This window comes from Nitrospinota bacterium (assembly GCA_029881495.1).
Taxonomy (GTDB): domain Bacteria; phylum Nitrospinota_A; class UBA7883; order JACRGQ01; family JACRGQ01; genus JAOUMJ01.
Genome location: JAOUMJ010000013.1, coordinates 1 through 57,671, shown reverse-complemented (window position 1 = coordinate 57,671; position 57,671 = coordinate 1). Strand labels below are relative to the sequence as shown.

The 57,671-nt window shown below is 43.3% G+C and carries 53 protein-coding genes and 1 tRNA gene; 10 read left to right on the top strand and 44 right to left on the bottom strand.

The window, feature by feature from the left end:
- The first annotated feature begins 83 nt into the window (after positions 1 to 83).
- Positions 84 to 1,481, top strand: coding sequence for a Na+/H+ antiporter NhaA (gene nhaA, locus OEY64_07410; protein MDH5542776.1), 1,398 nt, complete (start codon positions 84 to 86; stop codon positions 1,479 to 1,481).
- A 17-nt stretch (positions 1,482 to 1,498) separates the two neighbouring features.
- Positions 1,499 to 1,813: a late competence development ComFB family protein gene (locus OEY64_07405; protein MDH5542775.1), complete on the top strand. Its 315-nt coding sequence runs from the start codon at positions 1,499 to 1,501 to the stop codon at positions 1,811 to 1,813.
- A 22-nt stretch (positions 1,814 to 1,835) separates the two neighbouring features.
- On the opposite strand, the gene OEY64_07400 is transcribed toward OEY64_07405, so the two are convergent.
- From OEY64_07400 to OEY64_07380, 5 genes are all read right to left on the bottom strand, one after another.
- Positions 1,836 to 2,546: a pirin family protein gene (locus tag OEY64_07400; GenBank protein MDH5542774.1), complete on the bottom strand. Its 711-nt coding sequence runs from the start codon at positions 2,544 to 2,546 to the stop codon at positions 1,836 to 1,838.
- Between the two features lie 93 nt (positions 2,547 to 2,639).
- Positions 2,640 to 3,977, bottom strand: a complete 1,338-nt coding sequence (locus OEY64_07395; protein ID MDH5542773.1) for an SH3 domain-containing protein — start codon at positions 3,975 to 3,977, stop codon at positions 2,640 to 2,642.
- A gap of 9 nt (positions 3,978 to 3,986) precedes the next feature.
- Positions 3,987 to 4,559, bottom strand: a complete 573-nt coding sequence (locus tag OEY64_07390; protein MDH5542772.1) for a chloride channel protein — start codon at positions 4,557 to 4,559, stop codon at positions 3,987 to 3,989.
- 200 nt (positions 4,560 to 4,759) lie between these two features.
- Positions 4,760 to 7,198, bottom strand: a complete 2,439-nt coding sequence (locus OEY64_07385; GenBank protein MDH5542771.1) for an O-antigen ligase family protein — start codon at positions 7,196 to 7,198, stop codon at positions 4,760 to 4,762.
- A gap of 328 nt (positions 7,199 to 7,526) precedes the next feature.
- Entirely contained in the window at positions 7,527 to 7,850 is a 324-nt protein-coding gene (locus OEY64_07380; GenBank protein MDH5542770.1) for an RNA-binding protein, read from the bottom strand.
- Positions 7,851 to 8,164: 314 nt separating this feature from the next.
- On the opposite strand from OEY64_07380, the gene OEY64_07375 reads away from it, so the two are divergent.
- The 4 genes from OEY64_07375 (at position 8,165) to rsmA (ending at position 13,934) form a co-directional block, all read left to right on the top strand.
- Positions 8,165 to 9,310 (top strand): radical SAM protein, encoded by a 1,146-nt coding sequence (locus tag OEY64_07375; protein MDH5542769.1) that lies wholly within the window; start codon positions 8,165 to 8,167, stop codon positions 9,308 to 9,310.
- Between the two features lie 164 nt (positions 9,311 to 9,474).
- A complete protein-coding gene (locus OEY64_07370) occupies positions 9,475 to 10,659 on the top strand; it encodes an O-antigen ligase family protein (protein MDH5542768.1) in 1,185 nt (394 codons plus the stop codon).
- Positions 10,660 to 10,723: 64 nt separating this feature from the next.
- The gene (locus tag OEY64_07365; GenBank protein ID MDH5542767.1) at positions 10,724 to 13,087 is read left to right on the top strand and encodes a beta-propeller domain-containing protein; all 2,364 of its coding nucleotides are present in this window, start codon (positions 10,724 to 10,726) and stop codon (positions 13,085 to 13,087) included.
- A 58-nt stretch (positions 13,088 to 13,145) separates the two neighbouring features.
- Entirely contained in the window at positions 13,146 to 13,934 is a 789-nt protein-coding gene (gene rsmA / locus OEY64_07360; protein ID MDH5542766.1) for a 16S rRNA (adenine(1518)-N(6)/adenine(1519)-N(6))-dimethyltransferase RsmA, read from the top strand.
- A 19-nt stretch (positions 13,935 to 13,953) separates the two neighbouring features.
- Here rsmA and lepB read toward each other — a convergent pair whose 3' ends face one another.
- Together lepB and lepA are read right to left on the bottom strand one after the other, a co-directional pair.
- A complete protein-coding gene (gene lepB / locus OEY64_07355) occupies positions 13,954 to 14,544 on the bottom strand; it encodes a signal peptidase I (protein ID MDH5542765.1) in 591 nt (196 codons plus the stop codon).
- Positions 14,545 to 14,548: 4 nt separating this feature from the next.
- Entirely contained in the window at positions 14,549 to 16,330 is a 1,782-nt protein-coding gene (gene lepA, locus OEY64_07350; protein MDH5542764.1) for a translation elongation factor 4, read from the bottom strand.
- A gap of 110 nt (positions 16,331 to 16,440) precedes the next feature.
- Here lepA and OEY64_07345 point away from each other — a divergent pair, with 110 nt between their 5' ends.
- Complete coding sequence (locus tag OEY64_07345) at positions 16,441 to 16,644, top strand: hypothetical protein (protein ID MDH5542763.1); 204 nt, start codon at positions 16,441 to 16,443, stop codon at positions 16,642 to 16,644.
- Positions 16,645 to 16,701: 57 nt separating this feature from the next.
- Here the strand turns inward: OEY64_07345 and OEY64_07340 are convergent, their stop codons facing one another.
- The 4 genes from OEY64_07340 to OEY64_07325 all read right to left on the bottom strand — a co-directional run bounded on the left by OEY64_07340 (position 16,702) and on the right by OEY64_07325 (position 22,622).
- Positions 16,702 to 17,532, bottom strand: a complete 831-nt coding sequence (locus OEY64_07340; GenBank protein ID MDH5542762.1) for an SPOR domain-containing protein — start codon at positions 17,530 to 17,532, stop codon at positions 16,702 to 16,704.
- A gap of 104 nt (positions 17,533 to 17,636) precedes the next feature.
- Complete coding sequence (locus OEY64_07335) at positions 17,637 to 21,203, bottom strand: AsmA-like C-terminal region-containing protein (protein ID MDH5542761.1); 3,567 nt, start codon at positions 21,201 to 21,203, stop codon at positions 17,637 to 17,639.
- Between the two features lie 123 nt (positions 21,204 to 21,326).
- Positions 21,327 to 21,722: a flagellar protein FlaG gene (locus OEY64_07330; protein ID MDH5542760.1), complete on the bottom strand. Its 396-nt coding sequence runs from the start codon at positions 21,720 to 21,722 to the stop codon at positions 21,327 to 21,329.
- Between the two features lie 45 nt (positions 21,723 to 21,767).
- Positions 21,768 to 22,622 (bottom strand): flagellin, encoded by an 855-nt coding sequence (locus tag OEY64_07325; GenBank protein MDH5542759.1) that lies wholly within the window; start codon positions 22,620 to 22,622, stop codon positions 21,768 to 21,770.
- A gap of 213 nt (positions 22,623 to 22,835) precedes the next feature.
- Here OEY64_07325 and OEY64_07320 point away from each other — a divergent pair, with 213 nt between their 5' ends.
- Positions 22,836 to 23,543 carry a flagellar hook-basal body complex protein gene (locus OEY64_07320; protein ID MDH5542758.1) on the top strand — a complete coding sequence of 236 codons (708 nt, stop codon included), beginning with the start codon at positions 22,836 to 22,838 and terminating at the stop codon, positions 23,541 to 23,543.
- Positions 23,544 to 23,593: 50 nt separating this feature from the next.
- Here the strand turns inward: OEY64_07320 and trxA are convergent, their stop codons facing one another.
- The 3 genes from trxA to tatA all read right to left on the bottom strand — a co-directional run bounded on the left by trxA (position 23,594) and on the right by tatA (position 24,564).
- Positions 23,594 to 23,920, bottom strand: coding sequence for a thioredoxin (gene trxA / locus OEY64_07315; protein MDH5542757.1), 327 nt, complete (start codon positions 23,918 to 23,920; stop codon positions 23,594 to 23,596).
- Positions 23,921 to 24,025: 105 nt separating this feature from the next.
- The gene (gene tatB, locus OEY64_07310; protein ID MDH5542756.1) at positions 24,026 to 24,280 is read right to left on the bottom strand and encodes a Sec-independent protein translocase protein TatB; all 255 of its coding nucleotides are present in this window, start codon (positions 24,278 to 24,280) and stop codon (positions 24,026 to 24,028) included.
- Positions 24,281 to 24,360: 80 nt separating this feature from the next.
- A complete protein-coding gene (gene tatA / locus OEY64_07305) occupies positions 24,361 to 24,564 on the bottom strand; it encodes a twin-arginine translocase TatA/TatE family subunit (GenBank protein MDH5542755.1) in 204 nt (67 codons plus the stop codon).
- Between the two features lie 128 nt (positions 24,565 to 24,692).
- Between tatA and OEY64_07300 the strand changes: the two genes are divergently transcribed.
- Entirely contained in the window at positions 24,693 to 26,231 is a 1,539-nt protein-coding gene (locus OEY64_07300; GenBank protein MDH5542754.1) for an Rne/Rng family ribonuclease, read from the top strand.
- Between the two features lie 40 nt (positions 26,232 to 26,271).
- Here the strand turns inward: OEY64_07300 and OEY64_07295 are convergent, their stop codons facing one another.
- Genes OEY64_07295 through OEY64_07280 form a run of 4 tightly spaced genes read right to left on the bottom strand, consistent with a single transcriptional unit; the run spans position 26,272 to position 28,951 of the window.
- Positions 26,272 to 26,859 (bottom strand): HAD family hydrolase, encoded by a 588-nt coding sequence (locus OEY64_07295; protein ID MDH5542753.1) that lies wholly within the window; start codon positions 26,857 to 26,859, stop codon positions 26,272 to 26,274.
- A gap of 27 nt (positions 26,860 to 26,886) precedes the next feature.
- Positions 26,887 to 27,669 carry an MBL fold metallo-hydrolase gene (locus OEY64_07290; GenBank protein ID MDH5542752.1) on the bottom strand — a complete coding sequence of 261 codons (783 nt, stop codon included), beginning with the start codon at positions 27,667 to 27,669 and terminating at the stop codon, positions 26,887 to 26,889.
- Between the two features lie 11 nt (positions 27,670 to 27,680).
- Entirely contained in the window at positions 27,681 to 28,262 is a 582-nt protein-coding gene (locus OEY64_07285; protein ID MDH5542751.1) for a UbiX family flavin prenyltransferase, read from the bottom strand.
- Positions 28,263 to 28,270: 8 nt separating this feature from the next.
- Positions 28,271 to 28,951 carry a hypothetical protein gene (locus tag OEY64_07280; protein MDH5542750.1) on the bottom strand — a complete coding sequence of 227 codons (681 nt, stop codon included), beginning with the start codon at positions 28,949 to 28,951 and terminating at the stop codon, positions 28,271 to 28,273.
- A gap of 180 nt (positions 28,952 to 29,131) precedes the next feature.
- Here OEY64_07280 and OEY64_07275 point away from each other — a divergent pair.
- Positions 29,132 to 29,208, top strand: a tRNA-Met gene (locus OEY64_07275).
- A 48-nt stretch (positions 29,209 to 29,256) separates the two neighbouring features.
- Here the strand turns inward: OEY64_07275 and OEY64_07270 are convergent.
- From OEY64_07270 to OEY64_07145, 26 genes are all read right to left on the bottom strand, one after another.
- A complete protein-coding gene (locus OEY64_07270; protein MDH5542749.1) occupies positions 29,257 to 29,847 on the bottom strand; it encodes an HAD family hydrolase in 591 nt (196 codons plus the stop codon).
- Positions 29,848 to 29,902: 55 nt separating this feature from the next.
- Complete coding sequence (locus OEY64_07265) at positions 29,903 to 30,898, bottom strand: alpha-ketoacid dehydrogenase subunit beta (GenBank protein ID MDH5542748.1); 996 nt, start codon at positions 30,896 to 30,898, stop codon at positions 29,903 to 29,905.
- Positions 30,885 to 31,967 carry a thiamine pyrophosphate-dependent dehydrogenase E1 component subunit alpha gene (locus OEY64_07260; protein ID MDH5542747.1) on the bottom strand — a complete coding sequence of 361 codons (1,083 nt, stop codon included), beginning with the start codon at positions 31,965 to 31,967 and terminating at the stop codon, positions 30,885 to 30,887. Before OEY64_07260 ends, OEY64_07265 begins: the two co-directional genes overlap by 14 nt.
- A 155-nt stretch (positions 31,968 to 32,122) precedes the next feature.
- Positions 32,123 to 33,067, bottom strand: a complete 945-nt coding sequence (locus OEY64_07255; protein MDH5542746.1) for an aldo/keto reductase — start codon at positions 33,065 to 33,067, stop codon at positions 32,123 to 32,125.
- A 4-nt stretch (positions 33,068 to 33,071) separates the two neighbouring features.
- Positions 33,072 to 33,674, bottom strand: a complete 603-nt coding sequence (locus OEY64_07250; protein ID MDH5542745.1) for a sugar transferase — start codon at positions 33,672 to 33,674, stop codon at positions 33,072 to 33,074.
- Positions 33,675 to 33,708: 34 nt separating this feature from the next.
- Positions 33,709 to 34,902, bottom strand: coding sequence for a glycosyltransferase family 4 protein (locus tag OEY64_07245; GenBank protein ID MDH5542744.1), 1,194 nt, complete (start codon positions 34,900 to 34,902; stop codon positions 33,709 to 33,711).
- Between the two features lie 61 nt (positions 34,903 to 34,963).
- On the bottom strand, positions 34,964 to 36,331 hold the full coding sequence (locus OEY64_07240) for a hypothetical protein (GenBank protein MDH5542743.1): 1,368 nt from the start codon (positions 36,329 to 36,331) through the stop codon (positions 34,964 to 34,966).
- Positions 36,324 to 37,787, bottom strand: a complete 1,464-nt coding sequence (locus tag OEY64_07235; GenBank protein ID MDH5542742.1) for a DUF362 domain-containing protein — start codon at positions 37,785 to 37,787, stop codon at positions 36,324 to 36,326. Before OEY64_07235 ends, OEY64_07240 begins: the two co-directional genes overlap by 8 nt.
- A gap of 42 nt (positions 37,788 to 37,829) precedes the next feature.
- Positions 37,830 to 38,906, bottom strand: coding sequence for a hypothetical protein (locus tag OEY64_07230; GenBank protein MDH5542741.1), 1,077 nt, complete (start codon positions 38,904 to 38,906; stop codon positions 37,830 to 37,832).
- A 203-nt stretch (positions 38,907 to 39,109) separates the two neighbouring features.
- The gene (locus OEY64_07225; GenBank protein MDH5542740.1) at positions 39,110 to 39,775 is read right to left on the bottom strand and encodes a class I SAM-dependent methyltransferase; all 666 of its coding nucleotides are present in this window, start codon (positions 39,773 to 39,775) and stop codon (positions 39,110 to 39,112) included.
- Positions 39,776 to 39,914: 139 nt separating this feature from the next.
- On the bottom strand, positions 39,915 to 40,946 hold the full coding sequence (locus OEY64_07220) for an SGNH/GDSL hydrolase family protein (GenBank protein MDH5542739.1): 1,032 nt from the start codon (positions 40,944 to 40,946) through the stop codon (positions 39,915 to 39,917).
- Between the two features lie 48 nt (positions 40,947 to 40,994).
- Positions 40,995 to 42,188, bottom strand: coding sequence for a glycosyltransferase (locus OEY64_07215; protein MDH5542738.1), 1,194 nt, complete (start codon positions 42,186 to 42,188; stop codon positions 40,995 to 40,997).
- 110 nt (positions 42,189 to 42,298) lie between these two features.
- The gene (locus tag OEY64_07210; protein ID MDH5542737.1) at positions 42,299 to 43,258 is read right to left on the bottom strand and encodes a class I SAM-dependent methyltransferase; all 960 of its coding nucleotides are present in this window, start codon (positions 43,256 to 43,258) and stop codon (positions 42,299 to 42,301) included.
- Between the two features lie 145 nt (positions 43,259 to 43,403).
- Positions 43,404 to 44,327 carry a glycosyltransferase gene (locus OEY64_07205; GenBank protein MDH5542736.1) on the bottom strand — a complete coding sequence of 308 codons (924 nt, stop codon included), beginning with the start codon at positions 44,325 to 44,327 and terminating at the stop codon, positions 43,404 to 43,406.
- Positions 44,328 to 44,335: 8 nt separating this feature from the next.
- Positions 44,336 to 45,697 carry an MBOAT family protein gene (locus tag OEY64_07200; GenBank protein MDH5542735.1) on the bottom strand — a complete coding sequence of 454 codons (1,362 nt, stop codon included), beginning with the start codon at positions 45,695 to 45,697 and terminating at the stop codon, positions 44,336 to 44,338.
- 124 nt (positions 45,698 to 45,821) lie between these two features.
- Positions 45,822 to 47,027: a hypothetical protein gene (locus tag OEY64_07195; GenBank protein MDH5542734.1), complete on the bottom strand. Its 1,206-nt coding sequence runs from the start codon at positions 47,025 to 47,027 to the stop codon at positions 45,822 to 45,824.
- Positions 47,028 to 47,171: 144 nt separating this feature from the next.
- Positions 47,172 to 48,605 carry a hypothetical protein gene (locus OEY64_07190; GenBank protein ID MDH5542733.1) on the bottom strand — a complete coding sequence of 478 codons (1,434 nt, stop codon included), beginning with the start codon at positions 48,603 to 48,605 and terminating at the stop codon, positions 47,172 to 47,174.
- A 224-nt stretch (positions 48,606 to 48,829) separates the two neighbouring features.
- Positions 48,830 to 49,279 (bottom strand): dTDP-4-dehydrorhamnose 3,5-epimerase family protein, encoded by a 450-nt coding sequence (locus OEY64_07185; GenBank protein ID MDH5542732.1) that lies wholly within the window; start codon positions 49,277 to 49,279, stop codon positions 48,830 to 48,832.
- Between the two features lie 5 nt (positions 49,280 to 49,284).
- Entirely contained in the window at positions 49,285 to 50,373 is a 1,089-nt protein-coding gene (gene rfbG, locus OEY64_07180) for a CDP-glucose 4,6-dehydratase (GenBank protein MDH5542731.1), read from the bottom strand.
- Positions 50,374 to 50,384: 11 nt separating this feature from the next.
- Positions 50,385 to 51,152 (bottom strand): glucose-1-phosphate cytidylyltransferase, encoded by a 768-nt coding sequence (rfbF, locus tag OEY64_07175; protein ID MDH5542730.1) that lies wholly within the window; start codon positions 51,150 to 51,152, stop codon positions 50,385 to 50,387.
- Positions 51,153 to 51,171: 19 nt separating this feature from the next.
- On the bottom strand, positions 51,172 to 52,287 hold the full coding sequence (locus OEY64_07170) for a DegT/DnrJ/EryC1/StrS family aminotransferase (GenBank protein MDH5542729.1): 1,116 nt from the start codon (positions 52,285 to 52,287) through the stop codon (positions 51,172 to 51,174).
- A gap of 19 nt (positions 52,288 to 52,306) precedes the next feature.
- A complete protein-coding gene (locus OEY64_07165; GenBank protein ID MDH5542728.1) occupies positions 52,307 to 53,068 on the bottom strand; it encodes a methyltransferase domain-containing protein in 762 nt (253 codons plus the stop codon).
- Positions 53,061 to 53,810: a hypothetical protein gene (locus OEY64_07160; protein MDH5542727.1), complete on the bottom strand. Its 750-nt coding sequence runs from the start codon at positions 53,808 to 53,810 to the stop codon at positions 53,061 to 53,063. The genes OEY64_07165 and OEY64_07160 overlap by 8 nt, the downstream gene beginning before the upstream one ends.
- Entirely contained in the window at positions 53,810 to 54,841 is a 1,032-nt protein-coding gene (locus OEY64_07155) for a class I SAM-dependent methyltransferase (protein MDH5542726.1), read from the bottom strand. Before OEY64_07155 ends, OEY64_07160 begins: the two co-directional genes overlap by 1 nt.
- A gap of 155 nt (positions 54,842 to 54,996) precedes the next feature.
- Positions 54,997 to 56,499: a lipopolysaccharide biosynthesis protein gene (locus tag OEY64_07150; protein ID MDH5542725.1), complete on the bottom strand. Its 1,503-nt coding sequence runs from the start codon at positions 56,497 to 56,499 to the stop codon at positions 54,997 to 54,999.
- 113 nt (positions 56,500 to 56,612) lie between these two features.
- A partial coding sequence (locus OEY64_07145; GenBank protein ID MDH5542724.1) for an LIC12162 family protein occupies positions 56,613 to 57,671 on the bottom strand: 1,059 nt, incomplete at its 5' end.

The window sequence follows — 57,671 nt, the reverse complement described above, 5'->3', positions numbered from 1 at the left end:
CCCGTAGAAACATCAAGGTTCTGCGGCAAATCAAGATTATCGATCCTCGTAAACAAGGGCTTTACCGGAAGGCGGATGATACCATGACGGTTACATCCTCGGTTCCCGGCAGGGAGAGAAGGTTCAACGCTCCTTTTGAACGGGCGTTCTATAATATCCGTACGCCTGTTGAAGCGTTCATTCACCAAAAGAAAGCAAGCGGCATAGTCCTTTTCATATTCACAACCATTGCGATAATCGCCGTGAATTCTCCGCTATCGGAGCTGTATCTTCAAGTCGTTAATGTGGACATACATTACCAGGTCGGCACTTGGGAAATGAAAGAGACGTTGCAACTCTGGGTTTCCGACGGTCTGATGGGGATATTTTTCCTCATGGTCGGTCTTGAAATAAAACGCGAGATCCTTTTCGGAGAACTTTCATCCCCCCGCAAAGCGGCACTCCCCGTTTTTGCCGCGCTTGGCGGAATCGCCTTTCCGGCAATTATTTTTTCAACACTCAATTCGGACGCTCCCGCCAACAGGGGCTGGGCAATTCCCGTAGCAACCGATATCGCATTTGTTATCGGTGTGCTCGCTCTCCTAGGGGAGAGGATCCCGAAGTCTTTTTACATTTTCCTGATTACTCTCGCTGTGGTTGACGACCTGGGGGCGATCATGATAATCGCCATCTTTTACGCAAAGGAGATTTCATTTGCCTACCTCGCAAAAGGTGCGGTCATACTAGTCCTCCTGATAGCCTTCAATCTTATCGGCATAAGGAATTATCTCCCATACCTAGCATTCGGCGCCTTCCTCTGGTTCGCAATGCTCAAGTCCGGCATACATGCAACAATGGCTGGCGTTATTATTGCTTTTACCATACCGTCGAAGCCCAAGAGCAACCCGTTTTATTTCCTTCAGTACATCGGCGAACTTTCAAACCGGATAATGGAAATCAAGGATGACATAGATAAACTGCCTGTCCCGCCAACCGGGGAGGAACAGGCTATCAAAAGGCACTCGTTCCTTCAGATGCTTAAAAACCACGCGTATCTGATGGAGTCTCCGTTGCATCGGCTCCACTACGATTTGACTTTTCCTGTGGCGTTTGTAGTGATGCCGATCTTCGCATTCACGAATGCCGGAATTATTATCGATCCGGAATCGATCGGTAACGGATTTTCCAGCGGCATTACGCTTGGGGTATTCTTCGGTCTGATAGTTGGAAAATTTTTCGGCGTTCTTCTTTCTATACTTATTTCGGTAAAGCTCGGCATCGCCAAACTCCCTTCAAAAATGACGATGCGCCATGCCCTCGGAGGCGCATTCCTTGCCGGAATGGGTTTTACCATGTCGATGTTCATAGCTGGTCTCGCTTACAGAGGAATGCCGGAATACCTTGCATATGCAAAACTGGGAATCCTTTTCGGTTCGCTGATTTCCGGTACGCTTGGGTATACCTTTCTCAGGTTCACAAACAATTTTAAAGTGGCGAAGTAGCAAAACAGGAGGTAGTTATGAGCAAGGGTGAAGAGATAATTCGACATCATGAATTCCGCGAAAGGAGCATCAATGAAAATGAAAACAGAGTAATTGCAAAAATTAGGGAACTTTGGAAGACATTGCCCGGTCTCTGCATTTGCGGACAGTGTCTGGATAACATATTCTGCCTTGCTCTAAACTATCTTCCGCCACGGTACGAAAATGCGGTAATCCATCATATAGGCAAGCCGACATCACTTTCAGACGAGGAAATCGATTCGTCGGTACGGATGGCAATGGAGAAGGTTCACCGCCATCCGAAAGTGGCTGCACATAAGGTTGTGAACTGACTTTGACCTCGTACCAGGAACGTCACTTCATCGGAACTTCTATGAAAAGGAACTCGGAATCTTCCTTTGCCGTGATACGGATTGTTTCAGTTTCCAGAATCCCTATTGCGTCTCTCGGGCCGACCCTTTCACCGTCGATTTCGGACTCCCCTGAGATCACGAATGCAAAAACACCATTCCCGGGGCGCATCATCTTGTATTCCAGCGGCATCCCGGCGTCCAGATTGGCAAGAGAAAGAAATGAATTCTGGTTCATCCAAATCGACCCTTCCCTTTCATCCGGCGAGGCGACAATCTGCAAGCGGTTGGCCTTTTCAGATTCTTCAAAGGACTTTTGCCCGTAAAACGGTTCTATATTCATATCTTTGGCCAAAATCCATATTTGCAAAAAGTTTGCCGGCTCCGTTTCAGAATTATTGTATTCAGAATGCATGACGCCAGAACCGGCGGACATCTTCTGAATTTCATTTTTCTTGATTACATATCTGTTGCCCATGCTGTCTTCGTGCCTAAGTTCACCGCTGATAGGGACCGAAACAATTTCCATGTTCCTGTGGGAGTGCATTCCAAAACCTTGTGCCGGTTCGATCACATCATCGTTGAATACTCTGAGGAGGCCAAATCCCATCCTCTCGGGGTTATGGTAATCGGCAAAGCTGAAAGTGTGATAACTCCTTAGCCATCCATGATCCGCGTAGCCTCTTGTGTGAGACCGGTAAAGTATCTTTTGCATGGTAAAATACCTTGTTTCAGCTAAACGTTATACTCACTTAAAGAATACCTCATCGAGGCAGAATTGCGAAAACGATGCTGTACAGGAACAGCGTTATACAGAAAGTTTGAACGTACCCCTTTTGTCGGAGATGACCCCAGCTTTTACCTGTTTGAAAACAGTTTCCGCACGATGTGTCGGATGTGTCATGCTCGTCTTGGTGCGGAGTTCCAGGTATTTTTCTATCAACATTCTCTCATCATCGTCTTTCCATTTTTGCGGATTTTTTATATCAAGTTTGCCGGACAACTCATTTACCGCGTCACCCAAAATGCGAGGGACATGTCCCGGCCTGTTTACATGCTGGTCTAGCAACAAGGCAACGCCGTATTCTGAAGTTATGTAATCGCATACATGGAATTCCCCGATTTTCTTTTTATCCTGCTTGTAAAACAGATCAATTCTGCTGGCGGCATGGAGTGTCTGTATCTCACGCATATCGTCGTCATGCCCCGCCAGCCAAAAACGGTATGCCCACGGAAGCGAACGCAAGGTATTTTTCTGTGTTGAATCTCCAAGTAGCACCCCGCCAATTTTGAAATATCCTACTGGTGTGGCCCCTTCCCTGTACCGCACCCCTTCCGGAACAAGCCCGTACCTGCCAAAATATTTTTCATATGAGTCGGGAAACCTTTCTTTGAGTTTTTCAAGTACGGCTGCAAGCTCACCAGCTTCACTTCCTGGCCCGGTGGTCCACTGGAAAACGCCGGCGGAAAGAAAACAGTTGTCCCATGTATTAATCGACTCGAATTTCCCCTCATTTTCGGAAACCGCTTTCATGACGTTCAGTAGAGATTGTGAGATATTTTTGAACCTCGACTTGTTTTTCTGGATAAATTCCGCAATTGAGGTGGAACCGGCATTATATATACCAAGCTTGTATTTCTTGCCGAATTTGGTGCCATCCGGAGCGTAAGCCCTTTCGTCCTCGTATTTGAAACCGGCTACATCCTCCTTCTTCTGTGGCGGAGGGAGTGTGGTAAGTTTTTCAAGAGTAATATATTCCTCTGTAACGTAACCGGTGAGTCCATTCGCCTGCACCTTCAGCCAGCTCCCCTCATCCTCAAGGATGTTTACAGTGGTATTTCTCGGAAGCCTTGAGATTATCTCCCCGCCCGGACTCATCCTCATATTCAGGAGATCTATATTTACGTTTCCAGAACGTTTAACAACCTCAACATGGGTGTCAGGCTGTTTATTCTCCTGCCGCTTTACATTGATATACTTCGAACCGACAAAGCCTGTGAGCCCGCTTGCCCGAACGTAAAACCATGAACCCTCCCGCGCCAGTATTTCCAGCTCCGTACCAAGCGGGAGGAGTTTGATAACCGGCCCTCCCGGAGAAAACCTCATATTCAGGCTGGAAACGCTTACGCTTCCTTCGGCTATCATTGGGCGTGTCTAGCCTTTTGACTGCATCATAGAGTTTTTATCCGATGAACCTTTCGAGCTTCCAAAGAAATATGATAGCACCTGCGTGAAGCCGGATATTAGCGCGCCTATAATAATCATTAATATGGGATTGTTGTTCAGCTTCTCCATAACCCCCTTGTCAATCGATGGATCACTGCTAATAAAGATGACTTTGTAAAAAAGATACCCAGCTATGCCAAAAAAACTTCCAAGGACAATATATGCCATCACATAAAGATGATTGTTCCCCTTGCCGGTCGCTTTTGCGAGAGCGACTTCACGTGAACGCGCCGAATCCATATCCGCTAAAAATGCCTTCGTCTCCTCAAGCTGAAGTTCCTGCAGTTTCTGTTTGTGCGTCATTTCAAATTCTCGCAGTTTTGTGATTGCTTCGGGATCAGATTGTATCGCGTTCAACAGTTCCTCGGGATTGCTCGGGTTTGAATCGAAAATGCCCGCGACCATCTTTCCTGCGACAGCGCCGGCAGGCCCTCCAAGTATGCCTCCTAGCAACGGAACACCCTGCGAAACAAGCGATTTACCGATTTCCTTCCAGTCCATAGATACCTCCCCAGATATTTCAATAACCTCGACGTTGCCCGGCTTTTTGCAATGCAGGCGCAAACAATATTTAGGTAAATATCGTATGCATCCCGCTTTATTTACGACGTGGTGATGCTACCACAAGGTAATCATATTTTCAAGTGATAATTCTGACAACTGGTGAATAAATACAAGGCAACCGTATTTCCTGACAAGCATTAAGGTGATGTGTACCCAACCACTGGGTAGAAACTGCTCCCCATATGAACATGCGCAACAAGTTCCAGCACAAAACTGTTAATAAATTTAACTTTGGCCTTGTAGATAGGCCAATCAGTTCTTTCTGAAAGATATTTTTCGTACGATTCCAGATCATCCGCAAACTGGATATTTACCTTTCTTATATCCTGTCTGTATTTCTCACGGATAAATGCTTCATCGTCGTCTTTGCCATTGCTCATGCTATTTTCAAAAGCCATCTCAAGATATTTCAGCTTTTGTTCGCGCGCGCGATTTTTTTCAAAATACCTTTCTTCAACCTCCCTGATAACTGCAAGTTCTTTTTCACCAGCAGTCTCCTTAACAGCCAGCTTGAAATATTCATTGTCGGAAATCGATGTCCATAACTCAACAAAAGTCTCTTCCTTTTCCAGGGAGGCATCTATTTTTTCAAGCCAGTTCCTTCTTGCCTTCTGAAATAATCTTTCCACAAAAGCCTTGTCCCATATAACTATCATCTCGTCACTGCTTTGTTCAAACACAACCCTGCTTGCATAACCTCCCTCCGAAGTTTTGAAAAGTATCGGGCTACGCGGAGCTAACAATCTGTTTTTCAGCAAATGCTTCCTTACAAGGGTATTCATCTCTCTATAAAACAGGTCGGCATCACCTGTATCAACCGCCAGATGAAATAGCAAATCCATGCTTGGATCGAAGAAATTGTCTTTTTCCTGAAATTCCAGCGCAAGACGTTTGGATTTCTCAAGATCCCCTTCAATAAAAGCAAGGGAGGCCTTGATAAATCCCAAGTTCCTCATGCCTGGAACTCTCTGGTCTATGATCGCCACTGTCTTTTCCAGCTTCTCCACATCCCTGGTTACTACAAGAAGTTTCGCAAGCATGTTCAGTGAATTTATATCCGGTTTTATGGCAACCGAATTACTCAATTCCTCGATTTGAGATGAGATCGACCTCATTTCTATTGCTGCCTGATAACGATATTGCGTAACAACCCAGGGGAAAAAAGTGAAACAGGCAACCGTTACCATAACAATTGAAGTCAGGGCAACCGCACTTTTGCCAGTTTGAACAGCTGTTTTTTGCCTTGAGACGTCGTTAACTGACAGCCTCTTTAGAGTAAAGACGATGCTGATCATCATGAACAGCGGTAGTTTTACTACCATCATCCGCGGCACGAGAGAGGCAAGGCTTTGTATGTGATAGCCGAGGAATCCTCCAGATATCCCGATCGCCAATATTCGCACCCCGGCGTTATGCTTTGATGACCGTAATACCTTTACAAGCTTTGCGATTATATAACCCCATACGAAAAGATAGGTCACCAAGCCAAAAAATCCCGCTTCCTGCATATATTCCAATATTTCGGAATGGACATGGCCGTATGCCACGGAGGATACATATATCCTTACGGATGGATCAACAAACTCCTGGTAAAGCTGATGAGAACTACCAAGCCCGTACCCGAATAAAGGTGAGGCAGATATGGAATCGACTGCCGCCTTCCACGGAATCAAACGAGGCGTCCATGTTTCAATATTTAGCAATTTAGCGAACCGGTTATGTTCTATATTTATATTTGCTATAAGCGAGAAGATGATTGCCGTTAAAACCAACACTATCAAAGCAACCGATGTGATTTTAAATACCGATCTACGCTCCCGCTTTGCCAGAACATAGAGTGAATAAAGAAACCCTGAGAACATGATCCCGATGAAACAACCAGCGATAGCGGCTCTGGTGCCTGTAAGGGAAAGTCCCATCAACCCAAAAAAGAGCACAGCCAGCCAGAAGCCGTTATTTCTATCAAACTTGAGTTTGATATGCACGTTATTCGTTTTTGCCAATGACAACGATCCCAGAAAAAGGGCAAAGAAAATGGGCAAGAGCAGATTCAGGAAACCGGCAAAATAATTTGGATTCCCGAATGTTGATTGAACTCTATTCTGAAAAAATATTCTGGCGAAGCCGTTTGAGACAAGAATATTCTCAATTAACCCCCAAAGGCTCACATAGATAACAGTTATCCCTATCAAGAAAATAAGGGGTGAGATATCATTCATTTCTTTTATATTTCTATAGATATATCCGGCATAGACGATTACAGCCAAGGTTATGGAAAACTCCATGAACAGAAAGTAGTTGTAGTGACCTGCCTGGACAAAGTATCCCGGGATGGTCGCCAAAGGGAGGAGCGATAGAATAAGCCACATTTCCCACGGCTCTTCACCCGAATCTTTTTCTCTATGAATGATATCGTACCAGACTACCAGAAAAGCAGCGCCTGCAAGGGCTAGAAGAGTTTTATAGTCTGATACTTCATAGAAGATATGTGAGGTAGTAAGGTTTATTGCGAGGAAGATAAGACCAACCGCAAAAAGAGGCGAATTCAAAAGCTCCTTTTGCGACGGAACTTTCATTTATCCCCCCTCTCCACAAAAACAGGCCCGGAAACCAGAACCGTTATTAAAACGGTTTGGCTTCCGGGCAACTGTTAATAAGGCAGATTTTCGGACGAAACAGCTAGTCCCGAAACAATAACAACGGTTTTACCCACTTCTTTTATTGAAATAGCTAAAGACAACATTTGATATATTTTGGGGATATGTAATTTATATATTCTGAAAGTTCTCAAAAATCGCACGCAAGGCGCATTTCTGAAACATGGAAGAATAGAATTTCATATTAGCAGTTTCATAATCTGGAAAACGGCATCCCAAAGGACAAGACCGTTTAATCTCTACTTTATTAGTAGCGGTTTCTCCCACCGCCACCGCCGCCGCCGCCGAAGCCGCCTCTACCGCCGCCGCGACCTTCGCGTGGAGCCTGAGGTCTTGCCTCTGCAACCGTGATATCACGTCCGGCCAGGTTTGAGCCGTTCAGCTTCTCGATACAGCTAGCCGCATCTTCGTCGCTTCCCATTTCAACAAACCCGAAGCCTTTGCTTCTGCCTGTATCGCGGTCTGTTATGACCTTGGCGGATTCAACAGCACCGACTTCGGCAAAAGCCGCTTCCAGAGCTGAATCACTCACCGTGAAAGGAAGATTACCTACATACAATTTTTTACCCATGTTACCTCCTATTAGGCTAGGGTTCGGCCATAGAGGACATGAGCACCATGCTCTGAAACTCCGGCGCGTTAATATTACAGTGCGAATTTTAGCATAAAAAGATTCCTTGATGTACATAATTTTCTCGCCTCAGAGCCGGATACCCTGCCAAAGACCGGCTTCTCGCCCCCCAGGCGCCATCCTCTCGTTTTTCAGGGATACTTCTTGTTGCCATTCTCCTCATGCCGATTACATATTACCCCTTTGCCAATGAATTCTCATTTTCAGGAAAGTCGTGTTTACCAGAAGAGAAGAACAGATTACTATAAGTCTATATGGGACCTGGAAATATCTATTACAAATTAAGGAAGAAAAAGGTCACCCCCTCGAAAATAATCAGCTGGTGTCTTAGATGGGCCAATTCCAGGTATATTACCAACGGCGCCAGCCTCCCCCCCCTCCGGCTCTTTATCAATGTAAACAGCCGGTGTAACGCAAGGTGCAGCCAGTGTGACGTAGGGATCCAGGCCACCGACAGCATGTTCTACCAGACCATGATAGGGGACGGGAACCACGAGCTTTCTTTATCAAAGGTAAAGGAGCTGATGGAGGAGCTTGCCGTAGAAAAGCCGCTTATCGCCTTTAACGGCGTCGAACCGACACTCTGGAAACCACTGCCGGAAGCGATCATGGCGGCAACATCCCTCGGGATGGAGACGCAGATCACCACAAACGGGCTACTCCTCCCAAAGCTGGCAGACGATCTGTTTAAGGCCGGTATAGGATCGGTTTGGGTATCTCTTGATGGACCGGGAGATATCCATGACTCTATTCGAGGGATACCGGGATGCTTCGAAAAAGCGGTCGCCGGGCTAAGGAGACTTCATGAATTGAAGATCCAGAACGGCTCTTCCAGGCCTTCGTTAAATGTGGTTGGCACCATCTTCCACTCCAACCAGGGGTCGATTTTGGACTTGCTACGATTTCTTGCCGACTCAGGGATAGCAATCGATGAAGTTATGCTCCACCACCTGCAGTTCATCACGGAGAAACAGGCTGAGGAACATAACCGAAAATATGGCATGTACCCAGTAACTGCGATCTCGTCGGGATTATCCGATCCCGGCAAGGTAGATATAAAAAAACTCGCCGAAGAGATAGAACGGGTGGAAAACGCCGGCATCGACCTGAATATCCGCTGGAAACCTTACCTGAGGAGCTCAGAAGAGCTTGGCGAATGGTATCGACATCCTGAAAAATTCATCGGGAACGACAGGTGCCGGGTATTCTGGACCGAAATACAGCTTCTGGCAAACGGCGAACTCACCGGCTCACAGAGATGTTTTCCCCTCCAAATCGGCAATATTAACCAGACACCGATAAAAGAGCTTTGGAACGGCCCTAAAATGAGGGAGTGGCGGAAGCTGATCCAGCGGGAGGGGGCTTTGGCAGCCTGTAGCAGATGCTGTAGCCTGCTTTAAGCTGTTATTTTCATAATTTAACCGCCAATACTATTTCAATAAATTGCCGGATTACGGTATAGTTTCAAGGTTGAAGTTAGTAACCGATTTTTTACTTATATTATTTGGAAACAGATTTACTTTAATAGAATTAAGCAATGCATGACACTACGATGGATAATCGCTTGAAGGTAATTGATCTAGGGAGGGTGATTCCCTATATCCTCTACCTTGGAGCATTTACATCCTCAATTTCCATAGCCGGTATCAATGCGGTAATCGCGATCTTCACCATTCTCTTCCTTTACGATCTCTACAAGACAAAAGAGTGGAAAAATATAGATGTCGATTTCTCCCTTTTTGCCCTGGTCTACTCTTGGAAAGGGATTACCGTCCTGATAAACGGCGTCTTCAGCTTTTTCGTTGAAATAAGGGAAATATGGGATAAATTCCTGTACATACTAATCGGACGATTCTCTATTGCAAAGGACGTGCTCGACAAGACGCTTCATACTCTCTTCATGACCAACAACCTCCTTATATGCTGGGCGATCCTGCAGAAATATTTTGGCGCTCCGTATATTTTCCAAAGGCTCTGGGTTGAAATGTTCGAAGAGAGGCTTATCGGGTATTTCGGGCATCCACTCCATTACGGGGGGTACATATCTCTTGTATTCATGGTCTGCCTGACGCTCTCCATCTTTTACAAAAAGGAGTATGCCTATTACCTCCCGCTCCTGCTGACAGGTCTGGTTTATTCCGGATCGAGGAGCTACTTCCTCAGCGTCGCTCTCACCGTTATCCTGATAACTCCCTTTAAATCACGAAAATTTTTCGTCTCATCCTTAATGATTATCCCGACCCTGTTTGCAGTTTATTTCTTTGCCTTTTCCGGTTTCAGGAACAGGATGGAGAGGATATTCGAGGTGGATTTCGCCTCACGGCTGAAATATTGGGAAATTGCCTGGGATACCTTCAAGGACAACCCGTTTTTCGGCGTCGGATACAACCAGTTAACCTTTATCCTGAAGAAGTTTTCGGCAGAGGGGATCATTCACAACCCTTCCCACGCGCATAACCTCTACCTGCAGGAACTTGCGGAAGGGGGGGTGATCGGCCTCCTCATCATGCTGTTCCTCTTCGTGTACTTCATGCGCAAGTATCTGACCCTTTTCAAGGAGGAAAAGGAAAGAAATCCCTACCTCGGAGCGATATACATAGGGCTTTTCGGTTGTTACATTAACCTCGCAATAGCGGGTATCTTTGAATACAATTTCGGCGCCGAGGTTGTGTGGGCACAGCTCACCTTCATGATGGGGCTGGCCGAAGGTTTCAGGAAATGGTCCAAGGAAGCCCTGAGCACAACGTAAACCGTACTCCTTCTCTCCTGCAAACAATTTGTATCAATATCAAATCTTCTGCTAACATGTTTTTATGAAGAAATCCGGATTCCTTTCAGGAACTTTTATACTTCTATCTTTCATTCTTGCCGGTTGCGACGCCATAAAATCGGGGAATCCGCCGGACGATCCTAAAGCTACCGACTTCATAGAGAACAGGAGATCAAAGGCCTCCCTCGCCCGCTTCCAGACACCGTCAAAACTGGAGGAGTACCTGAAGGAGAGCATTAAAAGATCAACCGATAATTCCAGCCAGGGGAGGTACTTTCTCGATACCGGCGTACCGGAAACAAACGGCACGGCCACTGCCGCTGATGCGGGTACTGGGACCCAGTCTGCCACTGTCTTCTCGACGACAAATCTTCAGGAAGCCGGAGTTGACGAGGCCGACCTCGTAAAAACAGATGGAGATTACCTGTACATCGCTGTCCCTGATTCTTACATGTACCACAGCGGGTGGGATATCGGAATTTCAGACGTTGCTCCCGCAACCAATGAAGCAGTTGGCAGCGGAGGAACCGCAACAGATGCGGTAAGCCCGGATACCGCTACAACCAGCACGGATAGCACAAATGATACATCAACCTCTACTTCAACTGAAACGTCCACATCTATAATCGACGATTCCGCCTTCATTAACAGCTACAAAAATAAAATAAGGGTGATGAAGCTTTCAACGGCTACACCAGGCGCAACCGAAACATCCGTAATACCGATTACGGACAATTCCCATGGAATAAACGATTTTTATCTGGTTACCGGAAGAGCAAACAAGCCAGACCTCCTGGCAATCATCGCAACAGGTTCCAATTTCGATTACGGCTACTGGTTCAATCCCTGGTATGGGGTGAATTCGACTACCAGCATCGACCTTGTTGATGTGAGTGATCCGGCCTCCCCCGCTAACCTGAAAAACATCTCTATCGACGGACAGGTAATTTCGAGCAGACGCATCGGGGAGACTCTTTATCTTGTTACACGATTCACACCGAGCATTGACGGTTATGAAATGTACCCTGCAGACGACGCGCAAAAGAACAATAACACTGCGCTACTTGAAGCGGCAACACTGTCCGATCTCCTCCCCGGTTACAGGATAGATGGAGCTGATGCGGGACCTCTTACCGATGCCGAGGATTGCTACCTCCCCCCTACCCCAAACGATGAAATTACCACTCAGACAGTAATAACTGTGACGGCAATAAACCTCGCGCTACCCGACACCCCAAGGTCAAGCTGTATCATAGGCCAATCGGAAACGGTTTACGTCTCCCAAACCTCTCTATACCTAGCGACCACACGATATAACTATAACGTTGCTTCAACCTCTGTCATGCTGGACGCTTCATCCGGCACCTCCAAAAGCGTCGAGATGGTCACCTATACCGAGCCGATGGTTTACACCGACTTGCACAAGTTCTCACTTGGTAATTCGCTCCCTTCCTACTGCTGTTCGGGGATTGTGGATGGGCATCTCGGCTGGGAGCAGGATAAAAAATCGTTCCGCATGGGGGAGCATAACGGCTACCTGAGAATAGTGACCTCGCTTGGAGATACCTGGAACAATACTTCAACAACCCGACTAACGGTATTGGGAGAGTCGATGGAGAGCGGAATCTCCGTGTTAAAGGAGATTTCACGCCTACCAAACACCGGCCGTCCCGGAGCAATAGGAAAACCAGGTGAGCGGCTCTACTCTGCGCGATTCATGGGGGAGCGGGGTTTCCTGGTAACCTTCAAAGTCACCGACCCGCTCTATATTCTCGACCTCTCGAACCCCGTCGACCCCTATATCGCCGGGGAACTTCAAATTGACGGCTACTCGGATTACCTTCACCTCGTGAACGAGAACCTTCTCCTCGGCATTGGGAAGGATACCGTGCCCGATACCTCCTCAAGCTGGGGAGACGGACGAGGGGCGTGGTACCAAGGGGTCAAACTCTCACTCTTTGATATTACCAACCCGGAAAATCCGACGGAATCCGATAGCTATATTATCGGCAAGCGGGGCACCTCCTCGGACGCTCTAATGGACCACAAGGCGATCACCTATCTCCCGGCGACTGAAGCCAAGCCGGCAAGGCTTGCGATAAACATCCTTCTGCATGACACAACTCCCACATACAGCGAGTGGTTTGACGCCAACGAACCATTCGCCTACTACGAATGGACGCATACGGGACTTTACCTTTTCGACCTGAATCCGCCTACCAACCTCGGAAAAATAGACCTAAAGGGGAAAATGATCGTAAAGGAGCGGAGCGCAACTGAGACTTATGACTGGCTGGATGGCAACAGCAGGGCAGTAATCGTGAACGATTCGGTTCACTACGTCAAAGGGGGAAGAGTTCGATCAGGTTCGTGGAGCGCCGACCCGGCCGCTACCTCCCCGCAATAATCCTCTTCGCTCCCCAAATGCCTTGATGTTTCCCCCTCTCTCTGCGAGACTGCCATGAATGAGCATTATTAAACATGGCAGACAGAAACTTGGCCAGCACTTCCTAAGCGACGAGAGTGTAAAGGAACAGATAGTCTCACTAGCCGGAATTTCATACGACTCGAACATCCTCGAGATCGGGCCGGGAAAAGGGGCGCTTACGAACCTCCTCTACGGCAAGGGGAAAACCCTTACCCTCATTGAGGCCGATGAAAAACTCGCGTTAAAGCTGGAAAAAATAATGCCGGATGCGGAGGTCATCCACTCAAAGGCAGAAAGGGTCGACTTTTCCACCCTCCCCGCACCGCTATTGGTAGTATCGAATCTCCCTTACTTCGCCTCTATCCCTATCTTCAAACAATGCACGACATATAGGCCATATATTTCAAGAATGGTTCTGATGTTCCAGAAAGAGGTAGGTGAACGGTTATCTTCCCCCCCTGGCAGTCGTCATTACGGCTCTCTATCGGTCTTTGCGAATTTCCACTGGGAGATTGAGAATGCCTTTACTGTGAAACCGGGGTCATTTACCCCACCTCCCAAGGTTCATTCCGTTGTGCTCACATTCATTCCCCGGGCGAAACCTCCGGTTGAGTGTGATGAAAAGAGTCTCTTCCGGCTAGTAACTATCGCGTTCAGCCAAAAGAGGAAAACGCTGAAAAACAACCTCAAGGCGATATACACAGCCGTATCTATCGACAAAGCTCTCGCCTCATCAGGCATAGCGGAAAAAGGGAGGGCGGAGGATATTCCGGTGACGCAATTCGCCCAAATGCTTGAACAGCTGGAGGAGAAGAAGGGGAAATAACCCCGTTTACCGATACCCGCTAGTGAATGAGTTTGCCAAAGCGGTCCCACCGCATCCCTAGAGGGAGCATACGGTATATATCGCGCGACCAGTAGATAGTGAAAGCCCTGCCGACGACCGCTTCCCTGTCCAGGAATCCCCACCACCTGCTGTCCATGCTGTTCTCCCTGTTATCCCCCATCATGAAGTATTTCCCTTCAGGAATTATCACTGGATTGAAATTGTCTCTCGGCACGACCGGGAAGTATCCTTCCAGCCCGCTTTCGTGATAGGCATACATGGAATCGTCCAGCGGCATATCGTTGATATATACAATACGGTCACGCACCTCTATCTTCTCGCCTGGGAGACCGACCAGTCTTTTGATGAAATCCCGCGACGGATCCTGCGGGTATTTGAAAACCATGATGTCCCCTCTTTTCGGCTCGCGGAATTTGTATACAAGCTTGTCCACCAGTATCTGATCCCCCACCAGGAGAGTAGGCACCATTGAGCCCGACGGTATCTTGAATGCCTGCACAACGAAAGATCTTATGACAAGCGCGAAAATAAGGGCGAGGATTATTGCCTCAATGTATTCCCGTGAAAGCGATTTTTGAGTTTTATCCATTTTCCTACTTCTTCAAAATAGCCATAAATGCGTTTTGCGGTATTTCCACGTTTCCTATCTGTTTCATCTTTTTCTTTCCGGCTTTCTGCTTTTCCAGAAGCTTTCTCTTTCTGGAGATATCTCCGCCGTAGCACTTGGCTGTGACGTTCTTCCTCATCGCCTTAATGCTCTCCCGGGCTATTACCCTGCTCCCTATTGAGGCCTGAATAGCTATTTCAAACATCTGCCTCGGAATAAGCTCCTTCATTCTGGCGGCGAGGTCTCGCCCCACAGTATAAGCCTTGTCGGAATGAACAATAAAGCTGAGAGCGTCTACAGCCTCTCCGTTCACCATCAGGTCGAGCTTAACCAGCTTCCCCTTCTGGAATCCGGCATCCTCGAAATCGACGGAAGCATACCCGCGCGTGGCGGACTTCAGTTTGTCGAAAAAATCGAGCACAACTTCATTGAGCGGAACATGATATACGAGCATCACCCTTCCCGACCCAATGTATTCCATCTTTTCCTGAACGCCGCGCTTTTCTTCCACAAGCTTGTAGATGTCGCCAATGTAACTGTCTGGTGATATGATCGTCGCCTTCATTATCGGCTCCTCAATGAAGTTATACATCTTCGGGAGCCTGGACGGATTATCCACCATGACCGTGGTTCCATCCTGGAGCGTCACTCTGTAGTTAACAGAAGGGGATGTGCTTATCAAAGTAAGGTCAAAATCCCGCTCAAGCCGCTCCCTGATAATTTCCATATGCAGTAATCCAAGAAATCCGCACCTGAATCCAAAACCGAGCGCGGCGGACGTTTCCGGTTCATATTGGAAAGAAGCATCGTTCAGGTGAAGCTTCTCAAGAGCCTCCCTAAGCGCTTCGTAGCTGTCCCCTTCCACAGGATAGAGGCCCGAGAAAACCATCGGCTTCGATTCCTTGAAACCGGCTAACGGCTCTGTCGTGGGTCTCCTATATTCGGTAATGGTGTCCCCCACGTTCGTATCGGCAACCGTTTTAATTGCCGCCGTAAAAAAGACAACCTCTCCCGGGCCAGCTTCCTTCAGGTCGAGGTCGGCTGGCGTGGAAACCCCAAGCTGTGTTATTACATACTCCTTATCCGACCGCATTAGCCATATCTTCATGTTTGGCCTTATAACGCCGTCATAGATCCTCGTCAGCACAACTACCCCTTTATACGGGTCGTACCATGAATCAAGCAGGAGGGCCTTCAAAGGGGCGTTTCTGTCCCCTTTTGGAGGAGGGATTTTGTTTACTACCGCCTCCAGCACATCCTCTACACCGACCCCCTTCTTTGCCGAAGCTAGAACCGCTTCCGAGGCGTCGATGCAAAGGATATCCTCGATCTGCTGTTTTGCCATTACCGGGTCAGCTGCCGGAAGGTCGATCTTGTTTATAACCGGAATTACCTCCAAACCGAGGTCTGAAGCGAGATGGAAATTGGCGATGGTTTGGGCCTCGATCCCCTGCGAGGCATCTACCAGAAGGATCCCCCCTTCGCACGCGCCAAGACTTCTGGAGACTTCGTAAGAAAAATCGACATGTCCAGGTGTGTCGATCAGGTTCAGCATATATTCTTGGCCGTTCTTGGCCTTATATTTCAGCCTTACGGCCTGAGCCTTGATGGTGATGCCCCGTTCCCGCTCAAGGTCCATCTTGTCCAGCACCTGATCCTTCATTTCACGGCTAGTGAGCGCGCCGGTAAATTCCAGCATCCGATCGGCCAGAGTCGATTTTCCATGGTCTACATGGGCGATAATTGAAAAGTTCCTGATGTTTTCCATATAAGTGAATAGGAATGATAGCATACTTGCCGGAGAAACTGGATGGAAAGTAGATTATTTTCATGTGAAAGTGTATCATTGAGAAATAAGGTATTTATTAGGTAAAAGAAATGGATCCTGTAGCAATAGGCGTCTTTCAAGACAAGGTAAATCAGGTTCAGTTCGGCACGCCCGACTCCTCAAAAGGGGTAAATCCAAACGTTGAACTCCAAAACAGGGCCGCGGATGACCAAATCGCCGAACAGAAAATCGAGAAAAACAACGAAATCCGGAAAGAAACTCTTAAAGGGAATACCATAAACATTGTCGCTTAAAGAGGCGGCTTCATAAAAAGAGCCTGCTCTCAATATCTCAAAGGCTGGCGTGAGCCTCTACTTTCGCAGTGTGTACTCTATCTTGTTTCTCTTAAGAAGAGCTTCAGCCTTGTCGAGTGAATCCCCAGCCTCGATATCCTTAAGGTATACAACAGTAGCTGGGATCATGAAATCTCTCGTAAGTTTATAATCTGTCCTGACAGGTATCCCCTTGTCTTCCAGCTCGCTGATCAGCTTTTTTGCTTCCTTGACCGTGGCGAAATTCCCCATGATGAGCGAATAGACGCCAGGGGCCATGATCTGCACCTTAGGCTTGAATCCCTTGTTCCGAAGGGCCGCCGCTTCATCCATGGCAAGCTCCCTGAAAGGGAAATGACCGACAACCACCCTCACCCTTTTCGACGGGATCATTGTATCGGATGATCTTGGGTCTAGACCCGCCTTTTCGAGCATCTTCAGGACTTTTTCAGCATTCTTCTTTTCAGCGAAAATGCCGACCTGGAGGAAATATTTTCCCGACCTAGCTTCACCCGGTTGCACCTTTATTTTATACGTCGAGGAAGTTTTCACGGAATCAGGCTCGATCCTCTCTATATCAATATCCTTTTTGCCCTTTTTGTCCGATGGTGCTTTTCCGGTTTCATCCGCTTTCAGGGCGGAATCCGCCATCCCCTTCTTATCCTCGGACTTTCTTAATTTTGAAACGATGTCGGTGGAGATTTTCCCCTTTTTCCAGGCGTAAAATCCAATGCTTGAGAAAAGAGCTAGCAGAAGCAGTACAAAAAACAGGTTCCTGTATGACTTGGTCTTCTGCTGTGTTAAAAGCTCTTCTTCAAAATCGGCAAGAGACCCGTCGTCGGAACCAAGAATATTATTATCAATTCCCAATTTCCTTATCTCCAGTTAAGAAATCAATGTTTTCCCATCTTTGGAAATAATATAGCATTTGTTTCTAAAATGCGATTATTTAATTAGTTAGTCAAAATTCGGCTCTATTCATTTTGAGAATTTCCTGTTGTGGAAAGCGCCTTGGCAGGTGCTTCAAGAATTCTTTGAACAATCCCTATCATTGTCCTGGCAACAGATTCAGCCGGAACCGCCCTGGAGTCAGGATTATCAAATGTCCCCCCTAGTCGGTAATAGCTGATAATAAGGCTCTTTTCGTCCCCCGCAAGGATCTTCCCCGCAAGAGGGATGCTGGATACTACCTTATCTATCGTAGTAAACGGTTTTAATCCTAGTAACAGGTCGAGTTTCCCTTCAGCAAGATTAACGTCCCCTAGCATGGAGAGTCTGAGAACGTCCCCTTCCATGGTAAGGTTTTCCGTATTCCCCACACCATCTTTCAGGCTGAATGTTCCCTTGACCGTATTGAATGGCAATCCCTTTCCAACCATATCGACATGCCGTTTCTTGAACAACGGCAACACGTTGATATAGGCAAAAACCTGGGAGACGCCGCCGAATTTCTCTACCATGCCGTCGCGCATTTCAATATCCATCCGCCCGGAGAGATTTTTTCTGAACATATCCCATGACAATCCGTTTCCACTTACCTCCCCCCGCAGATCCATGTGCCCGCCTATTCTGTTTACATCAGGAATGACATCATGAAAAAACGGTTTCATGTCAACATTATCCACTTTCAGTTTTACCGAAAAAAGCTGATTCCCGTCGCGTATATCCAGATTGCCTGCGATATCCCACTCCCCGGCATACCCCCCGAATTTGAGTTTGCTGAATTCGAACTGATCGTCCGCAATCGCGAGTGAAGCCTCAAGGTCATTATATGTAATCGTGTTGATCGTCCCCTTTTTTGACTTGACGTGAATTTCCCAGCTCGGATCAATAAACTTTTTCCTCTCCTCGCCCGGCGGCTCAGGGCTATCTGCAATATCCGTTTCTCCATCGGTTTCGCTTGCATGCTTGACGATGTCCTCAAGATATATCTCGTCGCCATCTATTGTAAGGATAATGTGTGGAGTTGTGGAGACATCCATATCAAGGGACACCATCCCTTTTGATCTACCCATTCCGGCGCGCACATCCTGAATACTGATCCTGTCCCCGCTAAGAAGTATCTTGCCGGTTAAACCAAAGATAGGCCTGGCAAGAACAGTCTTGAAACCAATCCCTTTGCCTGTAATCTCCCCTGTCATTGATGGATTCTTGCCGCTCGCACCCTTCAGATAAACCAGCCCGGAGACGTTTCCTTTCAGCTTCAACTTTTCAAATAATCCGCCAAGTTTCTCCAAACGATTCAGTCTTATCTTTTTGACATCCAATTGGAAATCGTAATCATAGGTACTTTCGCCGTCTGTTTCCGAAAGGCTCAAATTCCCTTTTATTTTCCCTTTGATCTCGCCCGGCTTGAACATCTTGAGAAAATGCTGGGTGTCGTCAAGATTCAGAGAGATCACACTCAAATCAAACTTAAAATTGCGTATCTGCAGGAAATTGTCGACATATCCTGAGAGCAATAACTGTGACTCACCAAGTTTTATATCGACTTTATCGATAATAACCCTCTCCATACCCACTATACGTCCATTTGCCATAGCCTGGGAAAGCACTCCGACAGGCTTGAAAAACTTATCCTGAAATCTATACTCTGCTTCAGTAAAATCGCTCCACTGTCTGAAAGTCATATCATCGAGGGTTCCCTCCACCTCCAGCTTGGAGCCGAAATAGCCTTTAAGGCTGTTGAGGTATGGATAGGTATAAAATACGGTACTCGCAAACTCGGCAGTATCGCCGGACGCGTCCAATGTGAGCTCAAAGAGGTAGTCCTCTTTAAGATAATTATAGACCGTGCCCGTAGTCCTGAAAATGCTTGTGCCGGTAACCAGTTCCAACTCTGTTATTTCGATCAATTCCTGGTTAATGAAAACTGTTCCATTTAGGTCCTCCACAGGATTCTCGAAAAGTTCGTGAGTAAAGCCTATGTTTCTAAAATCGAAATTTCCGAAAAATTCCATCAGCTTTCCCCCAGCGATATCGTACTGAAGGAGGAATTCAAATCCTATGTTTCCGCTGAATTTGTGGATTGGTTTTAAAATATCATAAAGCTGCTTTGAACCTATATTATCGATTAATTCCTCGTGGAACTCCTTCAGGTTCAAATCGGCGACAAATTTCGCAAGAAAAACGGGATTGTCCCAGAAATCTTCGATAACGCCGCTGACATTTTTCAGCTGGGATGCTCCGTACCTTGCTGAAATCTTTTTAAAAATAATATCCTTCGGTTCAACCGCCAGAATCCCGTTCATCTCGGAAATTGAATGTTTGGCCATGACCGGCTTAACCGCAAGATCGCGCACTTCAAGCCTGCCGGTATAGGCCCCTTTTTCCCCCTTTTCTGGAGCTTTAAACGCGTCGCTATACTTTCCTGAAAAGTTGAAATCAATTAACCGTATACTCCCCCCCTCAATAGATTCCAGGGAAAAAGTTTCAAGAAATTTCGGGTATAACTCCTGCGGCAGTAGCGCGATAAGCCTTGGAACCTCCGCAAGTGACGACCCTATGCCTAGCCTTACCACTGGATCCTTCTGCCATATGTTCTCGATCTCCATATTGCCCTGGAAATCAATTTCCGGCAGATGAAGCTTGAATCTGCTCATTGAGAGTCTTTCCCCTTTGAGATTCCCCTTCACTTCAATCCATTTGGAATCCGGGCTTAAGGTCTCCTCCTTGAGGTTCTCAAAAGCCACCTGCTCAGGATTAAGAGCAAATCTGCCAAAAAAGTCAAAATGCTGTTCTATATTCCCGGAAAAAGACAACTCGACCGACAGAAATTTCTCATCCAGCCATTCAGGAAAGAATCCCTCCATGTACGGTTTAACCAAGTCCGAGGTAAGTGATGAAATCCTAATATCGCCCTGCACCTCCAAATCCTTGAAGGAAACCTTATCCTCTCCCTCGATCCAGGAAAAAGAGACGCTTGTTTTCGAACTTTTTCCATCTGCAATCAGTACACCAGACATGTTTATGGTTGCAGGCGCCAGAACTCCGGCGGCATTGTAGTTTGCCGTCGTTATTTTCAGAATACGTTCAGGCTGTCCGATAATTGACTCATCTGTAAATGATATTTCACCGTCAATAATTGATATCCGTTTTAATGCAACATTGCCCGGACCATCGCTGAGGTCGTCTTTGCCTGCTCCAACTCCAATGATTGCTATTGGGGGGAAGTTCCAGTGCCCGTCCCGGTTCCTGATGATCTTTACCTTTGGGCGGAAAAGCTGAACATCCGAAATGATAGCTCTTCCTAAAATTATTGAGACCAGAGGGATATGAACAGATACACGTTCCGTAGAAACTTTTATATCTCCCGACACCAGGACGGCATCACGAACCGTGAATTCCAATTGAGGGAAAAAAGAAAACTTGAATTCCCTCAATTCATATTGTGCGCCAAATTTTTCCTGGAGAACCGCTTCCAGCTTGCTTTGCAATTCTCCAGTAGCCAGCTCAGAGCTCTTTTCCCATGCGAAAAGCGCAATCCCCCCCAGCAGGACAGCGACGACATAGGGTAAAAACGTCCGACTAAACTTTTTCATAATCCCTCTATTCTAAAGGGATTAGGGCAAAAAGCGAAAACAACCTTCACGCGATTTTGCCAGTGATTCAAAAAGTGCCATATACCTGTGATGTTGGCTCATCACAGGCCATGCTATTTCCGCTCAGCTTTTTGAATCGATTATCGCCCCGGTCAGATCATCAAGCCTTTTGGCCATTTCAAGTATCACTTTCTGGGGTATTTGCCTTGCCTCGCCGCCGCCTGTATCGTTTTTTACCTTTATCAAAACCCTGTTTGTGTCCGGATCTACTGTAAGGTCGTACGGTGAGCCGATCTCATCCAGCTTTTCGCTCACTTTTCCAGCCGCAGCCCTCACATCATCCGGGCTTTTAGCTCCTTCAGTATCCCTTCCTGGACTGCTTGCCTCCCTTGAAGGATTCTTCACCGTCTCCATTGAGTTTTCCATTTGCCGTTCAATGCTTCCTTTGATCTTGCCCCCACTTTCAAGAAAGTAGTTACGCATCATTTTATTCACCTGTTCAGAAACATTCTCAATCATTTTTCATACCTCCGACAAATAACTCCAAGCATTCATTTCTGCACACTATGCGAGGAGTTGAAGAACCGACTGCGGAACAAGATTTGCCTGGGCCAATGCCGCCGTAGAAGCCTGCACCAAAATCTGATTCTTGGTAAATTCCGAAACCTCTTTGGAGTAATCTGCGTCGCGTATCTGTGATTCCGCCGCCTTGATGTTTTCTTCCATTGTTGTAAGGTTGTTAACGGAATGCGAAAGCCTGTTCTGAACAGCGCCCAAGCGACCGCGTCCAGCCGCAACTATGGCTATCGACGACCCGATAGAGGTCAAAGCGCTAAGAGCACCACCAACAGAGCTGATCGAAAGCGTATCAAGCCCAAGAGCGGTAGAGTTCATAGCCGTAAGATCAACCTGCTGATTGAGGTTAATTCTGTCGTTGGTCGAGCCACCGATACCGATCTGGATAACGAGAGAAGAAACGCCCGCAGCTGTTGAAAGCGAACCATCGAGCAGGTTAACGCTACCAAACGACGCTACCGCGGTGATCCGGTCAACCTCGGCCCTTAGCACGTTAAACTCATTGTTAAGAGTAGCGCGCTCTGTCGAGCCTACGGTTCCCGTTGCCGCCTGCGAAGCAAGCTCTCTCATTCTGATAAAGATGTCGGACTGCTCCTGCAGGGCTCCTTCAGCAGTGTTCAAGAGTGCGATACCGTCGTTGGTGTTTCGAATCGCCTGACCCATAGCGCTGATGTCCGCTCTTAATTTTCCCGATATGGATAGACCCGCGCTGTCGTCTGTGGCGCGGTTGATGCGCAAACCGGAGGAAAGTCTTTCCAACGAACGGGTCAGGAGTTCGTTGTTTCTCCCCAGGTTTTTCTGCGCTGTATTCGAGTGCAGGTTGTTGTAAATCCTCAGTGCCATTTTAGCCTCCTATAAATAGTTCTGTTACGTTCAATTCTCAGGTGAAAGTCACGTAGCTGTGACCTTCACCTTCAAAGTGTTAGCGGCCGTACCCGCAGGGTTTATTTTCCCTGTATCTATTTTCGGTTAAGGGGGGGATAACTTTAGCTCCGAAAAATAAATTAAAGTTTTCCAAAAGATATCCGATAAAATAGGCGGTAAGGGATAACTATTATGATTTACGGTATAAACTCCGGACTAAACGGAATGAAAGCCGGCATTAAAAAGGTCGGGACTGCATCCCATAACCTCTCCAACCTGAACACCAACTCCTTTAAGAGCCTTGAAACCGTTCAGCTGGAAACAAAAAACTCAGGCGTTATTACTTCAACGCGGCAGAATCATGGCGCAGGGTCCTTTGAAACAACTGGAAATCCGCTGGATGCCGCAATAAACGGGGACGGTTTTTTTAAGGTAACCACTCCCGAAGGAAAAGCCGGATTTACCAGAAATGGGGCCTTTCAGAAAGACAGCCGTGGCCGATTGACCGATGCCAAGGGGAACAGCCTAAAACCGGAAATCTTTCTCCCCAATGATTCAAACAGCGTGACAATAAAGCCGGATGGTTCCGTTAAGACAACAGTTGACGGTCAAACGAGGGATATCGGCAGAATTGAGCTCGCCAGATTCATCAATCCGGACGGCCTGACAGAGGAAAATGGAATCTTCTTTGAAACTGCCTCAAGCGGTGCGCCTCTTTTGGGAATGCCTTCTGCCGGCGGATTTGGCCCGATCCTTCAAGGCTCTCGCGAAAGCTCAAACAGCGACTTGACCAAGGAACTGGTAAATACAATTACCGGGAAACATGGGTTCAGCGCGAACGCAAAGGCCGTTAAAACCGCTGACGAAATGCTCGGTACCGTTCTCGATATAAAATCCTGAGAGATATCCCAAACAGCCTTTCGATAGCCGTCCGGGATTCTCAGTCAATTTTATTTATGCTTGTTTATAACAGCCTGTATCTCGGTTTTCGGCCTGACGCCTACCAGCTGTTCCTTAACCTCTCCGTTTTTGAAAAACAGGATCGTCGGTATCCCACGTATTCCGAATTTTGAGGCGGTCTGAGGATTCTCATCGACGTTAAGCTTCCCAACGTTAATGACCCCCTTGTTTTCTTCTGCCAGCTCCGCCACGGTCGGGCTGAGCATCCGGCACGGGGCGCACCATTCCGCCCAGAAGTCCACTATCGTCAGGGAATCAGCTTTTTCCACCTTTGTATTGAAATTATCATCCGTATAAACATCAACCGATTCAGACATTAAAACCTCCAACTACAAATTTCGTAATTTTAAAATAACTAATACCAAAATGTTAGATTCAATATATCAGAAAACGTTTCAAAAATTCGGCCAATTCCCTATGGCTTACAGCTTCTTCTCACTGTTTTCTGCTTCGCCTGTTCCACTTTTTTCAGCCTGCTTTTCCGGCCCGGTTTTTTCCTCTTTTTTAAGTTCCTGATTGAAATCTTCCACTTCGTCCTTAATGCCTGAAATGGCCCTTTGAAGCTCCCTGTATCCTCTGCCAACGGATCTCGCAACTTCAGGCAGTTTGCTCGGCCCGATGAAAATAAGGGCTATGACCATTATAACCAGCAGTTCAGTGAATCCCAATCCAAACATCGCAAACTCAGCTTTCCGTGTTGTTACATCCTGCGAAACTTCCCGTTATTGGGAAGGAAATATGGTTCAACGACTGTTACTCACGTGGTATTATTTTTACTGTTGTCGCTGCTTTCAAGCGGTTCTTTTTTTTCGCTATTGGCATCTTCGGATTTGAATGATTTCGTGAAGTTCTTGATCCCTTCACCCAGACTTGTACCGAGTTGTGGAATCCTTTTAACACCAAAAAGGAGCACTATGATTACCAGAATTATCAGTAGTTCCCAGATACCAAAATTAAACATAGTTATAATGATAATTTACAAAAAGAGACAAAACAAGCAATTACTTTCCATGTATTTGTCCATGTTTCCTGAAAGTTGGCAAAACATAATATTCAGCCAGTAAAATACGTTAAAATATCCCCCATAAAATGAGCAAGGAAATCGTAATCAATGTGAGCCCTTTTGAAACAAGGGTCGCTCTTCTTGAGAACAGGAATCTCGCCGAAATATTTGTCGAAAGAAAAGACAGTAAGGGGATAGCCGGGAATATATACAAGGGGCGCGTAACCAAGATCCTGCCAGGCATGCAGGTCGCCTTCGTGGATATCGGCCTGGAAAAAGCCGGTTTCCTCCACCAGCGGGATATCAATCCAAACAGGGATAACTCGATAACAACATTTTTCACTACTCCAAATACCGGAACGGAAAACGGAGATGAGTTTTTGACCCCATACTCGGCACATCATGGTTCAGGGGAGGACTCCCCCAACATTGAAAACTTCCTCTCCGAAGGACAGGAACTTATGGTCCAGGTAAACAAGGACCCTATGGGGTCCAAGGGGGCAAGGATAACCACATACATTACAATGCCGGGGAGATATCTTGTCTATATGCCGATGGTAAACCAGATCGGGATTTCCAGGCGCATTGAAAACCAGGATGAAACGACAAGGCTGAAATCACTTGTAAAGAAACTCAGGTCGAACGGGCGAGGCTACATTATAAGAACCGCCGCCGAGAACGTATCGGAAGAGGAACTTCTGAGCGATATCAGATTCCTGGAAAAAATGTGGGAAACGATCGTCAATAAAAATGAGAGAGCGGCAACCCCTTCCCTTCTCCACAGGGATTTGGACATCGTCCTTAGATCCATACGCGACCTTTACCTCCCAGAGGTAGGGAGGATCACCATCGACAACAGCGATGAGCACGACAGGATTTTGGAATTTGCCGGCTCCTATCTGGAGAGCAAGAATCTGGAAGTGGAACTATACACGCAGTCGGAACCGATCTTCGAGGTATTTGGCCTTGAAGTTGAGATAGAAAGAGCGCTCGGGCGAAAGGTCTGGCTGAAATCGGGGGGCTATATAATTATCGATCAAACCGAAGCGCTGACCGCGATAGACGTGAACACCGGCAAGTTCGTCGGCAAGGAGTCCCAGGAAGATACGATATTGAAGACAAATATCGAGGCTGTTAAGGAGATAGTTTCACAGTTGAGGGTAAGGAATATCGGCGGCCTGATAATTATCGATTTTATCGATATGGAGAAAGAGGAGAACAAGAAGAAAGTATTCAACATACTTGAGCTGACCTTAAAGCAGGACAGGTCGAGAACCAAGATCCTGCAGGTTTCCGAGCTCGGCCTTGTGGAGATGACGCGAAAACGGACCAGGGACAGCCTCAACAAGATCATGTGTAACGCATGCCCATGCTGCGACGGTAAGGGGGTCACGAAATCACCGGAAACTATCAGCTACGAGATATTCCGCGCGATAAAGAAATCGCTTGCGCAAATTCCAAAGGTTCGGAGGATCATAGTAGAAGTACCGCCGGAAGTATCCGCAACACTCGCTGAAGATGAAAGCGAATTTATCGCAAAACTGGAGAAGGATCACGGCTTCAGCCTAACGATAAAAGAATCGTCCGAACTCCCCCCGGACCGCTTTGAGATATCGGTCTTTTAGCGGCTTTCTATCCGTTCGTTGGTACTGTGAGACATATCTTTTAGCCGGAGTTGGAATTTCCAAGAATCAGATCCACGGCTTGAGCAAGGTTTTCCGCATGGAGATCAGGACCAGCCATCTGCATCTCTTCCAGATTCTTCCGCTCGGATGCCCCATAGCCTGTGGCAACCAATACCGTTACGGCGCCAATCCTTTTCCCTAGTTCCAAGTCACAGATCTTGTCACCGATCACGATCTTTTCGGTAAATTCCAAACCGTACTTTTCCGAAGCCTCGGTTATCAGGTTGGTGCCGGGCTTTCTGCATCCACACTTCATGGAATATTCAGGAACACTCCCTTCCGGATGATGGGGGCAAAAGAATATCTCGATAATTTCACCGCCCCCTTCGCCGACCAGTTCGATCGTTCTGCGGTTGACTTTCAAAACGTCATCAACTGAAAAATATCCCCGCGCAATTCCCGACTGATTTGAAATTCCGAAAACCAGATAACCGGCCTTGTTCAGTTTTTCCACTGCACCGGCCGAACCCGAGATGATCTCTATTTCGGAGGGCTCCTTTATATACCCCTTTTCCTCGTTGATCGTACCGTCGCGGTCCAGAAAAGCCACTTTCGTTTTCTTCATCATGCAATTATATCTGCTTAAAGCCCACTCTTAACCCGATACCTTTTCGAGGCCATCGTACGCAAGGAACACATTTTCAGGAAGTGTACAAGAAACAACATCATGCTTTATCTGATGGTTCAGATGTGTCAGGTAGGTTTTTTCGGCCCCTACCCTCCTGGATATATCAATCGCTTCGTCGATCTTGAAATGAGTAACATGCCTTGATATCTGCACCGCGCCGATGACCAGAAGTTTCACCCCTTCCATCTTTTTCAAAGTCGTTTCAGGGATGAAATTGCAGTCTGTTATATACGCGACCGAGCCAACCCGATACCCGAAGACCTCGAGCTTTCCGTGCATCGCTGGGAGCGACTCCACCCTTCTGCCGAAAAGGTCGAAGCCGCCCGAAACTGGGTGCAGGGAGAGGCGCGGTTTCCCTCCCCCCGGCTCCGTACCGGTAAAGATATAATCGAACATCGTTTTAATGCGCGAGAGCGTATGTTCAGAGCCGTAGCATGGGATGATCTGATTCTGCAGATAATTGAAACTGCGGAGTTCATCGATGCCATGAATATGGTCGGCGTGTGCATGGGTAAAGAGGACTGAATCTATCCGCTTGAGGTCATTGTTCAAAGCCTGCTGACGCAGGTCGGTAGAGGTGTCTATAAGCACACTCCTTTCAATACCCCCATCCTCCCACCGCATGAGAACAGAGGATCGGAGCCTTTTGTCCTTGGGGTTGACCGATTTGCATGTGGCGCAATCGCATCCTATCATCGGGACACCCGTTGATGTGCCGCTTCCCAGGAAAAGCACTCTTATTTCAGCCATTCCGGGTCATTTTAAGCCCTTTGGGCCCCTTCGTAACGTGGGGAGAGGTCGTTTTCAATCCCTAGTTGATCCAGCACCCTGCTGGCCATTATTTTGGCCATATCGGCTACTGAAGCGGGCCTGCTGGTGTGGGGGGGCATTGGGGGCATGATTGTCGCTCCAGCTCGAGAGAGCTTGAACATATTTTCCAGATGGATGGCTGATAAGGGGGTTTCACGCGGCAGGAGGATGAGTTTGCGCCCCTCCTTGAGGTGGACATCGGCCACCCTTGTCAGGAGGTCTGAAGAGACCCCTGAGGCGATCCTGCCAAGGCACCCCATGGAACAGGGGGCAATCACCATTCCGGAGGTCAGGAAAGAGCCGGAAGCGACCGGAACATCGAATCTGTGGTTGTCATGGCAAATGACGCCGGGTTTGCTGAAGAAGGATAGATCAAGGGATATCTCATCCTTCATGATCTTGGTTGCGGTATCTGTGATTATCAGGTGAATTTCGATGCCGACCGAAAAAAGTGCCTCAAAAATCTCTTTCCCGTAAAGGCTCCCGGAGGCGCCGGAAATAGCCAGCACAATTACAGGTTTTTTCCGCCCCATTGTTGAGCCTACTGTGAGCCTGAATCCAGAAACCGGACGGAATTCAGCTGGCTGGCGTAGGTGGCAATGACAGTGTCCTCGCTGAGAAACTCCAAAACATATTTGACATATATATTCCCGCGAATTGCCTTGCCATTGACCATATGGACCGTGACCGGGAGCATGTTCAGATCTTTTTCCCCGAAAACAATAGAGCTAATCGAATCAATATCCACAAAGACCCGGCCAGATTCGGTCTCGAACCGGAGCTGGTCGTCTATCCCCGAAAACATCCCCTCCGCCTCGAATCTGGTACTGCCGTTATCGGCGACCACGGCGATCCTTCTTCGCTCCTGGACTTCGGCAAGCCTGTCAATTAGATCCTCTACGTCCTCATCCTGGGTGGAAAAGCCCGGCACGCCAGGCTGGCCCGAAGCTTTGCCCTTGATTGTATAGGATGATACCCCGGAGCCGTTATCCCCGCTTTTGCCCCCCTTTTTCCCCGAAGATACTCTCGGCATCTGCCTGACCGACTTCCCTCTGGAAGACGGCTGTGCCCCCGACGGGGAAGTGGGAGGGGGTGTTTTCATGGTACTGCCCGAGGCATGTATCATTCTATTTTGAATGGATATCATGTGATTTAGTGAAAATGAGTCTGAAGCGTAGAGTATCCCCACTGCGAGGACGATAGCCACTAATACCCTTTTCATCCTGGGAATTATATCATTTTGAACCAAGATTGGCAGAAACGGTTTTTACATATTGACATGAAAATCATGAGGTTTCATAATCACATGTTCCATACGGAGAAGGGATTCAATCAGGGGATCGCTGAAGAGATTGAAACTGGAAGGTGGTTGGATTGATAGCCGACTGTATGGAGAGATATTGCCGGTGTAGCTCAGGTGGTTAGAGCACGTGACTCATATTCACGGAGTCGGGGGTTCGAGTCCCTCCACCGGCACCATTTTTTCGATTCCAACCGGCCTTGATCATCGTACTCGCCCCATATCGGCTATTCGCCTGGTTTCTGACCAAGAAAGGTCTTAGCCGCTTCCAGGAGATCTTTGGCGTAAACATCCGGCAACCTGCTTCCCGAAGCGAGAAGCGCTTTATACTCTTCGTTTCCATACCCTGTGCCAACCATGGCGGTTTTCGCGTTCATTCTGTAGCCAAGTTCAACGTCGCATATCTTGTCCCCGATGACAATCATCCCGTCAAGGTCAAGGGAGTATTTTTCTGCGGCGCTAATTATCATCCCCTTCCCTGGCTTGCGGCATTCGCACTTTATCGTGTACTCCGGTATCTTTCCTTCAGTATGATGAGGACAGAAGAAAATTTCCTTTATCTCCCCTCCCTCACCGGATACAAGCTCCGAAACCCTAGCGTTCACTTTAAGTACGTCCTCAACTTTAAAATAGCCTCTTGCAACACCCGACTGGTTAGTAATGCCGAACACAAGGTAGCCGGCTCTGTTGAACATTGCTATTGCATCTGACGAACCTGGTATAAGCTGTATTTCTTCCGGAGACTTAATGTAGTTTTTCTCTACGTTTATCGTCCCGTCGCGATCCAGGAAAACAGCTTTTTGATTATTGGAATTCATATTTTGATCTATCGTGCCTGCATGGCGCGGGAAATATTGGAATTTCGAGGAGCTGTTATATCCGCCTTTGTACCTGTTTCATCGCCATATCTGTTATCGCACTGGCCTTCGGATAGTAAATCTCCTCAAGCGGCTTGCTTGTCGGCGCCGGAGCATGGGGCAATGTTATTCTCCCAGGAGAGGATTTCATCTTTGACACGTCTATCTTTTCCATGATGCATGCGATGATCTCTCCTGCCAGACCGCATGTCTGCCATCCACCGTCTACAGCCAAAAGTCGGCCGGTTTTTTTCACGGAGTTAACCATTACGGTTTCATCCAGCGGGTTTATAACACGCAAGTCGATCACTTCCGCGGCAACACCCTTTTGCTCAAGCTCAGCTGCAGCTTCAAGCGCCATACGGACCGAATAACCTGCCGCAACAATTGTCACATCCTTCCCGTCTTTAAGTATTTGCGGATATACATCAGCAAGAACCAGTTCTTTGGGTTCGGGGAGATCGTCCTCCAGGTCGTACAACCACCTGTCGTCGATATACATGACCGGATCGTCGCAGAGCACCGAGGCGATCAAGAGATCCCTTGCATCCTGTACCGTAGTCGGCATTACCACCCGAAGTCCGGGTATGTGCGCAAACCATGAATGAAGCGCCTGTGAATGCTGTGCTCCCTGCTCTCCTCCACGGTTGATAATAGCGCGTATAGTTACTGAAGGTGATGATTGCCCACCAAGCATGTGCCTCCACTTGGCTGCCTGATTCACTATTTGATCTGCTGCAAGGATCATGAAATCCATCCTCGGATGGACTACAACAGGCCTGTAGCCACACAGCGATGCGCCGATGGCAGCTCCCGTACATGCAAGTTCCGACACGGGCGTATCAATTATCTTTTCCTCGCCGAATTCCTTTTCAAGTCCGGTCATTGAATTCCCGACATACCACGGACTCCAGAGCCCTTGCCCCAATATAAAGACCTCAGGATAATTTTTTAGCAGGTAGGCAAATCCTTCCCTTATAGCTGAGCCGTAGTTCACCTTATTTCCCGTCATTTTTATTCCTGTTCACATACACCATATCGAGAAGTGCCGAGTCCTCCGGATAGTTCGATTCCTTTGCTTTTACAACAGCCTTGTCCACTTTCATCTTTTGTTTTCCCTGAATACTCTGATATTCCTGCGCGGTTAATTTTCCATCTGCTATCAGTGCTTCCTTCAATCGCATTATCGGGTCGCGCTTTTTCCAGGCTATCAAATCTTTTTCTTTCCTTCTCAAACCTACGTCGATATTTTCTTCATAGCCGACATGCCCTTTCCATCTGTAGGTTATCGCCTCTATAAAACCGGGCCCCTTTCCCTGCCTGCAGTTCGAAATGAATTGTCCAGCCGCTTTTGAAACGGCGGCAACGTCATTACCGTCCACTACTATGCTAGGAACCTTATGAGCATCGGCAAAGCGAGATATCCTGTCGCTTGGTTGACGGTAGCTTATGTCGAGATGACTTGCGAAGAGGTTGTTCTCGCAAACGAATAGAACTGGTAGCGACATCTTCGAGGCAAAATTCAGTGATTCATGCAGTCCACCCTCTTCAGAGGCACCGTCTCCGAAATATGCAACAGCAATATTCCCTTTCCCGTCGAATTTGGTAGCGAGAGCGGCCCCAACGGCCAGAGGTATAGTTCCTGCCACAATAGGAACCGAACCGACAAAGCCCTTGTCCAAAGCAACAAGATGCTGAGACCCACCCATACCGTGCGAACTGCCGTTCTCCTTCCCAAGTACTTCACATAAAAGCAGGTCAACTTCCGTTCCCAGCGCGAGGAAATGCGGATGCGAACGATGCCCGCTGAATATCTTGTCCTCACCGGTGAGGTGATGAGAAATCCCTACCGCAACGGCTTCCTGCCCTATTCCCAGATGGCAGGGGCATTTTGCGTAACCGCTCTTGATAAGGTCTCCTATTGCCTCTTCCGTATAACGGATAATTAACATCAGTTCTAGCATCTTAAGAAGATCCTTGGCAGATATCCCGCTTATATCTATCTTGTGCGTTTCATTTTCCGGATTTACCAGCGGTCCCAGTTCCGAAACGAATTTTTCCAGCAGTTTTTTGCCAAACATCTTTCTATCCCAAATAATTTCCAAATTACTATTTACCCTTTCCTACTGGCGTTTCCGCCTGTCAATACACTCATATTGCCACCCTGAGATGCCACCGAAAACCCGGATGACATTTGAAGTTTGAATAAAAGCGTTTACGATAAAAAAATATCCCGCTAGGAATATACTTTTGAAATCTCATCAAGCATCTGAACATGTTCCCTGTTTAGCGGTTCCCTGAAAGCATCTATGCAGGACTTGATCTGTTCAACTCTTTTGATCCCAACTAGGACTACGCTCTTTTCCATGTATTCGGCAATCCATTTTACAGCTATCTGTGATAATTGCATACCGGTTATTTTCGATATCTCTTTCATTTTTTTAATTATTTCAAGATTTTTTTTAAGTTTTTCACCGTGGAAATTAACATATTCCGGCCTGTTTCTTCTATCCTTTTCATCGAATACCGAATTTTCATCGTATTTTCCGCTTAATAGACCCTGGGCAAGACTACCCCACGACCATAAATTCAATTTTTTATTTTTGGTGATTTCCCTTATGTCACTCTCGTTATTCCTGTTTGCGAGAGAATATTCCACCTGGAAACTAACAACCTCTTTTGGCAACACAATCTGTTCCACATCTTGGTATGTGATGTTCGACAACCCGATGTACCTCAGCTTTCCCTCTTCCTTAAGCCGCAAAAGATTTCCTATAACGTCAGCAAGAGGTGTTACGCGGTCCAGGTTGTGAACCTGGTAAATGTCTATATAATCCGTTCCGAAATTATTAAGGCTATTCTCTATCGAGTGCCTCATCCATTTTTCGCTGTTATCGTAATACGCCTTCATTTTTGAATCGAACCTCACACCGAATTTTGTGGCAATAACAGCCCTCTTCCTTCTTTTTTTCAATCCTGCGCCCAGCAGTTTTTCCGATTCACCCAAGCCGTACACATCGGCAGTATCGAAAAGTGTCACTCCGTTTTCGATTGCATAGTCGATCGCTTCGAGCAGATTTTTTTCGCTGACTTCTCCCCATCCATGTTTCCCCATCGGGCAACCGCCAAAACCGAGCCTCGATACCAACTGATCCGTTTGACCCGCTTTTACGAATTCCATTTGATCACCTTGAAAAAAGCATTTTCATCAATTTTGCTATTGTCATCCAAATTATTTTCAAATCAGTAAAAAACCCCTGTTCGCGAACGTATTTGACCCTGAGGGCATTTTTCTTTTTAAGGACGTTTTCCTCAAACATCCTGTCAACATCATGCGCACCAACTACCTTATGCAACTCGCTGAATTCGATAGAACTATAATCTGTGATGCCGGGCTTTACATCGAGGATAATTTTTTCCTCCCCTTCGAATAGATCCGTATATTGGGGAAGTTCCGGCCTTGGGCCAACTACGCTCATCTCCCCTTTAATTACATTGAAGAACTGCGGAAGCTCGTCGAACTTCAATTTCCGCAAATATTTTCCCACAGCTGTTACCCGAGGATCGTTCAACCCAGTTGTGCCGCCTCCGATCTTTTCAGCGTTAACTACCATCGTTCTGAACTTATAGATATTAAACGGTTTTCCCTTGTATCCCGTTCGATTGCCTTTGTAAATAACAGGCCCCCTGGAGGTAAGCATAATACCTATGGCAACGAGTATCAGTATCGGAGAGGTTAATGTAATGATGATAATCGAAAAGATCACGTCAAATATTCGTTTTGCCATAATGCTTCCGATAAAATATTTAAGGCTCCGGTACTCAAATACCACTTTGTCGTATGTTGTTTGCATTTGTGATGTTTTCAAGCTTTTCCAGCACCTTTCGTATGAATATGTTTTCATCGAATTCCGCTTTTACCTTTTCAATGCTATGCGCGCCGAATTTCTCCGCAGTCTGGCTGTCCGAAAGTATTTTCATTACAGCTTCGGCCAATTTTTCGGGATCCTTGGCCGGAACCAGGAATCCGTTTTTCCCGTCATCAACGGCCCCTCGGCAACCGGGCGTATCAGTAGTGATCACCGGTTTCCCGAACGACATCGCTTCGAGCAATGCCCTCGGATACCCTCCTTCTTTATAGTAAGAAGGAAGAACAGAGATATCGCATACTGCGTACACACCTCTTATATCTTTTATGAAATCCCTGTATATGAATGTTCCGTTTTTCAGTTTTTCATCCAGGTATTCTCTGGGAATACCCAAAGGGCTGCTTTTTTCAAAAGGCGCGACGAGAATGAATTTTACATTGTTCATCTTTTTGTGAACTATCTCGGATGCCAGGATAAAATCCTCAACACCCTTCGGCCATATCATTCGCCCTATCATTAAAACTGCCTTCTCGCCATCCTTTAACCCTAGCTCTTTTCGCGTCTCAGTGATAATGGACTGGTTGACGGCATTCATGCTATAGAAGCTCATGTCTATGCCGTTCTTTGTCAACAAGGTCTTATTTTCATCCACTATTTTCCTTTCCAGGAAATAGCTCAAATCATTCGGATTCGTGAACCATACAAGATCGCTGAGTCCCGAGGAAAACCGATATAGTTCTTCAACCACCCACTGTAAAAGTTTTTCGGAAATCCTGTTCGGATTCGAAAATATTCTGCCAAGCCCTCTTATTGCGCAAATCCTTACCGGAACCCCGGCGATCAATCCCGCAAATGGTCCGTACAAGTTTGGTTTCGTAGTCCATGTAATGAGAATGTCGACCTTTTTTGTCTTTAATATCCAGGCTAATCTGAGGATATATAAAATATCGCTTATAGGATTTATGAACCTGGACATCTTTATGGGTATATGCCTGGAGCCCGCAGACTCTATCTCCTCGACGTATCCCCATGTTACCGGGCCAATAGTGTATACCTTGTTCCCGGCATCTTTTGACAGAATTTTTGAAAAACCCTTGTTGAATATTTTTGTAGATAAATCGCAAGGGGATACAAGCGCGTAGTTCATATATTCAATCCCTTGTCAGTGGAAAATGCCAAATGGACGGAGCATGAAAGCATCGGCTAAATTACTTGCCAACATTGCTGATAACTGCCTTGAATTTCCCGTTTTTACCCACGGGAATATCCATAACCTTGTTAAAACGTACTTCAGTGTTTGAGCCTATTCTTGCGAGAAGCTGATCCTTTATCACATCCAGATGTTCGCTCTTGAATTTGAGTTCGTCAGGAACGTACAGCACATCAACTTTGTCAATTTCATTTTGTACAATCTGCGTTTTAATAATTGTAGAAGGGCTGTTTTTAAAAATAGGGTCAAGCCTTCCAACCTTCCCTCTTTCCGTGGTCACGATATAATCTTCTTCCCTTCCGAGAACGCTTTCAACAATCGGATAATTCCGCCCGCAACTACACGATTTTTCATCAGAGAGCTTCACGTAATCACCGATGTCGTACCTTATCAACGGCATGAACCTCGTATTAAAGCATGTAAGCACCGCTCTCCCGGCATTTGCCGGCCTGTTGTTCTCATCCAACACTTCCATAACGCCAAGAAATGACAAAAAATGATACTTGCCATATTCGCATTGCGCAGTAACCGGCGCTCCTTCTGAAGAGCCATGGTGATCGCTCAACGGGCAACCGAAAGCCTTTTCTATCAATTCCTTTTCATATGGCTTTATCGTTTCCGCTGTAGTGAAAATAACCTTTGGCCTGAACCCAGGCTTTGTATTTCCGGCGAGAAAGTATTTTGCCAGAACAAGAAAGGCCGATGGGTATCCATCCATGAAGACCGGCTGATATTTTTCCAGATCCTCAATGTAATATTTTAAGTTGTCCTTCGACAAATGATACGTGGAATACAGCCTCTGATTTATCATGAAATTCATCTGCCAGAACTTTTTTGATCTGCTGTTTGCCGGTTTTATTATCCTTCCCGTGAAGGATGCCCTTTTATCGCCCCTTTTTACACCGAACCACTCCTTGTAACTATCGAGAAGCGCGATTCTCGCCTGAAAATCTTCTTTAGCGAAGTAGTACGTTAACGGTGTCCCTGTTGTACCGCTAGTATGTATGCATATCTTGTCGCTTCCCAACTCCCCAGTTCTTAACTTTTCATCATTTTTCCTAAGTAGCTCCTTTGTCAGGATAGGCAGGTTAGATATCTCAGATATATTTCCTGGAAGATTGCAATCTTTATAAAATTCCCTGTAGAAAGGGGAATTGCTAGCGGCAAATGAGACAAATTCCCTGAACATTCCGTTTTGTCTTTCATGTATCTGCTCAACAGAGTCGAACTGTATTTTTTTATAGAGATCGAAATGCTCCAAATACGACTTCCCATACCGCTCTTTTGCCAGCTTATATCCAAACAGGGAAATCCACAAGTTTCTCAGCCAATATGGCGAATAGTTATAGATAATTTCTTTATTCACTATTTTTTTCCAGATGACCTTTCCATGTCATAGGCGGGTTAAATGGTCGTGATATTTTATCATTAGTTACATTCTGATAGTCATTTTTCATATTGTATGACGAAAAACTGAACTTCTTGTTTATGTTTCGAACATTGCTGACTGAAGGGATTTTCTCTATATCGAAGCCCATCAGATCTGCCATGCAGGCATCCAACGAAACGGGATCGTCACCCATGATTATCGTCCCGGTATCTCGCGGGTCCCCTTTTATAGGCCCTTCCCCCTCCATACCGACAATTCCATCAACAATTCCCAGGTATTTTCTCTGTCTGGTTGTCTTTAATTCACCACTTTTATCCGCTAATAAAAGTATCATGTTCAGATCGAATATGGTTCTCCAGATAGTTCTATTACCAGGCCAACAACCATTACTTGTCATAAATGACAGGTCGGTCGACTGTCCGGATTTGGCCTTCTTTTGCACGCTTGTTTTATATATCATCCAGAAATATCTGATTATTTTCCAGATCACGTTCGGTATATAGGGCTTCAGTTTGTAATCAACGTAGGATGCAATCCCCTTCATCGTCGTATAATTCTGGTACTCGTCACCCATTTCGTTCGGACTCCCTTTGGAATAATGCACAAGATATGCCTTGGAGCCGTTAATTCCGATTAGATTCTTCATCGCACCGGTAATGCCGGTTCTTCTGTGAGTTTTCATTTTTGGTAGGTTTATGAAAACGTCTGAACTTAATATTGTGTTCGGAATCAGATATTTGTGAATCCCTCTCCTCTGATTTGTTCTTGTAATTTCTTCATCGTAGTCGCTTACAGCAAACCTTATGTTGGTGTTTTCAATACACAATTCCTCCAGGTACGACTTATCTCCCAGATCAATCTCGGTATATCCCAAAGGATCGCCTTCAAGCCGCGTTCTTTTTATTATTTGCGACCGAGTTTCATCCAGCTCCACTTCCTCCTGCCTGAGGTCCATATATTTGAGACTTATTTCTTTAGGCAGGGAATAATTATTTAGAATCTCTTCAAGATAGCTCTCCTTCACCAGCGCGCTGAACGATGAATATTGCATTGGCGCGTCACATATGGTTATATCGCCCTTCCCCTTTAAGGCAATTATCACATAATCCAGTACCACCCTAATTACAGATGGATGCGTAATCAACTGCTCCTGGTAATACTTCCGCCCTCTTATTTCCGTTACCCAGTTTGGCTTTAGCACCACTCGATCCCCAGGCTTGATGAATTCACCAAAAGGGTTCCAGTTCACGGTTCCGAAATTGGCTTCATCCATTTTTTTGTATACAAATATCCTTCTCAATATGTCGTATATACGATTGTCTCCAATGCCTTCTCCAATATTTCCACCAATTTCCGGATATTTTTTATCCGGATTAAATGGTGGTCTGGTTCCGTAGCCAATTTCCTTATCTATGATGTAGGTTGTATTCACTGCAGCTTCTCCTTCAATTGGCCAATACTGATGTAATGCATATCAGGAAATTTCATCCTTCAATCTCCTGAAATGGGCTGAAATTTCACTTTCATAATATCCATTAATATAGATGTTTTTCAAAATATATTTGATCGGTTTAGGCCATGATTTCAGGGAGAGTGCAAAATATGCCATATCCCAGTGTTTTACAAGCTCTTTAATAATAAAAACTCTTAGCAAAATTCCGCCATGGCTGTCACTTCCGTAATATCCTTTGAGAAAGAATTTTTCAAATTCCTCTAAAGGTTTCAAGCGAAGAAAAAATCTCAGCGTCCCCCAGTAAAGGATCCTGATCGTGACAAGAAACCTTGCAAGATCGGCCTCCCGGCAATCGTTTTTAAGTCTACCCGGATCAAGCAAATATATTTTCCCACTATCACCGATAAATACATTTCTGATATCTAACCCTTTTAATGTTTTTGTCATGACCGTTTTTTCCGTCAGGCCAGAGATTTTGGCCAGAAGAACGTGCCATTCATTCGTATCGTTGCCAGTAGTGGATGGAATATCCAAGGACTTAAGCCTAGTTTTGATTTTCGTTACCGTATTAGCAAGATCGTATTCAACCGGTTCCCCTACCCTGTCGTGATACTTGCGTAACGATCTCCCTACATTTGCCAGGTAATATTTAAATTTTTCGGTAGAAACAAATGGAATAATTCTCTTAAGCGTATCCAATGCTCTGAATTCCGGCAGGATCCCCTTGGCATAAATCCGTTCAGTAACAATGGCATTATACTTTTGCAGATAAGCTACCGGTTTTATGAATTTTACGGAATCCTCGTCTTCGATCCAATTCTTATCAAGAAATTGAAGACTCTCATACTCCTTTTCACCCATTTCTCTATCCGATTCGTTGATCCTCCACATTTCCGTTTTTTCCACTTCCTCCTTCGGAAGCTTTACATACAACCCATATTTCCCGCTTTCGGGTTCTATTTCCACCCAGAAACATATGGAAAAATCGTTTATCTCTATTTCTCCAACTTGAATAGTAGCCGTGTTTCTTCCGTTTGACGAAAACGTCTTTTCTATAAAACTGGTTATGTATTTCTGAACTGACAGATTATCCAACATTTTTCCAATTTTGTGCTTTTCAGGATTGATTATTCATACTATCGGCTATCTGAGTGAGTGTCTTTCTATAGCAGAATATTTATCCGTACTGCGAATCCGTTTATTCAACTGGATTGAAATCCCCTTCATTCTTTCCATAATTATTGCCTGTAAAATAAATATACCATCCATGCATATTGCATGGATTTCAGCCATATACCCAATTATTTAGAATCTTTTTCCAGTAAAAACATTATTGAAGAAGAAAGGATTGGCATTATTCTGTATTCCCTTAGCACCTTAAGGTTATTTTCCCTAAATTCCTTGATTATTTCTGAGTACGCAGTTGGCGACGGTGCAGGCACAAAGCCCGGTTTAAGGATTTTTATCAGCGCCTTTTTAAATCGTTGCGCAAAACTATCGACTGCGTATGTAACTATGATATATCTATTGGTGAGCCTGTTTAGTTCCTTGAGAGCACCTGTCCTTATCTCCCTTGGAACCCGGTGCATAAAACTCAAAACTACGGCACACTTTGATGTGCCTGATTTCAACGGAAGGTTTGTAATATCCGACTGAAGAAAGCCGTAAAAACCTTCCTTCCTGTATTCATTTTTGGCGTATGCCATCATCTCCATTGAAATATCGGATGCGACAATAGCCGGTGGAAAATCCTTGAAAATCCTGCCAGCAATACCGGTACCGCATGGAATATCGTACACAATATCACTTTTATCCAAATTACATTTTACCAATGCCTTTTTCAGATTCTGATTTTGTTTCCATGTGGAGTAGCGTCTCCATTTGATGCCCTTGCTGTACCCTGAGAAATAATCTTCCGCCTTTTCGATATTCTTGTACGCATTCTTTGTTTCTTTTTCGTAATCCATCTTATTCCCTTAACTTATATATAAGTTTAATTGATAGCACATTCCAAAACATCCATACAGTCAACAAAACAGTTTATATTATGAATATTTTTCAGATGTACTATTTAATCATATTGCGCCATACACTGCAGCAACTCCCTTACCTTTCTTCAAGTGCATTAACTGAAATAGTATATAGTTGGTCTGCGATTAGTTTGTGCCCTTTTGCGTTCAAATGATTATCCCATGGGTACATGTACAATTTAAATGGTTTTTTTTCATTCCAAAAGGGCTCCGCCAAATCAAAAAATGTAATTCCATTTTTTTTCATATTTTCGGCCATGTGCAAATGTAAAATCGATTTATCTTTTGGAAATGCAAATCTTGAAATTGCAGGAATATAAACTACAATAAGCTTAATTTTATTTTTATCACAATATTCTTTCAAATCTGCGATATAAGAATATGTATCAGTAATATCCTGCCGTGAATCCAATGTTGATTTACTGCTTATGTCTATTGGATTTTTATCTGCATTTAAAAATGCGCCTAGTCGCAGCCTAACAAAGGATATAAGTGCAGACCTTTTTAACAAAAATATATATTTGTATGGCAAAAACTGCAACCATTCAGGCCTTGCGTCCCTTCTGCCATCGTCATCAAGCGTTATCTGAACATTTTCCGGCCTAGTGACATAATCATTTTGAAAAAAGCACAATATCAGAATATCAGGCTCGTATGATATCCCTTCTTCGGTAAAAAAATCTACTTCGTTATATGTCGTCCATCCTATCGCAGAGGTATTAAGCACTTCTACTTGGCTGTTTAACTTTTTCAGTTTGTTTTCCAACAAAGTAGGAAATATCTCTTCATATTTAGCACCATTCCCGAATGTGAGAGAGTCTCCCAGTGTCATAATCCTTTTTACACCTTTTGGCTTAGGTACTTTCCACTCATCATCTCTAAACCCCCATGAATTTGTAGTAATAGGGAAATCAGTTGTATATGTTCCTGTCTGATTTGGTTCAAGTTTATATCCATATGATGTTGATATGTGCCTCATCTGTGGAAATTGCCATATTTTCACATTGCCATAAACTATCCGAATTAAACCTTCAAACATTACTAGAGTTATTATTATTGTAACGAATAGAAGAATAAGATTTTTCTTTGTATCTGAATTGATTTTCATTTTAAAAATGCAACCCTTATCTGTTTGTAGCAAGTTTTTAAATCAGGACTATTTCCTGTTGACCATCTTTTCAATTTCGCATTGCCAGCCTGAAATATACTCTTCCGCGATGTACTCAGAATATACAGTTTCCTTAGCTTTTTCACCATACTTTTTAATGATTTCTTTATTATCTAAAGCGTGCTTTAATTTTTCGGCAATCCCTTTTGAATCACCAGGTTTGACAAGGTAGCCGTTTTCACCATCATGAACAGCTTCTCTTAAACCACCAACCGCAGAGGCAATAACCATCTTGCCCATAGCCATTGCCTCTAACACAGATCTTCCAAAACCTTCTTTAAGCGAAGGATGAATCATTATATCCATTAAAGATACTATTTCTAATGAATCTGTTCTCCACCCAGTAAAAATAACTCTATCTTTCATTTTGTATTTATCAACTATTTCTTCGAGTTCCAATTGATAACCTGCATACTCTTCAAGCACATGGTGCCCGACAACATAGAGCTTCAATTCTGGGTAATTTGGTAAAAGAGTCCCCATCGCTTCAAGTAGAAAGTGTACACCTTTGGGGGAATATATCTGTCCTAAGTAAATTATATTTACATCTTTATCATTAATACACAATTCTTTTTTCAATTCAGTCTTGTCTTTTTTTAACACTTCCTCAATTTCATCGATATCCATACCAATTTTCAGTATCCCGATTTTCTCATTAAACAGTTTTACAAGAAAAGGGTATTTATCGTTTTTATTTTGTTCACAAAAAAACAGAATCCTGTCGGCCACAAAAAAACCTATCGGATCAATATATTTAGTCTGAAGTTCGGATTTTACAAATAATAAAATTGGCACTCTGGCAAGCTTTGCCGATATAAAACATGTTAAGAGTGCTCTCATGCCGTTACAGTAAAGCGCATCGACTTTTTCTTTTTTTAAGAGCTTATAGAGCGAAACATTATATTTTAATATGTCAAATAACGTTAATAGTTTACCGTAAATACTATCTTTCAGATTTTTTTTCCCGTACCTCCCTAGCCTGGAAGGCGGTTTTAAAATTACCAATCCATGATCCTTTTTTAATACATATTCTGTAAATTCACTCTCAAAAGGCGAGACAACCAAGAGATCACATTTTTCTCTATCTATAAACTTCATAACGTAGGACTGACATCTTAAATTTCCAGATATTTGCCCAAAGGGATACGGTTCGTATATTAGAATTTTTAATTTCTTGTTCATTTTATTTTTCCGCTATAGATTTATTTAATCGCAAAAAAATGAATTTTGCGATCCATGTATCTGAAACATCTATAATTAGATTTATTCAGAAATATATATATCTGCTAATGTCAATTTTTCTTTCTAATATAGAAAGAGCCAGGCTCTGTCGAGACAGTCAAAAAAGGACACCTGCTTTTTAGTTCTTCAAAATGGTGGTGGCGAAGATAATTTAAGCTGCAAATCACTTCCCAATCACTGTTCATAGTTAAAAACGCTTCCAACAAATACTGCTCATTCCAAAAATGCACTTTATTAACTACCCAATTCTCAGGGTAGTCCTTTGGTGAAAATATGTCGTGAAAGTGAACTATTACTCCTTTATTAAGTATTGGAAGCAACTCTAAATATTCAAACAGAACGTCACCCTGAGGCCTGATAATATGTGATGAATCGATAAATAGTATGTCATCTTCCTTTAGGTCGAGAAATATATCCTTGCCAACATCCTCTACTTTTTTCCGCACAACCGACACACCGGTTTTTTCCAACCAAGGCGCTCCAAATGGTTCAATGCATATATGATCACATTTATAGCTTGGCATTTCCTGTTGATTCTTTTTTACTGCGGCTATTGCCATCAAAGTAGAGGATCCACTCCCTATTTCAATTATTCTTCGCGGCTTTTTAATTCTAATCAGACTGTACCAATATTCGGCATCACCAAATTCAAAATTGCCATTTTTATAAAAATAACTTAATTCCCCCTTTGCATCTAAAGGGAATTTCTTCAATTCTTCGCTGTAATTGAAGCTATTCAATAGATCCAATTGCGCCCCAACATTGAAATCTATCCCTGGGAGTTCTCTGTCCTGAAACAGTGAATTTTTTAACTGCCTATGATCAAACAACGGTTCATAAAAGTGATTCCTGATTGGGAATACTCCTACATGTAGCAATGCCTTTTTGCAAAAAGGAAGACGCTGCACTCCAATGCGCCTAACAATTTTCAACAATATTGCTGCTGGATATATAAGCAAATACAGGGCGACGTCAAATATAGGTATCATTGCCATCATCATTTGCTTCATATAAACATCTCTCCAATACCCAATCGATATATAACCGGTTATAACGCAATAAATACTCTATTCACGAGCGCGTGAATAGTAAATGTTCCAGGATTAAAAATCAAGTATGATACCAGATACGCTGAACCATAAACGCCTAGTCAACTTAATCATTAATTAGAAATGGGCGCTTAGACAAATATTTTCTAAGAGCTAAATATATTTTGTAGGAAACAAATGAGGCAAAATATAACATCATTGATTTGGCATCTTTAAACATAACTTCTTTTATTATCGATCGTGCCCCTTTACTATCACCTCTTGCCCATTGATTTTTTGCTACAGTACGCATGATGATAACGGCCATTCTTTCATAATTCTTTCCCTTAAAATCCTCGTATATTTCCTTGTATTTTTGTAATAATACCATTTTTTCTTTTACAAATAATTCTGTATGCGTAAACGAATAATTCTTTTCATGCATTCGGTACTTGCATAACATTTCTGGCGAATAGCAGACATTCCAGTTCTTCGCTAAACGTAGAAAAAGATCATATTCCTCAATAAAATTGAATGATTCATCGAAACAATAACTCAAAGTGTTTATAGCTGAACGTCTAACCACAGCAGTCGATAATGTAATTGAATAATTTTTCAATAGTTCTTCCCAAACCATTCCCTGTTTTGGAATCTTGTTGCCATGCTGTCTCTTGGCATAACCATTACTGTTAAAATATAGCGCATCAGAATAAACAATCCCGACTTTTGGATTTCCAAACAATGGTAATTGCTTCTCCAGCTTTTCAGGCATCCAGATGTCGTCACTATCCAAAAACGCTATCAATTCTCCGTTTGCCTTTTCCAAAGCATTGTTTCTTGCCTGGCCAAGCGTGGTGGTTACCTCACTTCTATAGTACCTGAGTTTTTCTTTGTAACTGTTTGCTATCTGCGCTGTTTTATCGGTAGAAGCATTATCCCACAATATAATTTCCCAATCAGTACATGTTTGGGAATAAACGGAGTCTATCGCCTCTTGGAGATATTTTTCGCTGTTAAGACAGTTTATGATGACACTTACTTTGGGAGCCATATGATATATTAAAATTGAAAATAGATAAATTGTTGAACCGGCTTAAGATAGACAGCAATAAAAAATATCATTACAGCAATTGCCGCGTATCTAGTGAAAACCCAACCAATTGAATCAAAATATCTATTTATGTTTTTCTTCCATATTTCATACATGATAACCATGGTGGATATCAACACAAATACCATGAAATAATCCTGGAGTGGAAAGATTCGCCCGTTGAGCGAATAGTTATTGGGATTTAGCAATATTGAATACATGGCAGCTGATTCTGAAATATTTTCAGATCTAAACAAAATCCAGCCTGCCATAACTACAAAAATAGTAAATAACCACGAAATGACCGGAAGTTTCCGTTCAAGAAAATTGAATATCTTGATCACTCGGTATATAAAGATAAAGACGGCATGATATATACCCCATAGCACAAATGTCCAATTTGCTCCATGCCACAATCCCATTAACATCCAAGTTACAAACAGAGCTTTATTTCTGTCTCTTTTTTTTGATACTGCCGCCTCTCCTATTCCGCCCTTACTGTCTGTTCTAAATTTCTCTCCAATTATAGGCAGATACAGATAATCACGAACCCATGAAGAAAGTGAAATATGCCATCTATTCCAGAACTCCTTTGGTGATACTGCCATATAGGGCCAGTTGAAATTATCTGGAAAATATATACCTAAAAGTCTTGCAGAGCCTATAGCAATGTCAGAATATGCTGAAAAATCAAAATATATTTGAAATCCAAACATAAAAGACAGCAACCATATATCCAAAGCATTCAATTGAGATACAGATGCTTCAAAACCTGCGTCAACAAATATCGCTAAATTGTCAGCCAAAACTACCTTTTTGAATAACCCTACAATAATTAAAACAATTCCAGAACTTGCCAATTCTGGCATAAACTTCTTTTCTTCAACAAGCTGAGGAACTACCTCACCGAATCGTAAGATAGGACCTGCAATTAATTGCGGCCAAAAAATGACATAAGCAAGAAACAAATTAAAATTGTCTATTGGTTTCACTATTTTCCGAAAGACATCAATCGTATAACTAATAGTTTGAAAAGTATAAAAAGATATTCCTAGAGGCAAAATTATCTTAATCGCAATAGAATCAAACGAAGGGAATCTATAATTTGCCTGAGTTGCAATGAAGCTTATATTATCATATACAAAGTATGTGTATTTAAATATTGCTAACAGACCTAGGTTGGTAACAAGACTTATTGCAAGATAAATCTTCCTTTTTCTTTCGTCTTCAGAACCATATATTTTTCGCGACGCTATAAAATCTACGCCTGCAGAAAATATAATTAATAGACAAAACTCTACTCTCCAAAAGGAATAAAACAAAAGGCTCATACCGGACAGAAAGGTAATCCTATATCTATACGGTAAATTCCAGTAAGCAAACACTGCAAACGATAAAAACAGGATGTAGGTTATACTGTTAAACAACATTAATTTGCAGCGCCCTTATATAAAATCATCGAGATACTACGTGTCTATTTATTGAGGAAAGCTGAATTTGAGCTTTCAAGGAAGTGTGAATTTTCTCTCCAAGCAACTTATGGCCAATCCCCTGGAAATGAAATGGATCTGGAAAACCATCAATATTTAATCCATAGTATTCACTTGGAACCAGCAATTCAAAATCACCGATTACCTGGCAATTTTCAATACATAATTCAGAGATGTAAGCAAAGTATCGATCATACTCCTTCCTGTTATGCATAAAATACTCAGGCTTATCCGGCCTATGAGGTTGACGGTAAACAAATACCTTTACCCCGTTAAAATTGGTAATTTTCAATAAAGATATAAAGGCTTTTATATTCCAATGCGAGATCTTATCTTGTATATGTTCTATCGGCATATAATGTTTATTTGTGCTAGCCAAGTAGATCCTTTTAATTCCTATTTTTGTTTTCCTGAAATAGTATTTCATTTGAAACTCAATCCACGATTGCAAATTACCGCGTTTTTCATACGACTTTGAAAATCCCTCAAGGGACCGAATAATATATTTTTCCACTGCATCCTGAGGCGAGTTACTCATCGTAATATCCTTAACCGGATCGTCAGTTCCAATTGAAACCGCATTATTTTCTAGGTTTGCCAAGGAAATAATTTGATTAGTCCCTTCGGATTCAAATGGCAATATCTCCTGTATATTGTTTGGCAAATGCTTAATAACATCATTCTGCATTCCCGTTTCTCTCAAGTCATCGTATACAAATGGCAAAACCAAATAATCCGGATGTTCATTATTCTCCAGCGTAAAGGCTAGGTACATCCCTAGCACATCATGAAAATTTGCATTTGGTTTAGACAGTTGAAAATAGACAAGGCTATCTGAATTTTCAAAAGCTCTCGAATTTGCCACTTCGACAGCCAGCAGATCACTTTCTTGCAACGCATTAATCGCGTGTAGCTGTGATGCACCTAGCAGCAGCGCTGTATGGTATTTATTATTATTCTTGTAATATCTAAAATTATCTACTATCTCGTTCACATCTTCCATCACATTACTGGAGATCAATCTGCTATCTCTATAGCCCGATTTACTTTGGGTATTTATTCCTAACCCTATGTCCTCCGAGTTAAAATCTTGCAGGTTATATGTTGATATTATAAAAACAAATAGCCCAGCAAAAACTGATCCAAAAACCGCGAATATATTACTTTTCATAGTTTCCTATAATCAATTAGCCTGACTACCTACTTTTACAAACATCTAATGCTGGAAATATATTTTGTTCGAATTAATTATTAGTAATATATTTAAATGATTGTGGATTTCCAAACAAACTTAGCTGGAACATCACTTTCCATTTCAAAATTGTCCGACTCTCTCTTTATTTACAATTAATAACTTTTTGCGTAGATAATACTTGCCCATTAATTGCGATAAAAGCCATGCAACCGGGAGGTAAAACAAGAATACAAATATCTCGGTAACAGCATTTGCAACTACATATGACATACCCATGTTTTTTAACATTGTCCAATAAATCATGATGAAAAATACCAACAAAATTGATTTAAACCCATAATTCCTAATTAGTGCGAGCTTCCAAATACTACCGAGCACTGCCGAAATAAACAAAACAAATATCAGGCCACCGAAAGTACCGAAAAGAGCATAGCAATATTCATAGTATCCCCATTCAACAGTGTTGTATCGAATATAATTACCTTGATATACATATGCATATAGTCTGGTATGATATATAACGTCAGAAAATAAGTCGCCTGGCACCATTCCATTAATAATCCTTTTAATATCACCGATTACTGTAACATTATCTTCAACGCTGTTAACTTCCAAATCGTTTAATATTCTAAATGACGGTTCGATCATTGTTAATCTAGAAATAATATCCATTGTCATAACACCATATGGATTTTCATTAGCAAAATAGGCATATTTAATCTGCTTTGCTAAATTTGCGACTGAATAGTTTTCCGCTCTTCCGGCATTTCTAATACCTAAAGCTATGGGATAACTTGTTATTGCGGTGATTATAATCAAGATCGCAAATATGGTTTTTTTAAATGCCACCTTGAAGTCACCACCCGTAACAGTTTTTATTAAAATTGCCAAAATAAAATAAACGTAAATATATGACCTTGATCCTTGTGCGATAGAACTTGCTATTATTAATACAATTGTCAATATGACAATTTTTTTTTGGTATCTCTTTAAGATCCCCCAAAAGAAAGATACGTAAGCCAATGATATGTAAAATATCCACGAAGTGTTTTTGAATATATTGAGGAAGTTTAATCCGGTGTCAACAGAAGCAGAATAATGCCTTCCAATACTATAATAGTAGTTCAAATATAAAGAATACGAAGACAAGACAAGAAATATCATTAATATTGCGGCCGGGTTAATTTTCAGCATTAACCTGTCCAGAAAGTTTATATTTTCATAAAATACTTTTTTATTTGCGATGCTTCCGCCTATCTTTGTTCCTAACCCAAGCAATATTGTTCCGAATATGCAATATACAAGAATGCTATTAAATTGCGCAGAGTCATATACCTGATATGCCTCTACCATTTCCTTCCTTCCATATTCTGGAAGCAAAAGCATAAATAAAATAGACAAACAGTACTTCTGGAAAACGAATATTGAAAATAAAAGGAAAAGAGGCCTGTCATACTTGCTAGGGACAACTTGGAATAAAATCAGTATCGCTATAATGATAAATAACAATACCATGCTATATGTATCAACTATATGCGCATTTTCAACATTCAAATATATATATCCACATACAACATAGAAAATTAACAGGCCAAATATTATTATTCTTGAAAATCTGATCTTAAATATACTCATATATTTCGTCTTTTAAATTATATACATTTTGTGCATATAGCACAGTTAATCAAATGAATACAAAATATGTATCTAATCCCCATATACATATGCATTTAATAAAACATGTGGTTCCAGGTAATTTGGAAAAAATGAGTTTTTACTTACCATGCATAAGAAATATCAGAGGTATCAATGTCGCATCGTTCCACTTCCTCAGGGTCATGCGGAATATCAGTACAGTTTGCTATCATTGATTCCCCTTCGCCTATCCCCTTGAATCCATACCACACAAGCGGTGGGATTTTGACGAGTTCATACTTGTCCGGTCTTCCTATCTCGATAATTTCTATATTTCCTTTTGTACTGCTTGCATTCCTGTCATCGAATAGAACAAGTTTTATTCTCCCAACAGGAACTGCAAAATGTTGAGTCATCACTTTATGCCGTTTCCAGGCTTTCACAACCCCTTGCTTTACAAACGAAAAGTATATCTCCCCAAACCCTATATAAATCTCAGAATCGCTTCTCAACATATGGAGCACAGAGCCTCTTTCATCATCGATTTGCTTAAGGGGTGTTATTTGAAGTCCTTCGATTCCGCTCTTGTTCATCCCGGTTACTTTGTCCATTCAAGCCCTTTGTCCGAGGCAATGCTTACATAATTATTTATCTGCTCCATGGTGAGATCGTAAATTCCTTTACCACCTTTTTCATAATACGCCTGATACCATTCACATGTCATACGGACAGTCTCGGCAAATGAAAGTGATGCTTCCCACCCTAGCGCATTTAAAGCCTTATCGCAGGATAGCTTTAATAATGAAGCCTCCTGATATTCATCAACTTTTTCAATTTCCCATTCAGCTACTGACCAATATTTTTTCATTTCTTCAAGAAGAGCAGCAACAGGCTGGTTAACACTAGCCATTGGTCCAAAGTTGAATGATTCACAGTTCACATTTTCCTGGCCCTCCAGCAGTTTTACGCCAAGCCAAAGGTAGCCGCCTAACGGTTCGAGGACATGTTGCCAAGGACGAGTAGCCTTTGGGTACCGTACAGTTACTGATTTCTTTTTGCTCCAGGCTCTCACCGTATCAGGTACAATCCTGTCTGCTGCCCAGTCGCCACCCCCAATTACATTGCCAGCGCGCGTAGTCGCTACTCTTGTACTCCCCATCTTCAAAAATGATTCACAATAAGAGTGAAATATCAGCTCGGCGCAGGCTTTTGAAGCACTATATGGATCTCCCCCGCCAAGAGTGTCGTTTTCCCTATATCCCCATGTCCAGCCAAGATTTTTATAGCATTTATCACTTGTGATGATTATTCCAGCTTTAATTGAAGGCCTTGTTCTTAGCAATTCAAGAACATTCATCGTACCCATAACATTAGTTTCAAATGTTGTTACAGGATCAGCAAATGATTCCCTGACAATCGGCTGTGCGGCAAGATGAAATATTGCTTCAGGCTTAAAGCTATCGATCGCATCGCCTAACAACTTTCTATCTCTGATATCTCCCGCGAAATGCGTTATCCTCTTCTCCAAATCCAGAACTTTGAAATTGGAAGGCTCTGTTGGAACACCTATGGAAAATCCGCCGACATCCGCACCCAGATTTAATAGCCATGCAGTAAGCCATGAACCTTTAAACCCTGTATGCCCAGTTACAAAAACACGCTTGCCTCTATATAAACCTGAAAACATATCTGCTCTACCTATTTAGTCCATGGCGCTTCATTGCGCTCAAGGAGGGATTCAAGGAAATTCCTGTCCCGCACAGTGTCCATGCACTGCCAGAAGCCTTCATGTTTGTAAGCCATAAGTTCCCCATCTTTCGCAAGATTTTCAAGCGGCTCTTTTTCCAGAACTGTACTATCGCCATGCAGATAATCAAAAATCTTTTTCTCAAAAACAAAAAAACCTCCGTTTATCCACCCCTCTCCAGTCTGCGGTTTTTCCTTGAAGTCGACAACCTTATCTCCTTCAAATACCATTCCGCCAAATCTGGCAGGTGGACGCACAGCCGTTACCGTTGCTATCTGCCCATGCTTTTTATGGAAATCAAGCAATGACTTTATGTTTACATCGGAAACCCCATCACCGTATGTCATCATGAAAGTATTTTCATTCTTTAACACGTTTTTCAACCTATTAAGTCTCCCGCCGGTCATGCTGTCCTTCCCGGTATCTATCATCTTCACATGCCAGTCTTCCGCGGTAGGGTTTGCATAATCCACCTTGCCTGAGGAGAGGTGCACAGTTACGTCGCTCGTAAGGGGATGGTAATCGAGGAAGTAGTCCTTTATATATTCTCCCTTATATCCCAGGGCTAAAACGAATTCATTGAATCCGTACTTGTCGTATATTTTCATTACATGCCTAAGAATAGGATCTCCACCTATCTCGACCATCGGTTTCGGTTTTATTTGCGTCTCTTCGCTAAGCCTTGTTCCTAGCCCGCCACAAAGAATAATTACTTTCATATTACTCCTTAATAAATCATCAAAAATAGCTTTTAATACTTTCACAAATATTGACTACATGTTCTTCTGTTACTTCAGGGTGAAGCGGGAGGCTCAGAAGCTCGCTATAAAGTTTTTCCGAAGTGCCAAGGTCATAGGCTCTATCTCCGTACAAGCTTAACATGTGATTAGGTTTGTAGTGTATTCCTGTCTGAATCCCTTTTTTCTCCAGATAATCCTTTAACCCGTCACGGTTACCATCAAGAATCCTCACCGGCATTATATGCGGCACAACGAATCGTAAATCCGATTCAAGGAGCTTTAATCCTTTTACTCCATCAAGTAGCTCACGGTACTTTTCAGCTATTGCCACTCTCTTGGGTGCGAACTCACTGATAAACCGCCCAAGCTGAACCCTCCCTACTGCGGCAAATATATTGCTCATATGAAAACGGTAGCCTTGATGTTTCACGTCAAACTCCCAGCTCCTTTTACCGTTGAATCTCATTTCAGTATCTTTCTCCACACCGAGGAGTCGTGCATCTTTTGCCAGTGCCATAACATTCCTGTCAGAGGTTACAATAGCACCCCCTTCTCCGCTCGTTATATTTTTTATTCCATCGAAACTGAAGCAGATAATATCACCAAATGAACCGATATTTCTCCCTTTGTATTTACAACCAAATGCATGTGCTGCGTCTTCTATTACGCGCAAGTTTTCCTTTTCGGCGAATTCATAAATAGCGTCAAGGTTACCGGGATTGCTGCCATAGTGAACCGGCATCACAGCTTTTGTCTTTTCTGTAAGCCTCTTCCTGGCATCTTCAATATCTAGCGTAATACTTTCAGGTAATACTTCACAAGGTATCGGCACAGCGCCAGCACCGCTTATTGCCTGAAAGGAAGCAACAAAAGTTAAAGATTGAACCAGCACTTCATCGCCCGGTTCTGTTACCGCTTGAACTGCCAGATGCAAAGCTGCTGTTCCTGAATTTACACAACATATGTTTTCCGCAGGGACCCCTATGAAGGTTGCTATCTCTTCCTCGAAAAGCTTCACCTCGCTTCCCATGCCGAGGTATCCGTCTTCACAAATTACTTTTGCCACTGCTTCAGCTTCAATCTGACCGACAATCGACTTAGATAATCTGATCATTTTCGATTCATTCTATTATTCAATTATTGCGTCCAACAACACTATAATTTTTCCAAGAGGTGTTCGTATCGATAAAGGTTCCAGTTACGTCGTTAAAACCTGCGCTCTTCATTGAGGCTTCGAGTTCAGCAGGAGTTCTAACGTATCCCCAAAATTGGCCAATATTTCTTAAACCTAATACTCCTAAGATGCGTTTTAAATACTCCTTCGCCGTATCAATCATTAAATAAAGTAGGCCATTATCCTCATCCGGGAATGAAATAAGAAGACATGTCCCACTTGGTACAAGAAGGTTCTTAACATCTGCCAGAAATTTTCTCAATTCTTTATCGTTGTAAAAATATTCGACTGCTACTAGCAAAATATAATCATATTTTCTATTCTCAGGCACACACGCTGGAAATAAACCAATATGCCTCTTTTCGGTTGGGATTTTCTGGCTTATCCAGGAGATCGGAATTTCGGATATTTCTGAAATTTCCAAATTCTCATATCCATCCTCAACCAACCAACCTTCTATGAGACCGAGACCGCATCCAATTGAGAGAATTGATTTATTTTTATCCGAACCAATACGATTTTTGATAAAATTCATCGTCTCCTTTTTAAGCTTGACCCAATTTTCATCCAATTCCTGCCAATTGCGATATTTTTTAAAAAAGACGCTATAAAACAATTTATAGAATTCACCATTTGCAAGGTGGCTTGATGAAACTTCTGCGAAAGAATCAAATCGTATCCCATGCCATTCTTGTTGATACAACCGTCTCACGTTAATCACTATCCTTTTCAGATATCATGTGATCAATAAGTGACACTTGTTCTTTGGAGTATAATAAAACCGGAAGTTTATTTGGGCATTTTTCTAGTTGTTCACCCCACATTGCCTTGTTATTTTGCAAATATCCAATTACTGACATCAAGGGTTTATCCTTGTTGTCTCGTTGTAAAAAAGATGTTGAATTTAAAATACTTATAAGTTTTTTAATTATTTTTATTTCTCTTGATTGTGGCTTGGCTCGCTCCCGCATCCCAAACCATAAAGTTTCAAAAATTGCGTATAATGCATCATATCCCCAAAATGTTGAACTTTCACGAAAGTGCTCCCAATCAATAATGCGAATGCAGCCATCACCTTCTATTACGTTATCAATTGAAAGATCTCCGTGAAGCGTTGTACTTTCACCATTGTTATACGGCCATATACTGGCGTAATGCCCTACAAGTTTTTCCAATATCCCGGCATTTGGAACCAATCCTTTCCTGCAATCTGCCTTTACTCCTTGCAAGTAATCATATTCGATACGCATATAATGAGCTGAATCTATGACAACAGTAGCGGGTACGCTTTTATTTTCATGATTTAATTGCCTTGAATACCAAAGCCGCCCTTCTATCTCTTTTTTTAAATTCTCTCTTCCTTCCTTCGTAAGTGAAGTTTTAATGACTTTAATTTGCTTCCCGCGTTTTTCAAAATAAGTGACTATGTCGCTTCCATGTGAACAGTTTCTTACAAGTTCCATTACTTGTGTGCTATTGCAATTATAGATGGCGATAAGGATTTCAACTTCAGGTACCTGAATATTATCAATTCGGCTGCCCTGACAAATGCTCTCTTTAATGTTAATTTACCTTTAGAATTGCGCGGTGAAATGACTCCGCTGAAATCACTAATACCATTTTCATATGGAAATATTTTCTCTGGATACCGGTAATCAGGAAAACAACAATACAGGTCGACTTTAGCATATCCGGTTTCCAACAAAAGCTCTTTTATCCCTCTGAAGGAATAAAGCCAGTTTACATAAGGTCGTTTTAGTTTGAATTTTGAAAGAATGCTGGCCATTCGCCTCGGCAAAATGGAAGCAAACAATATATTCGCATGAGGATCCGGTGCGCCAAAAAACATCTTGAAATCGTACCGGTTCTCGATTGCAAGGTAGAGCCTACCATCTTTTTTAAGGTTATTTAATACATTTCTTAGAAATTCCTTTTGTTCTTCGCCTGGATTTTTTGAATATTCTCTTTTTTCACTTTTACCAAAATAGTTTTTTAATTCTACCAGATTTGATTCGGGTATCCATTCCAATACCCCGTTTACTACTGCTACATCTATTTTGTTCTTAAGTTCCGGAAATTTCTTCAGGTTGTTGCACATTGTCGCTACATTTTCAAGCTTTTCCGACCTCGCCCTTGCCATAAGAAACCTTAAAGAATCAATAGTCTGATCCACTCCCATTACGAATTTTGACATCTTTGCTAGGGGTATTGTCAGTGCTCCCCACATACACCCGAAATCTATGCAGACTTCAGTTCCTTTCAATTTTAAAAGCTCCAGTCCGGCCGGTCTTTTTGGTGAGAATATTACGGTCTCAAGTTGAGGCATTGGCGACTCTTTAATCGCTTCGCGGGGAGATTTTATTTTAAGGGATTCAATTAACGCAGCATTTTCATCTCTATTCAAATTTGACCAATAGCCGCTATCGTCAACTATAAAAATCCCTTCATCACTTTGTTTATATATTTCTGATAGTTCTTTGATAATTTCCGTCACTTGTAAATAGTCCTTTAATAAATGAAGTTATTATTTAATTCTGTTTGAATAGAAAATTGGCAAAAGGAGTCTTCATATTCTGCCTATTCAAATACCGCAGAATGCTATCATAGTTGTGTGAGTGACGCAATTCTTCTAACCTTCCTGCTGACAACCTAAATTTGCACAACATCCCTGCCTGGCTTGTTTATTTTAGAGAATATATTAAAAAACATAATTCTAATTTCTTCTTTGGCAAAACCTATTGATGCTGGATTTTTCCAGGTAATAATACCGATAAAAAGAGAATAAACTATTATCGAAATTGCAACTCTGAGAATCAGATATGATTCCACTCCGACTATTCCGTTTGCGACATAATATGCAAAATACCCTACAGCCAGCACCATGAACGTTATATAAAATTGATGAAACCAATCAAAATCCCATTTGAAATATTTTGAAATCCACCAAGCAATGAGATTAACGTTTAAAATGTTCATAACAACCATCTTAATTGCCATTCCGTTCGCCCCCATACCCAGTCCGGGGACTATCGAATCGTTGGGAGCAAGCACAAAATATGTTGCCGGCATACTAAGACTCATAAATATTACCCCCAGCATGGTCTGAGCCTTGGTCTGACCAGTAGCCAATAACATCGTTCCCCCTATCTGCCCCATAGACTGGTGTAGCGGATAAAGAAACATAATGGCAAGTGCCGTTGTTCCTGCGATGAAGGGAGCGCCAAGCGTAAGTTTGACAATTTCACCACTCCAGGGAATGAGAAGCCCACTAATAAATCCACCGATGAAAAATAGAAATCTCGATGTTTTTCTATATAAACTTTTCATCCTTTCCAAATTTTCATTCTGCTTGGCTTCTGCCATCTCTTTCCAAAATATCTTCAACATTGACATTGTCGCTATTAGGCTTACGGAAGCGAACTGATAACTAATACCGTAGAAACCTTGCTGAACGGCCCCGCCAAAATTCTGCAATAGCCATTTGTCGGCAAATTCATAAAGAAATCCCAGTGACATGTAAATGACAAGCGGAGTGCAGTAAACAAGATATTCACTAAGCATTTTCTTGAAATCAAATTCTATTTTATCTTTATCTCCAGTCCCCCCGAGCAGTTTATAGGCGATTATCATTCCAGCCAGATACTCTCCGACAATCAGATAAAATAATATTTCAATCGTGATCTCCCCGGAAATAACCAATGCTGATACAAGCATTAAATGTCCCGCGGAAATGCCCAAGTTCAGCAACTGCGCCACATATGTCAACCGTCTGGATTCAGCAATCATTAAAACTGTCTGCCAAACCTGTTGCTGCATAAAAACAGCAGTAAATGCTGTTATCACGATCTGCTTTTCATGCCCTCCCCATAATGTTTCAAACCATTCTCGAGGCAGAATCAAAATAATTACGCCTACCACTAAAACGAATTGCATCGCCTGCCAGGCAAAATAGCTTACTATGTATAACCCGGGCTGTTTTTTCTTGGCAATAAACGTATAGAATGCACTTGAAGTCCCCATATCCAACAGTTGCCTTACCGCAATAAAAGTTCCTAGCAAAAAGCTGAAATTACCATACTGCTCAGGCCCCAAATTCCTGGCAATTATTATTCCAGTAACAAAAGAGAGGAATCCGCGAAATAGATTTGCCATTACTGACAGGGCAAAACGGGACTTGACAGATTTAATTTGCACTAAATAATTATTGTATTTTAATAAACGTTGCTGTTTTCTATTCTTGAATTCGCTATATTCGCAACTATTTTTTAGTTTTTATTAGCGAAAGTAATAATCTCGCTTTTCCATTCTTCAATCCACTTATCACTCGTATTTACAAAGCGGATACAAAATTCGTCTTTTGCCTTCTGGACTTCATCTGAATTCCACCAGCCTTTCACATCAGGAAATATTTCATTCACTTTTTCTGCAGCTGAGTCAGGTGAATCGTGCAATATTCCTGCTCTTTTCAATTTATCAAAATAAGGCTTGGCCGATTCTCTAAGTTCCCAATGCTTTGGATTCCAGTAAAGTATTGTCGGGAAATTACTAGAGAAGGTCTCTAGATAGGTAGTCGCTTCATATGTACCGATAAAAAGCCGTGCCTCACGCAATTGCTCCGATAGTGAAATATTTCCGTTGTATACGTTGATGCCAGGCATTTCATCTTTACACCTCTCTTTCTGGCTCCATCCGTAATCATGAGTGTAAGTACGGACTAAAAGACTTTCCTTGCATTTTTCATTAAGAAATCGTACGAACCTATACTGGTCATTCCAATATTCAAGAACATCTGAAGCTGAAATGGGAACGCTATACAAAAGATAAAAATAGCGTGGCATAACTCCCAGCACCAGCAACAGCTTTCCTTCTGGGTTTGCGGAAAGCCCTTTCTTGCTCTTTTCAAATTTTGGAGCAGGCAGTATTTTTGTTTCTCCATTACCCTCAGTTTTCCACCCCCAAGTATAATAGCGATCATAAATTTTCAATTCATGAGATTCATCTGAATTATATAATGCGGTACCATAGTGACCTCCATGCTGAAAACCACATAATTTCACCCCACGCTCTGCATTTTCAGCTGCCCATATTTTAAAAATATCATCACCATACCATCCAGTTGAAGTAAGTATAAGATTAGGTTGTTGAGGATATACATTATGTGCCAGAGTTTTTATCTCGGTGTAATTTTCAAGGTATGCTGCCGGCATCTGCTCGGAGATTATTTTCCATAAAAGCTCCTCGAACTCCCCTTTCGTTTCATGCTTCAGCTGCACCTCCCTTTTATCCATATCAACTGATAAATTTGGCAACTGCGCTTCTCGAGT

What these genes read in the sequence shown, in the direction of transcription:
- trxA (MDH5542757.1), bottom strand. Translation starts at nt 23,920, where the DNA reads ATGTCTGAATCGGTTGATGTTTATACGGATGATAATTTCAATACAAAG.
- OEY64_07330 (MDH5542760.1), bottom strand. Translation starts at nt 21,722, where the DNA reads ATGATTGAGAATGTTTCTGAACAGGTGAATAAAATGATGCGTAACTAC.
- OEY64_07215 (MDH5542738.1), bottom strand. Translation starts at nt 42,188, where the DNA reads ATGAACAAGAAATTAAAAATTCTAATATACGAACCGTATCCCTTTGGG.
- OEY64_07400 (MDH5542774.1), bottom strand. Translation starts at nt 2,546, where the DNA reads ATGCAAAAGATACTTTACCGGTCTCACACAAGAGGCTACGCGGATCAT.
- lepB (MDH5542765.1), bottom strand. Translation starts at nt 14,544, where the DNA reads ATGGATAAAACTCAAAAATCGCTTTCACGGGAATACATTGAGGCAATA.
- OEY64_07220 (MDH5542739.1), bottom strand. Translation starts at nt 40,946, where the DNA reads ATGAAAATCAATTCAGATACAAAGAAAAATCTTATTCTTCTATTCGTT.
- OEY64_07160 (MDH5542727.1), bottom strand. Translation starts at nt 53,810, where the DNA reads ATGGAACTTGTAAGAAACTGTTCACATGGAAGCGACATAGTCACTTAT.
- OEY64_07270 (MDH5542749.1), bottom strand. Translation starts at nt 29,847, where the DNA reads ATGAATTCCAATAATCAAAAAGCTGTTTTCCTGGATCGCGACGGGACG.
- OEY64_07325 (MDH5542759.1), bottom strand. Translation starts at nt 22,622, where the DNA reads ATGGCACTGAGGATTTACAACAACCTGCACTCGAATACAGCGCAGAAA.
- OEY64_07375 (MDH5542769.1), top strand. Translation starts at nt 8,165, where the DNA reads ATGGGACCTGGAAATATCTATTACAAATTAAGGAAGAAAAAGGTCACC.
- OEY64_07255 (MDH5542746.1), bottom strand. Translation starts at nt 33,067, where the DNA reads ATGGAATTCGTAAAAGCGGGTCAAACGGATCAGTTGGTATCGAGGCTC.
- OEY64_07285 (MDH5542751.1), bottom strand. Translation starts at nt 28,262, where the DNA reads ATGGGGCGGAAAAAACCTGTAATTGTGCTGGCTATTTCCGGCGCCTCC.
- OEY64_07300 (MDH5542754.1), top strand. Translation starts at nt 24,693, where the DNA reads ATGAGCAAGGAAATCGTAATCAATGTGAGCCCTTTTGAAACAAGGGTC.
- OEY64_07395 (MDH5542773.1), bottom strand. Translation starts at nt 3,977, where the DNA reads ATGATAGCCGAAGGAAGCGTAAGCGTTTCCAGCCTGAATATGAGGTTT.
- OEY64_07230 (MDH5542741.1), bottom strand. Translation starts at nt 38,906, where the DNA reads ATGTTGGATAATCTGTCAGTTCAGAAATACATAACCAGTTTTATAGAA.
- OEY64_07390 (MDH5542772.1), bottom strand. Translation starts at nt 4,559, where the DNA reads ATGGACTGGAAGGAAATCGGTAAATCGCTTGTTTCGCAGGGTGTTCCG.
- OEY64_07260 (MDH5542747.1), bottom strand. Translation starts at nt 31,967, where the DNA reads ATGTTTGGCAAAAAACTGCTGGAAAAATTCGTTTCGGAACTGGGACCG.
- OEY64_07320 (MDH5542758.1), top strand. Translation starts at nt 22,836, where the DNA reads ATGATTTACGGTATAAACTCCGGACTAAACGGAATGAAAGCCGGCATT.
- OEY64_07170 (MDH5542729.1), bottom strand. Translation starts at nt 52,287, where the DNA reads ATGATCAGATTATCTAAGTCGATTGTCGGTCAGATTGAAGCTGAAGCA.
- OEY64_07380 (MDH5542770.1), bottom strand. Translation starts at nt 7,850, where the DNA reads ATGGGTAAAAAATTGTATGTAGGTAATCTTCCTTTCACGGTGAGTGAT.
- OEY64_07205 (MDH5542736.1), bottom strand. Translation starts at nt 44,327, where the DNA reads ATGGCTCCCAAAGTAAGTGTCATCATAAACTGTCTTAACAGCGAAAAA.
- OEY64_07210 (MDH5542737.1), bottom strand. Translation starts at nt 43,258, where the DNA reads ATGAAGCAAATGATGATGGCAATGATACCTATATTTGACGTCGCCCTG.
- OEY64_07405 (MDH5542775.1), top strand. Translation starts at nt 1,499, where the DNA reads ATGAGCAAGGGTGAAGAGATAATTCGACATCATGAATTCCGCGAAAGG.
- tatA (MDH5542755.1), bottom strand. Translation starts at nt 24,564, where the DNA reads ATGTTTAATTTTGGTATCTGGGAACTACTGATAATTCTGGTAATCATA.
- OEY64_07365 (MDH5542767.1), top strand. Translation starts at nt 10,724, where the DNA reads ATGAAGAAATCCGGATTCCTTTCAGGAACTTTTATACTTCTATCTTTC.
- OEY64_07150 (MDH5542725.1), bottom strand. Translation starts at nt 56,499, where the DNA reads ATGGCAAATCTATTTCGCGGATTCCTCTCTTTTGTTACTGGAATAATA.
- OEY64_07295 (MDH5542753.1), bottom strand. Translation starts at nt 26,859, where the DNA reads ATGATGAAGAAAACGAAAGTGGCTTTTCTGGACCGCGACGGTACGATC.
- OEY64_07385 (MDH5542771.1), bottom strand. Translation starts at nt 7,198, where the DNA reads ATGAAAGTTCCGTCGCAAAAGGAGCTTTTGAATTCGCCTCTTTTTGCG.
- tatB (MDH5542756.1), bottom strand. Translation starts at nt 24,280, where the DNA reads ATGTTTGGATTGGGATTCACTGAACTGCTGGTTATAATGGTCATAGCC.
- OEY64_07245 (MDH5542744.1), bottom strand. Translation starts at nt 34,902, where the DNA reads ATGAACTACGCGCTTGTATCCCCTTGCGATTTATCTACAAAAATATTC.
- OEY64_07345 (MDH5542763.1), top strand. Translation starts at nt 16,441, where the DNA reads ATGGATCCTGTAGCAATAGGCGTCTTTCAAGACAAGGTAAATCAGGTT.
- rfbG (MDH5542731.1), bottom strand. Translation starts at nt 50,373, where the DNA reads ATGTTTTCAGGTTTATATAGAGGCAAGCGTGTTTTTGTAACTGGGCAT.
- lepA (MDH5542764.1), bottom strand. Translation starts at nt 16,330, where the DNA reads ATGGAAAACATCAGGAACTTTTCAATTATCGCCCATGTAGACCATGGA.
- rsmA (MDH5542766.1), top strand. Translation starts at nt 13,146, where the DNA reads ATGAGCATTATTAAACATGGCAGACAGAAACTTGGCCAGCACTTCCTA.
- rfbF (MDH5542730.1), bottom strand. Translation starts at nt 51,152, where the DNA reads ATGAAAGTAATTATTCTTTGTGGCGGGCTAGGAACAAGGCTTAGCGAA.
- nhaA (MDH5542776.1), top strand. Translation starts at nt 84, where the DNA reads ATGACGGTTACATCCTCGGTTCCCGGCAGGGAGAGAAGGTTCAACGCT.
- OEY64_07200 (MDH5542735.1), bottom strand. Translation starts at nt 45,697, where the DNA reads ATGAGCCTTTTGTTTTATTCCTTTTGGAGAGTAGAGTTTTGTCTATTA.
- OEY64_07250 (MDH5542745.1), bottom strand. Translation starts at nt 33,674, where the DNA reads ATGGCAAAACGAATATTTGACGTGATCTTTTCGATTATCATCATTACA.
- OEY64_07290 (MDH5542752.1), bottom strand. Translation starts at nt 27,669, where the DNA reads ATGGCTGAAATAAGAGTGCTTTTCCTGGGAAGCGGCACATCAACGGGT.
- OEY64_07265 (MDH5542748.1), bottom strand. Translation starts at nt 30,898, where the DNA reads ATGACGGGAAATAAGGTGAACTACGGCTCAGCTATAAGGGAAGGATTT.
- OEY64_07280 (MDH5542750.1), bottom strand. Translation starts at nt 28,951, where the DNA reads ATGAAAAGGGTATTAGTGGCTATCGTCCTCGCAGTGGGGATACTCTAC.
- OEY64_07185 (MDH5542732.1), bottom strand. Translation starts at nt 49,279, where the DNA reads ATGAACAAGAGCGGAATCGAAGGACTTCAAATAACACCCCTTAAGCAA.
- OEY64_07195 (MDH5542734.1), bottom strand. Translation starts at nt 47,027, where the DNA reads ATGAAAAGTAATATATTCGCGGTTTTTGGATCAGTTTTTGCTGGGCTA.
- OEY64_07335 (MDH5542761.1), bottom strand. Translation starts at nt 21,203, where the DNA reads ATGAAAAAGTTTAGTCGGACGTTTTTACCCTATGTCGTCGCTGTCCTG.
- OEY64_07225 (MDH5542740.1), bottom strand. Translation starts at nt 39,775, where the DNA reads ATGGATTACGAAAAAGAAACAAAGAATGCGTACAAGAATATCGAAAAG.